Origin of the sequence: Stenotrophomonas sp. TWI1409 (assembly GCF_039673015.1) — a bacterium.
Lineage (GTDB): Bacteria > Pseudomonadota > Gammaproteobacteria > Xanthomonadales > Xanthomonadaceae > Stenotrophomonas > Stenotrophomonas maltophilia_A.
Genome location: NZ_JBDJKU010000006.1, coordinates 1 through 55,518 on the forward strand (window position 1 = coordinate 1; position 55,518 = coordinate 55,518).

Sequence of the window (55,518 nt, forward strand, 5' to 3'; positions counted from 1 at the left end):
GCCTACCGGGCTGGTAATGTGATTCGGGTTGGGCGGGCGGCGGCCGGCCATCCCAAACCCCCCCGTCACGCCCTGGGGGTGGCCGGCCCGCGGCCGGCACTACCCGTTGGTTCAGAGCGCTTCGAGCTGCTTGCGCAACGCAGCCAGCTGCGCGCGCAGGGTGTCGTTCTCGCGGGTCAGCGCGACCACGCGGCGGCGCAGCGCCGGGGCATCCTCGCCCAGCTGCTCCAGTGCCGACAGCACCTCGGCGTCGCGGCTGGCGATCTGCTCTTCGTCCGCTTCCTCGAAGTCCATCTCGGCTGCTTCCGGCTTCGGTGCACGCGGCTTGCGCTTGGACTCGCGCACGCGCTTGGCGGCCTGCTTCAGCTCATCCTTGCCACCGGCGGCAGCGGCGCGCTGCTCGTCTTCCGGCAGGTCGGCCACGGCAGCAGCAGCGCTGATCGAGATCACGCCGGCCTTCACCGCTTCCACCACCTCGGCCGCGGCCTGGGCGTGGATGCGTTCGATCATGCCGACCTGGCTGGTGCTCAGCTTGGCCTCGCGGGCCAGCTCGGCGCGGCTGATCTTCGGTGCCGGTTCCCACGGCGGGCTGTCCTCACCCGCGTCCTCGATGGCTTCGGCGGTGCCGTCGCTCTCGCGCTGCAGCTGCGCCTGCTCGATCTGCTTGCGGGCGGCCAGGATGTCGCGCTTGCGCAGCGCCAGCACGCCGCGCTGGAAGTCGGACACGCTGCGGCGGCCCAGGTGCTGCTCGATCATCCACAGGTGCACGTCTTCCATGCTCTGGAAGCGGGTGTTCTGCACGGTATTGAAGGGCAGGCCATGCTTCTGGCAGATGCCGAAACGGTTGTGGCCATCGACCAGCACATCACCCCACAGCACCAGCGCATCGCGGCAGCCTTCGGCCAGGATGCTGCGCTCCAGCGCGTCATGTTCGTCCGCGGTCAGCGGGTCGATGTAGGCCTTGAGTTCTTCTTTGACGACGATATCCATGGGCACGGCAGCGAGCAGGAGCGGAACCGCCCATTGTACCCGCTCGCCACCGCCGGCCCGGGCTCAGGCGGTGGCCCGGATCATCTCGCCCAGGGTGCCGGTGATCTGGTCGATCTGTGCCTTGTCCACGATCAGAGGTGGCGACAGCGCGATGATGTCGCCGGTACAGCGCACCAGCAGCCGGCCGTCCTGGAAGCAGCGCCGGAACACCTCGTAGCCACGGCTGCCGGGGGCATCGCGGCGCGGCGCCAGCTCGACCGCGCCGACCAGCCCGAAGTTGCGGATGTCGATCACGTTGGGCAGGCCCTGCAGCGCGTGCAGCCGTTCCTGCCAATATTCGCCCAGTTCGATGGCACGCTCGAACAGGCGCTCCTCGGCATAGACCTCCAGCGTGGCCAGCGCTGCGGCGCAGGCCAGCGGATGGCCGGAATGGGTATAGCCATGGAACAGCTCGATGGCCTGCGGCGGTGCCTGCATCAGGGTTGCATGCACGGCGTCGCTGGCCAGCACGCCACCCAGCGGTACCGCGCCGTTGCTGACCGCCTTGGCGAAGGTCAGCAGGTCCGGGGTGACCCCGAAGCGCTGCGCGGCGAAGGGCATGCCGACCCGGCCGAAACCGGTGATGACCTCGTCGAACACCAGCAGGATGCCGTGGTGGTCGCACAGCTCGCGCAGGCGCTGGAGGTAGCCGGGCGCGGGCAGGATCACCCCGGCCGAACCGGCAATGGGCTCGACGAACACCGCCGCGATGGTCGAGGCATCGTGCAGCGCGATCAGCCGTTCCAGGTCGTCGGCCAGCTCCGCGCCCTGGCGTGGCAGGCCCTTGCTGAACGCATTGCGCGGCAGGTCCAGGGTATGCCGCAGGTAGTCCACGCCGCCCAGCTGCAGGCCGAACGCCCTGCGGTTGTTGGGCAGCCCACCCAGCGCCATGCCGCCGAAACCGACCCCGTGGTAAGCCTTCTCGCGGCTGATGAAGCGGGTGCGCTGGCCCTCGCCACGTTGGCGGTGATAGGCCAGCGCGATCTTCATCGCGGTATCCACCGCCTCGGAGCCGGAGCTGGTGAAGAACACATGGTTGAGCGGGGCAGGCGCCAGTGCGGCCAGCCGCTGCGCCAGCGCGAAGGCCGGCGGCGAGCCCATCTGGAAGGCCGGCGAGTAGTCGAGGGTACGTGCCTGCTCGACGATGGCGTCGACGATGCGTGGGCGGGCGTGGCCGGCGTTGCAGCACCACAGGCCGGCAGTGCCGTCGAGGATCTGGCGGCCGTCGACGTCCTCGTAGTGCATGCCTTCGGCGCGTACCAGCAGGCGCGGCGCGGCCTTGTACTGGCGGTTGGCGGTGAACGGCATCCAGTACGCGTCCAGTGACTCGGGACGCTGGGTGGCCAGGTCGTGCAGGTCGCTTTCGGGACGCTTCATGCCAGCTCCATCGGGTCCGATGCGACGAATGTAGCGCAGCCGCGTCACGGTGGAGTCGCGGCGGTCCCGGTATAACCAAAGCTCGTTGACCGCTGGAGCTTCCCATGGCCGATTTCCCCGACCGCAGCCACTGGCAGGCGCTGTCCCTTCAGCTCTCGATGCCGGGCCAGGCCTTCATCGATGGCCGTTATGTCGATGCCGCCAGCGGCGCCCGCTTCGACTGCATCAGCCCGATCGATGGTCGCGTGCTGGGCGCGGTTGCCGACTGCGACGCGCAGGATGTCGAACGCGCGGTACTGGCCGCGCGGCGCAGCTTCGAGGCGGGCCACTGGTCGCAGGCGAGCCCGGCGCATCGCAAGCGCGTGTTGCTGGCGCTGGCCGCGCTGGTGGAGAAGCACGCCGATGAGCTGGCGCTGCTGGAAACCCTGGACATGGGCAAGCCGGTGCGTGACGCACGCCGTATCGACCTGCCCGGCGTGGTGCGGTGCCTGACCTGGACCGCCGAAGCGGTGGACAAGCTGTATGGCGAGATCGCGCCGACTGGCCCGCACGAACTCGGACTGGTCACCCGCGAAGCCGCGGGCGTGGTGGCGGCCATCGTGCCGTGGAATTTCCCGTTGCTGATGGCCTGTTGGAAGATCGCGCCGGCGCTGGCGATGGGCAACTCGGTGGTGCTCAAGCCTTCGGAGCGGTCGCCGCTGAGTGCGCTGCGGCTGGCGGCGCTGGCCGCCGAGGCGGGCCTGCCGGAGGGCGTGCTGAACGTGCTGCCGGGCCATGGCGCGCGCGTTGGCGAACCGCTGGCCCTGCACATGGACGTGGATGTGTTGGCGTTCACCGGTTCCACTGCCACCGGCGCGAAGTTGCTTGAGTATTCCGGGCGATCCAACCTCAAGCGGGTCTGGCTGGAATGCGGCGGCAAGAGCCCGCACGTGGTGTTCGCCGACGCTCCCGATCTGGACGCGGCGGCCAAGGCCGTGGCGCAGGGCATCTTCTTCAACCAGGGCGAAGTCTGTACCGCCGGGTCGCGCTTGCTGGTGCAGCGCTCGATCCGTGAGGATTTCGTGCACCAGGTGGTTGCTTATGGCCAGCACATGCAGCCGCAGCATCCGCTGGACGCCGACGCGCCGATGGGCGCGCTGGTGGACGCCGCGCATCTGGACAAGGTGATGCGGGATATCGCACGCGCCGAAGCTGAAGGTGCCCGCCTGCTGCTGGGGGGGCATCGTGCCGAGGTGGAGGCGGGTGGCAGCTATGTGCAGCCCACGGTGTTCGACCAGGTGCGCCCGGAGCAGGCCTTGGCACGCGAGGAAGTGTTCGGGCCGGTGCTGGCGGTGCTTGGCTTTGACGACGAGGCCGAAGCGGTGCGCCTGGCCAACGACAGCCGCTACGGACTGGCCGCCGGTCTCTGGACACGCGATCTGGGCCGCGCGCATCGGGTTGCGCGCCAGCTGCGCGCCGGCAGCGTATGGGTGAACGGCTGGGATGGCGGCGACATGACCGCACCGTTTGGTGGTTACAAGCAGTCCGGCAACGGCCGGGACAAATCGCTGCACGCCTTCGATAAGTACAGCGAGATCAAGGCCACCTGGATCCAGTTGTAACGACGTGGCTGCTTGACCGCTGTTCGCTCTTTGTAGAGTCGAGCCTTGCTCGACTACTTTTCGTTCTTCGGTAGAGCCGAGCCATGCTCGGCTGCTTCTCGCGAAGAGCAGTCGAGCATGGCTCGACTCTACAGAAGGCAGACAGCTGTCGAGCTACCGGCAGCGGGTACTCACCTGCAGCACTGCCGCACGCAGCATGTCGCGGTCGGCTTCTTCGACGGCGTTCTGGAAATACTCCATGTCCTGCTTGCCCAGCTCGCAGGGGTCGACAATGTACCCCGGTGGCCACAAACCCAGCAGTTGCGCTACGCCATGCACGATCTGCTCCGGCGTCATCTGCCGGCGGATCCGGAAGTAATTGCGGCGCGGCGCGAATGCCGGGTGTATCTCGCGGCGACCAATAAGGCGCGGAGCGACACCCGCAGCGCTGATGCCGTCGCCACCGTCGATGCTGCCCGCCGGGAGGCCCAGGGTCAGCGGCGCCGCAACGGCCGTTTCCTCTGCGGCTGGTAGGGTGGAATCTGTCTGGGCAGCCGGGGCAGGACGTGGCATCGCCGAAGCGGCCGGACGCGTCACCTGTGCGGAGCGCAGGGTAGGCTGTTGAGGCGCCAGCGTCGGCGGTTCCGGCGGCAGCCAGCGCAGCGAGATCCTTGCGTCGTCGTTACTGCGCAGCATGATCCTGCCGCTGCCCAGCAGCCACACTGCCATCAACCCATGCACCAGCAGCACCACCAGCCATGCCGCCATGCGCGGCAGCTTCGGCGAATCGGACCACGACAGCGCGACTGCAGTCATCGGCAAAGCATCCATGCAGGGACCGGTGGCGCAGCCTAGCGGGTGGCCCGAAAAATTCCGTTGGCATCGGTGTCGGCTGAAACCATCGCCCCGTGCGGCCACCGGCCCGTGGCAGAATCGGGCGATCCGCCGTTACCCGTGTTGCCGATGTCGACGATCACCGCTGCCGCGCCGTCCGTGAATTCCCCCAGTCGAGTCCTGCTGGCCAGCCTGATCGGCACCACCATCGAGTTCTTCGATTTCTACATCTACGCCACGGCCGCGGTGCTGGTGTTCCCGCACCTGTTCTTCCCGGACAGCAGCGAACAGGCGGCGCTGCTGCAGTCACTGGCAACGTTCGCGGTCGCGTTCATCGCGCGTCCGGTGGGCTCGGCAGTGTTCGGCCACTTCGGTGACCGTATCGGCCGCAAGGCCACGCTGGTGGCCGCGCTGCTGACCATGGGCCTGTCCACGGTGCTGATCGGTTTGCTGCCGACCCACGCGCAGATTGGCCTGTGGGCCCCCGCGCTGTTGGCGCTGTGCCGCTTCGGCCAGGGCCTGGGGTTGGGCGGCGAGTGGGGTGGGGCAGTGCTGCTGGCCACCGAGAACGCACCGCCGGGCAAGCGCGCCTGGTACGGCATGTTCCCGCAGCTGGGTGCGCCGCTCGGCTTCCTGCTGTCGGCCGGCATTTTCCTGGTGCTCGGCCGCTGCCTGAGCCAGGACGACTTCCTGCAGTGGGGCTGGCGTATCCCGTTTGTGGCCAGCGCACTGCTGGTCGGCCTCGGCCTGTGGGTGCGCCTGAACATCCACGAGACGCCCGATTTCAAGAAGGCGCTGGAGCGCAAGGCGCCGGTGCGGCTGCCGATGTGGACGGTGCTGCGTGACCATCCGGTACCGATGCTGCTGGGCACGCTGGGCGCGTTCGCCACCTTCGTGCTGTTCTACCTGATGACGGTGTTCAGTCTCGGCCATGGCACCGCGGTGCTGGGCTACAGCCGCGAGCAGTTCCTGCTGATGCAGATGGCCGGCATGCTGTTCTTCGCGCTGGGTATCCCGCTGTCGGCGCGCTATGGCGACCGTTGGGGCACGCGACGCACGATGATCGTCGCCAGCATACTGATCGTCGGTTTCGGTGTGCTGTTCGCGCCGCTGTTCCAGCCGCACAGCCCGTGGCTGGTCACTGGCTTCCTGTGCCTGGGCCTGTTCCTGATGGGCCTGACCTACGGCCCCTGCGGCACCTTCCTGGCCGAGATCTACCCGGTGGAGGTGCGCTATACCGGCGCGTCGCTGTCATTCAACCTGGCCGGCATCCTTGGCGCGGCACCGGCGCCGTACCTGGCCACCTGGCTGGCCGAACGCTTCGGCCTGGTCGCGGTGGGTTACTACCTGTGCCTGACTGCGGTGGCGACCCTGTGCGCGCTGGTGGCACTGCACCGGCGCGCCCTGAGGCTCAACCAAAGAAGCGCTTGAGCGTACGCCCCAGCCAACCGCCCCCTTGGTGCTCGCGGGCGAACTGGTTCAGGTGCGCCTTGACCTGTTCGGCATAGGCCTGGTCATCACCGCGTATGTGATTGAACAGCCAGCGTGAGAGCATGGTGCGCAGTTCGTCGCTGATGTCCTCGCCGGCCTGGAAGCGCATGCGGTATTCCGATACCCGCTTGATGAAGACCTCATGCACGCGCTTGTGCGCGGCACAGAACGGGTAGCCCGCTTCTTCCATCAACTCTTCTTCGAACGCGAAGTGCGACATGGTGTAGTCCACCACCTCGTCGATCACTTCACCCACCGCCGCACGCTGCATGCTGGCCTGGGCCACGTGCAGGTGGTTGAGCATTTCGATGATGCGGCGGTGTTGTTGGTCGATCACATCGATGCCGATGTTCAGATCGTCCTGCCAGACCAGTAGTGCCATCCCCGGCTCCCCTTCATGCGTATGTCGGGGCCGACTGTAGAGCCGCCGCGCGGGTGCGGCGTTGATCTGGATCAAAGCGGGCCGGTCAGGGCAGGGCCGGCTCGCGCGGGCGCAGCGGGCTGGCCACCGTGGTGCAGCTGACCCGGTTGCGGCCACCGGCCTTGGCCAGGTACAGCTGGCGGTCGGCCTCGGAGATCAGCCGGTGCAGCGCATCACGCTGCGGGCGCAGGCAGCACAGGCCGATGCTGACCGTCATGCGAAGCGTCGCGGTGCCAATGTCCACTTCCAGTGCGGCGATGCGCTGTCGCAGTTCCTCGAAGTACTGCAGTGCCTCGTCCTGTTCCATGTCCGGCACCAGCAGGCAGAACTCCTCGCCACCGAAGCGTGCGATCAGGTCCTGGCTGCGTGCATGCGCGGCCACCGCACCGGCCACCGCACGCAGCGCATCGTCGCCGGCCTCGTGGCCGTGGGTGTCGTTGATGTGCTTGAAGTGGTCGATGTCGATCATCGCCACCGCCACGCACTGGCCATGCAGCTGCAGCTGTGGCAGCTGGCGCTGGCTCTGTTCCAGGAAGCAGCGGCGGTTGGGCAGACCGGTAAGGAAGTCTCGGGTGGCCAGATCCTGCAGGGTGCCGATCAATTCCAGCTGGTCCACGTTCTGCGAGACCCGGCAGAAGAATTCCTCGCGCGAGAATGGCTTGCGCAGGAAGTCGTTGGCACCGTTCTTCAGGAAGCGCGGGATCAGCGAGGCGTCGGTGTTGCCGGAGATACCGATCACCGCCACCTTGTCGCGCGAGCGCAGGGTGCGCAGGCGGCGGGTGAATTCCACGCCCTGCATGCCGGGCATTTCCTGGTCGACCACCGCCAGGCGGATCGCCGGATGCGCCTCGATCGCGGCCAGGCCCTCGTTGCCATCGGCCGCTTCGTGCACCTCATGGCCGTACATGCGCAGCAGGGCGGCGGCATAGCCGCGCGCGGACGGCGAATCGTCCACCACCAGCGCCGCGATGCGGCGGTTGCGTTCCAGCCGCTGCACCAGCCACACCAGGTAGTCGATGCTGCCGGGGGTGTTCTTCAGTACGTAGTCGATGATCTGCTGCTGCAGCACGCGCTTGCGCAGGTCCTCGTCGTACACGCCGCTGACCACCACGGTCGGCAGGTCGCGCTTGAGGAAGAACTCGACCACCGCATCGCGGTCGCCGTCGGCCAGCACCAACCCGGTCAGCACCAGGAACCAGCCGCCACCCTCGCTCAGCAGGCGATCGGCCTCGGCCAGGGTGGAGGCGATCACCACCGGCAGTTCCAGGCGCTGCTCGATGGCCTCGCGCAGCATGCCGGTGAACGCACGGGAGTTTTCGACCAGCAGGATCCGCTGTGGCAACGGATCGGCCAGGTCGCCATCGACGGCGGCCTGCGGCAGGACGGGCATGATGCGGTGGCTCACGAAGGAGGGCTCGGCACGGATAGCGGCGGTTTCGGGTGTAACTTTAGGACGAAAACGTCCGTGCTCGTCGTTTAGCCTATTGCTCAGATGGGAAGCGGTTAGTATCAGCTGGAGGTTCTCGACTTCAACTTCGACCTGGAGGTCACTGTGCGATTTTCATGTTTTGGTGCGGCCACTGGATTTCTGATGCTTGCCGCTGCCCCGGCAATCGCGGGCGGTCCCTCGGATTTTCATGGGAAGCCATTGGCTACGGCTGGGTTGGGGCAGGCCAGTCCGGCTGCAGTCAATCTCAGCCAGGATCCCAGCTGGCAGCTGTATGGATTCCAGCGTGACGGCATCACCTATTTGCAGGTGAACGACCTCCTCGGAAACGTGCAGTTGATCATCGGCAACGCAGGTGGGGCCTACTGGGTGCTGCCGGCAGGCAACAATGTGGCTAGGGTTTCGCTGCCCCAGCAGAAGATCCAGATACCGGCAGGCGCCAGCCGCTCGCAGATCTACAGCGGCAGCGATTTTTCGCTGGTGCGTTATCGTAGTGGCGGCGAAGTCATCTGGTCGGTTGAAACACCGTAAAGGCGCAGAAGTGCGCAGCGGCGTCGGGATCTTCTGCGCCGCTGCGCTTGCCGCGATGAACGCGGGCAGAGGGCGATTATGGTAAGGCCGGCCTTTTGGCGGACACCGGCCATCAGATCTGGGTCTGCGAGTTTCCTTGTCCGGAGGTCGTCACGTGATCCATAGCGTTGAACGACGCAATGCCGATGGCGGCGGAGTCCCCCGTTTCCACCATCGCCATTCGTATCCGATTCCGATGGCACTGCACTGTTCCGCCATAGGCGATCGTTCGGCCAGCCAAGCGCTCGACAGTGGCGGTGACAGTGGACGGCGACAGGCTGCGGTATGAATCCAGCAGTGCGACCGTCATCAGGATGCCGCGGCGTCCTCCTCTCCTGCCGCAACGCACGCGGATGCTGATCTGGCCGGATTCACTGTTGATCAACAGCGAAACGGCATCGGTGAGGGCGCGATAGGCGGCCAGCTGCAGGCCGACACTGAGCTGACAGGGATCGCCGAGCAATCGAGGGCGCATCACGCGATGGCTCAGGTCCCAGGTTTCGCGTACGCCGCCGGCCTGTAGGGCGACGTAGAGCCCAAGATGTTCCAATGCTGCGGGGTAGACCATGCTGGTTTGTTCGCGGAATTGTCGCGAATGGACCGAAGCCATATGCAGGAGACTGTTCGCTATCGTGGGATGGCCATGCGCATTGAGCCAATTCACTACCTCGCCGAGCGAGGTGTCGATGCCGTCCCCCAGCTTCCTCAGGTGCCGCGCGCGCTCACGGAGATCAAGCTCGCTTGCGACCAGTGAATTCCGCGCGTGCTTGAGCGCATCTCTTTCACCCACTTCGCCCAATCGCGAACGGTGGTAATAGTGGGTGATGCGCGACCCTAACACCAGCAGTGCAGCGCCGGTGACCGCCATGATCTGCTGGGTCGCGAACGCAGCTGGATCGAATGCACCCGTATAGGGGCTTGGGGTGGTCAGGCCAATGATCAGGTTGAGCGACGGTACTCCGATCGCCGCACCTCGCCAGCCATACAGACAGGTGAGCACGACGACCGGCAGAGCCATCAGCAGCTGCATCGATGTCTTGGCGTTGGCTTCATCCAGGGGGAGCTGTGCGGCATACAGGCCAATCATCGCCATCAGCGTCAGGGCAGCGAGTGCAGGCGGGGCGAAACCTGATGTCCAACGGGCGTTGCCGGTCCGGCGTGTCCACAGCAACGCAAGCGGTGCAAGGGTTAGTATGCCGATGAAGTCGCCAACGACCAAGCGCGCGATGCTGGCAAGCACCGGCATCTCCGGCGGTGTCGGCCACAGAAGGTGCGCCAACATCAGATTGAGCGCTGTGACGACCATGGCCGAAGCCGCCGCGACTGAAATCAGCCACGCATTCTTCGTGGTCACCATCATTTTCCGGTGCAGATGCACGATCAGCATCACTGCAGGCATCAGCAGTGCCGAACCAAGCACTATCCAGGCCAGTCCATACTTCTCGATCATTGGCACGCGCATCTGTGCAAAGTAGGCGTATTCGCCCAGCAGCAGATACGGCCACCATCGAGGGGGAAACAACAGCACCGCAGCCACGCGGACGCCGGCGGGCAGGTAGAACTGGTCGAGCGACAACTGGCGAGACGCCCAGCATGCGATGGCGTACAACAGCGCAAGGACCAGCCCCGCCGGGCGGATACGCAACTTCAACTGCAGGCCTTCATTCCACCAGTTCAATCGCACATCTCCCTCTAGTACGTTCCCTGTCAGTATCCATTCGCCGCGGGACCCGGTTCTGAGGGACGGTATCGGCATGAAATAGATAATGCAATTGCCGATGCGATCTGCCGATCAAATGAGAATTCCGTCACGCCCTCCTGGATGAGTGCTCTTCACATGCCGTGGAGGACCAGGAATTGCCGGTTCTTCGGAATCTCTCCGTGTCAGCTCACTGCTTCACCACAACGCATCCCGCAATTTGTACCAGGACATCGCCGCCACCAGCAGCGGCGTGCGCAGCAGCCGGCCACCGGGGAAGGGCGCATGCCGCAGGCGCTGGAACACGTCCAGACGCTCGCTCTGGCCGGCAATGGCGGCGGCGATCACCTCGCCGGCCAGCCCGGCGGCGGCCACCCCATGGCCGGAGAACCCCTGCGCGAAGTACAGGTTGCCGTCCAGCCGGCCCCAATGCGGGGCGCGGTTGCGGGTAATGTCCACATAACCACCCCAGACCTGGTCCAGTGCCACGTCGGCCAGCTGCGGGAACACCTGGTGCATGCGCCGCTGCATCACCCCGCGCAGGCCGGGTGGGGGCAGGGCCGAGTAGCTGGCGCGGCCGCCGAACAGCAGCCGGTGGTCGTGGCTGAGGCGGAAGTAGTCCAGAGCCCATGCGGTGTCGGCCACGGCCATGTTGTTGCCGATCAGCGCCCGGGCGCGTTCAGCACCCAGCGGTTCGCTGGCGCCGATATAGGTGCCGACCGGCATGATCCGCCGCTCCAGCACGGGCAGCAGGCCCTGCAGCCAGGCGTTGCCGGCCACCACCAGATGCGCAGCGCGCACGCTGCCCTGAGCGGTATGCAGGGAAGGCTGTGGTCCCCGCTGCACGCGGGTCACCGCGGAGTTCTCGTGGATCACCACGCCGGCGGCGCGCGCCGCATCGGCCAACCCGCGTGCATACGCCAGCGGTTGCAGGTGCGCGCTGAGCGGGTCGAACATCGCGGCGCGGTAGCGTGGGCTGTCCAGCTGCGCGCGCAGGGCATCACGGTTCCACCATTGCATCGGGTAGTCGTAGTGGCGCTGCAGGTGCTCGCAGTTGGCCAGTAGTTCACGCTCATGCCGTTCGCGGATGGCGACGCTGGCATGGCCTTCCACCCAATGGCAGTCGATGCCGTGGCGATCGATGCGGGTGCGCATCGCCTGCACCGCGTCACGCGACCAGTCGAACAGGTGGCGCGCATCGTCGCGGCCGAGCTGGCGCTCCAGCTCGCCCACCTCGCAGCCATAGCCCACCAGCGCCTGGCCACCGTTGCGACCGGACGCGCCCCAACCGATCCGCTGCGCGTCCAGCACCACCACGCGCTGGCCACGCGTAGCCAGTTCCAGTGCTGCGGTCAGGCCGGTGTAGCCCGCGCCAAGCACTGCGACATCGGCCTGCACATTCCCCTGCAGCGAGGGAAGTGCGGGCGGCTCGGGCAAGCTGGCGGCGTACCAGCTGGGCGGGAAGGCGGCGCTCATCGCAGGCCTTGCGGGCGCAGTACGGACGGGCGGAGCGGGGGAGGGCGATCAGCGTTCACGCGCTTAGTTTCGCCGATGCGTGACGGCCATGGTGTGACGGCGACGACTTGCCGCGTTCGCCGGGCGACGGGTAACGTGTCGGCACGCCAAGGAGTTTTCCCATGCGCCGCCTGCCCTGGGTGGGCCTGCCCACCGACAGCACCGTGCTCGGCCATCACCGCTTTGCGGTGGCCGGCGAGAAGTACGTGCGCGCGCTGGCCGAGGCGGCCGAGGTGACCCCGGTTGTGTTGCCGAGCCTGCGGCCTCCTTTGCCGGCTGGCGAATGGCTGCAGGGGCTCGATGGCCTGCTGTTGACCGGCGCGGTCAGCAACATCGAACCGCAGCACTATGAGGGCGGCCGCAGCTGGCCAGGCAATCCGCACGACCCGGCGCGCGATGCCAATGCCTTTGCGTTGCTGCACGAGGCGCTGGCGCTGGATCTGCCAGTGCTGGCGATCTGCCGCGGCTTCCAGGAAGTGAATGTCGCGCTCGGTGGCAGCCTGCATCCGCAGGTGCATGCGGTGCCGGGCCTGGCCGACCACCGCGAAGACCCGCAGGCGCCGGTGGAGGTGCAGTACGGGCCGGCCCACACGGTCACCCTGGCCGCTGATGGCTGGTTGGCGCGGTGGAGCGGCAGTGACCGGACGCAGGTCAATTCGGTACACGGGCAGGGTATCGCCCGCCTGGCGCAGGGGCTCCAGGTCGAAGCCGTGGCCGATGATGGCCTGGTCGAGGCGGCACGCAGCCTGCACCATGGTTTCGTGCTCGGCGTACAGTGGCACCCGGAGTGGCGTGTCATGGATTCGCCGTTCTATCACGCTATTTTCCGTGCGTTCGGCCAAGCTTGCCGGCAGCACCAACAGAACCGACTGGATTCCCGATGAGTTCCCGAACGCGCCCGCGCAAGACGGCTACGCCCCCCGCACCGCAGGAAAGCAGTCTGCTGCGTTGGCTGAAGGAGCGGCGCATCACCGAGGTCGAGTGCCTGGTGCCGGACATCACCGGCAACGCGCGCGGCAAGATCATTCCGGCTGACAAGTTCTCGCACGACTACGGCACGCGGCTGCCCGAAGGCATCTTCGCCACCACCGTCACCGGCGAGTTCCCTGACGATTACTACGACCTGACCTCGCCGTCGGACTCGGACATGATGCTGCGCCCCGATCCGGACACGGTGCGCATGGTGCCGTGGGCGGCCGATGCCACCGCGCAGGTCATCCACGATTGCTACACCAAGAGCGGTGAGCCGCACGAGCTGGCACCGCGCAACGTGCTGCGCCGCGTGCTGGCGGCCTACGCCGAGCTGGGCCTGCGCCCGGTGGTGGCGCCGGAGCTGGAGTTCTTCCTGGTGCAGAAGAACACCGACCCGGACTTCCCGCTGCTGCCACCGGCCGGCCGCTCCGGGCGTCCGGAAACCGCGCGGCAGTCGTACTCGATCGATGCGGTCAACGAATTCGACCCGATTCTCGACCTGATGTACGACTACGCTGATGCGATGAAGCTGGACGTGGACACGCTGATCCACGAATCCGGCGCGGCACAGCTGGAGGTCAACTTCACCCATGCCGATGCGATGGACCTGGCCGACCAGGTATTCCTGTTCAAGCGCACCATGCGCGAAGCGGCGATGCGCCACGGGGTGTATGCCACGTTCCTGGCCAAGCCGATGGAAAACGAGCCGGGCAGCGCCATGCACATCCACCAGAGCCTGGTGCGGGTGAGCGATGGCAGCAATGTGTTCGCCGGTGAGACCCATGCCGAGGGCGAGTTCAGCCCGGTGTTCGGCCACTACCTGGGCGGCCTGCAGAAGTACGTGCCGCAGGCGATGGCCTTCTTTGCGCCGAACGTGAATTCCTATCGCCGGCTGGTGTTCGGCGAGGTCTCGCCGAGCAACGTGCACTGGGGCTATGACAACCGCACCTGCGGGCTGCGTGTGCCGCTGGACACGCCGGAGAACATGCGCGTGGAAAGCCGTTTCGCCGGGTCCGATGCCAACCCGTACCTGGCGATGGCGGCGACCCTGGCCTGCGGCCTGCTGGGCATCCGCGAGCGGCTGGCACCGGATGCGCCGGTGACCGGCAGCGCCAAGGAACTGGGCTACAACCTGCCGCGCTCGCTGGGCGAAGCGCTGGACGGGCTGGAGCAGTGCAGCGAGCTGCAGGCCCTGCTGGGCGAGCGCTTCTGCCGTGCCTACATCTCGGTCAAGCGCAAGGAATACGAGACCTTTTTCCGTGTCATCAGTTCGTGGGAGCGCGAGTTCCTGCTGCTGAACGTCTGAGCATCTGGAATAGAAAAATCCGCCGCCGGGGGGTAGGCTGGCACCCGTTGCCGGCCCCGCCGGCCCCCCTTCCCGCATTCTGGAGCACCCGATGAAGCTGCGTATCCTCACGCTCGGCCTGGCCTCCGCCATGCTCGCCGCCTGCAGCGGTGGCAACGGCGGCGCGCAGGACAGCCAGGTCCTGAACGTCTACAACTACAGCGATTACATCGCCGAGGACACCATCCCGACCTTCGAGAAGGAGAGCGGCATCAAGGTGACCTACGATGTGTTCGACAGTGATGAGATGGTCGAGACCAAGCTGCTGGCCGGCAACAGCGGCTACGACGTGGTGGTGCCGACCCTGAACTTCTTCGGTCGCCAGATCCAGGCCGGCGTGTTCCTGCCGCTGGACAAGAGCAAGATCCCGAACCTGGCCAACCTCGATCCGGCGGTGATGAAGCGCATCGCCACCCAGGACCCGGGCAACCAGTACGGCGTGCCGTACATGATCGGCACCACCGGCATCGGCTACAACGTGGAGATGCTGAAGCAGCGCTTCGGCGGCAGCACCGACATCGCCAACAGCTGGGACCTGGTGTTCAAGCCGGAGAACATCAGCAAGATGAAGGACTGCGGCGTGACCATCCTGGACACGCCGGCGGACATGATTCCGATCGCGCTGCATTACCTGGGCCTGGACCCGCACAGCGGCGACCCGGCCGAGCTGCAGAAGGCGGCCGACCTGCTGAAGTCGATCCGCCCTTACGTGCAGAATTTCCACTCCTCGCAGTACGTGGGTTCGCTGGCCAATGGCGGCACCTGCCTGGTGGTGGGCTGGTCGGGTGACATCATCCAGGCCCGCGACCGCGCCGAGGAAGCCAGCAATGGCGTGCACGTGGCCTACTCGATCCCGAAGGAAGGCGCCCCGCAGTGGTTCGACATGCTGGCGATCCCGAAGGACGCCAAGCATCCGGAAGCCGCGTACGCCTTCATCAATTACCTGCTGCAGCCGAAGGTTGCCGCGGCCAACACCAACTTCATCCACTACGCCAACCCGGTGCCGACCGCGACCCCGCTGGTGGATGAGGCGATCCGTACCGACCCGACCATCTACCCGCCGGCCGACGTGGCCGACAAGATGTTCACCTATTCGATCAATACGCCGGAAACCGACAAGCTCTACACCCGGCTGTGGACCGAGGTGAAGACCGGCCGTTAAGCCGGTCTGGCGCCGCCGGGCCATGCCCGGCGGATTGCTTCATCCTTGGCCGGGCGCGGTACTGCCGCCCTGGTCAAGGTGCCGCAGGATCGCCGGCAACAGGTCACGTGCATCGCGACCGCCGTTGCACAGGAACGACGAACTCATCCGCTGCAGGTTGTGCATGCCGATGAAGAACAGCCCCGGATGCGGTGAAACGCCGAACTCGCCGAGCGGATAGCCATGTGCGTCCAGCACGCCCTGCACGTCGAGCCACGGCCATTCGGCGACGAAGCCGGTGGCCAGCACCACCGAACGGATGCCTTCCGTCCGCAGATCCAGTTCACGCGGGGCGGCGTCCGGCTCCCAATGCAGATAGACCTCGTCGGGAATGTAGCGGGCATCGTCGGTGCGCGGTTCGGGCCGCGTGGCGTAGTACGCGCTGGCCAGCGAATCGAGATAGGCATATTCGGTCCGTGTCGCCTCGATCGCGGTGCGCAGCTGCGGGCGCACATCGGCGAAGCGGGCGACGTTTCCATCGAAGCCCTGCAACCGACCCAGCAGCCTGATGCCTGCGCGGTGCATCGCCAGCAGGCTGATCGAGCTGCCCAGGCCGGCACGCCCCTTGCCGGAAATCAGCGGGAATTCGGCGGTACGGGCCTTGCGCAGCGCATCCGGTTCTCCGGCCAGGACGGCGGCCGCTTCACTCACATGCTGGTGGATACGCCCGGCCATGTCCCACCAGGTCATCGAGTCCTTGCCGCGCAGCCGGCGGGTATGCGAATGCCGCTGGGCCAGTGACCAGTGCACGCTGCGACCGCTGTCGCGCAGGTCCTGGGCGATCTGCGCGCCGGACTGGCCGCCACCGATGACCAGCACGCCGCCGTCGGGCAGCTGGCGGGGGCTGCGGTAGTCGCCGGAGTGCAGCACCGTCAGACCCCGCGCGGGCGCGAACGGGACCCGGGGCATCCGCGCGCGCCGGTACTCGCCGGTGGCGACCACAACCGCCCCAGCGCGGATCAATCCGTGGCTGGTTTCGATGGCATAGCCGCCCGATTCGGGCGTGACCCGCTGAACCGCACAACCTTCGCTGATCGGCAACGAACGTTCGTCGGCATAGTCGCGCAGCCGCCGGATCACCTCCGGGGCCCCCATGAAACCTTCCGGGTCGTCACCCGCATAGGCATGGCCGTGCAGGGCCATCGTCGCGTTGGCGGTGTTGGTCTGGAACGAATCCCAGCGCCGCTGCCAGCTGGCGCCCACGGTTTCGGCCTCCAGCACGCGATGCTCGACGCCGGCTTCCTGCAGGAGCGCGCTGAGGGACAGCCCGGCCTGGCCGGCGCCGATGATGACCAGCGGCAGCGTTGCAGGCAGGGAGCCCGGCATGCGGGGCGGGAAAGGGGAGGGGCGGTCCGGGGAAGTCACCAGGATGGGTCCATGCAGGGGCTTGATCCGGGCCATTGCGCGGGGAATGCCCCGGGCCTTCAACAGATCCGGTTCTGAAAAACGTTGCAGATCGAGGCGTCGCCTGTGGTGTCTGGCCGGGACGACCGCAGGGGCGTCCAGGGGAGCCCGGGCCTTTGCGCGGACAGGCCACCATGGCGGGGGAAAACCGACACTCCCAGGGCCCCCGGGGCTGGCCAGCGGCCGCTTCCGCCTGCCGCCGTCATATCCCCTGGGCCCCCCGGCCGTTAGAATGGCGGCCGCTGTCCACCGCCCGCTCCCGGAGCCCCCATGCCCGTTGAAGCCCAGCCGGTAGCCACCGTCGTCGACACGACCGGTGCGCCCGGCTATCTCTCCATTCGTGACCTGCGCAAGGAATTCGACGGTTTCGTCGCCGTCGACGACGTTAACCTGGACGTGCGCAAGGGCGAGATCTTTGCCCTGCTCGGTGGCTCCGGCAGTGGCAAATCGACCCTGCTGCGCTGCCTCGGCGGCTTTGAGACGCCTACCAAGGGCAGCATCACCCTCGATGGCCAGCGCCTGGACGCGCTGCCGCCGTACCAGCGGCCGGTCAACATGATGTTCCAGTCCTACGCCCTGTTCCCGCACATGACGGTCGAGCAGAACATCGCCTTCGGCCTGAAGCAGGATGGCCTGGGTAAGGACGCGATCAACAAGCGCGTCGGCGAGATGCTGGACCTGGTGCAGATGGGGCACCTGGGCAAGCGCAAGCCGCATCAGCTGTCCGGCGGCCAGCAGCAGCGCGTGGCGCTGGCGCGGTCGCTGGCCAAAGGGCCGAAGCTGCTGTTGCTGGACGAGCCGATGGGCGCGCTGGACAAGAAACTGCGCTCGCAGATGCAGCTGGAACTGGTCAGCATCATCGAATCGTCGGGTGTGACCTGCGTGATGGTCACCCACGATCAGGAAGAAGCGATGACCATGGCCACCCGCATCGCGGTGATGGATGCCGGCTGGATCCAGCAGGTCGGCAAGCCGGACGAGGTCTACGAGCAGCCGGCCAACCGCTTCGTCGCCGAGTTCATCGGTTCGGTCAACCTGTTCGACGGGGTGATCGACGAGGACCTTCCCGAGTACGTGACCGTGCGCTCGCCGCTGTTCCCGGCGCCGATCTACATCGCCCATGGCATCACCGGCTATGAAGGGCAGCCGGTCGCGTTCGCGCTTCGCCCGGAAAAGGTGATGATCGGCAAGGACGAGCCGGAAGGGCACACCAACAAGGCACAGGGCGTGATCGAGGACATTGCCTATTTCGGCAGCCACTCGGTGTACCACGTGCGCCTGCCCAGCGGTGCCAAGGTGCTGGCCAACTTCGCCAACTCGCAGCGCTGGGCCAGTGATGGCCTCACCTGGGGCGACGAGGTGTGGGTGCACTGGCGCGACAACGACGGCGTGGTGCTGACCTCATGAGCGTCGCCGGCCTGAAGCGCTGGTTGCCGGGGCTGCGTGCCACGGTGATCGGCATTCCGTATCTGTGGCTGCTGCTGTTCTTCGCAGTGCCGTTCCTGATCGTGCTGATGATCAGCTTCTCGCTCAGCCGGGTCGGCTCGCCGCCGTACACCTGGCTGCTGCAGTACGCCGACGGCGGCTTCTCGCTGAAGCTGAACCTGGAAAACTACCTGGCGCTGTTCCGCGATTCGATCTATGCGCAGGCGTTCCTGAGCTCGATCAAGATCGCGGCGATCTCTACTTTCCTGACCCTGCTGATCGGCTACCCGATGGCCTATGCCATCGCCCGCCTGTCGCCCGCCGCGCGCAACGTGGCAATGATGCTGGTGGTGCTGCCGTCGTGGACCTCGTTCCTGATCCGCGTGTATGCATGGAAGGCGATCCTGGACCGCAACGGCCTGCTCGACCAGTTCCTGCAGTTCACCGGCCTGCAATCGCTGATGACCAGCATGGGCCTGCCCAAGCTGCAGCTGATCGACACCCCGACCGCCGCCTATATCGGCATCGTCTACTGCTACCTGCCGTTCATGGTGCTGCCGCTGTACGCCAATCTGGTCAAGCATGACCACCGCCTGCTGGAAGCCGCCTACGACCTTGGTGCCAAGCCGTGGCAGGCGTTCCTGCGCATCACCCTGCCGCTGTCCAAGGCCGGCATCATCGCCGGCTGCATGCTGGTGATGATTCCGGCCATTGGTGAATTCGTGATCCCGGAAATGCTGGGTGGCTCGGAGACGCTGATGGTGGGCCGCCAGCTGTGGAACGAGTTCTTCAACAACCGCAACTGGCCGGGCGCCTCGGCGATGGCGGTGGCGATGATCCTGTTGCTGCTGGTGCCGATCCTGCTGTTCAACCGTTCCCAGCAGCGCCTGCTGGAAGGGAAGCAGGCATGAGTCCGCGTAGCGCAAAGGGCCTGGGGCTGGGCGTGCTGCTGCTCGGCTTCGCCTTCCTGTACCTGCCGATCCTGCTGTTGATGTTCTATTCGTTCAACAGCTCGCGGCTGGCGATGGTCTGGGCCGGGTTCTCCACCCGTGCCTACAGCGACCTGTTCGCCGACCGCGCGCTGATGGATGCGATGTGGACCAGCCTGGTGGTGGCGTTCTGGACCGCTTGTACCGCCACCGTGCTGGGCACGCTGGCGGCGATGGTGATGACGCGCTTCAAGCGCTTCCGTGGCAAGCCGCTGTTCGGCGCGCTGGTCACCGCGCCGCTGGTGATGCCGGATGTGATCCTGGGCTTCTCGTTGATGGCGCTGCTGGCCTCGATGGGCGCGATTCCCGGCTTCCCGGCGCGCGGCCTGACCACCATCTGGATCGCCCATGTCACCTTCACCCTGTGCTTCGTCACCGTGGTGGTGTCCTCGCGGCTGCAGGAAATGGACCTGTCGCTGGAAGAGGCGGCGATGGACCTGGGCGCCAGCCGGTTGACTGTGTTCGGCCGCATCACCCTGCCGATCATCGCACCGGCGCTGGTGGCGGGCTGGCTGCTGGCGTTCACTCTGTCGCTGGATGACGTGGTGGTGGCCAGCTTCGTCGCCACGCCGGGCTCGACCACGCTGCCGATGAAGGTGTTCGCCTCGGTGCGCATGGGCATCAGCCCGAAGATCAACGCACTGGCCACCCTGCTGGTGTCGGCGGTGTCGATCGCCGCGGTGATCGGCTGGTACATCAACGCCCGCGCCGAGAAACGGCGCCAGCGCGACCTGCAGCTGGCGCGGCAGGAAAACGGCTGAGCACACGGTTTGTCGACAGCGTCGGCAACATCCGGCTCACGGCCGGCGGCGCACAATGGGGGTCTTCCAGATGGAGATCCCCCATGACCGTCGAGATTGTCGACCCGGCCACCGGCCAGGTGACCTACCGCCATGAACTGATGGGTGCTGCCGACATCGAGCAGCGCCTGCAGGCTGCTGCCGATGCCTTCCCCGGCTGGGCCGAGCGCTCGCTGCAGGAGCGGGGGGCGATCCTCAAGCAGATCGCTGGCCAACTGCGTGCGCGCCGCGATGATCTGCAGCAGGCGATGACCCACGAGATGGGCAAGCTCAAGGCGGAGGCGCTGGCCGAGGTCGACAAGTGCGCGGCGACCTGCGAGTTCTACGCCGACCACGCCGCTGATTACCTCAAGCCGCAGCTGATCGACACCGAAGCACAGCGCAGCTATGTGCGCTACGAGCCGATCGGCTGCGTGTTCGCGGTGATGCCATGGAATTTCCCGATCTGGCAGGTGTTCCGTTTCCTCGCGCCAGCCTTCATGGCTGGCAACGTGGCCCTGCTCAAGCACGCCAGCAACGTGCCGCAGTGCGCCGACCTGATCCTGGCGGTGTGCCGTGACGGCGGCCTGCCTGATGGCGTGTTCGACGTGCTGCACATCGACAACGACCAGGCCGCCGACGTGCTGCGCGACGCACGGGTGAAGGCGGTGACGCTGACCGGCAGCGAGCGGGCAGGGCGCTCGATCGCCTCCAATGCCGGCAGCCAGCTGAAGAAGTCGGTGATGGAGCTGGGTGGCAGCGATGCCTTCGTGGTGCTCGACGATGCCGACCTCGACAAGACCGTGGCCGCGGCAGTGAAGTCGCGCTTCGACAACAGCGGGCAGACCTGCATCGCGGCCAAGCGCTTCATCGTGGTCGAGGCGGTGGCCGATGAATTCACCCGTCGCTTTGTGCAGGCGGCGGGCGAGCGCCAGTACGGCGATCCCGATGAGCGCGGTACCACGCTGGCGCCCATGGCTCGCGCCGACCTGCGTGACGAACTGCACAAGCAGGTGCAGGCCAGCGTGGCCAAGGGCGCGCGGGTGCTGATCGGTGGTGAGCCGATTGCCGGCACCCATGCCGGCTATCCGGCCACGGTGCTCGACCAGGTCGGCCCGGGCATGCCGGCGTATGACGAGGAGCTGTTCGGGCCGGTGGCCGCAGTGATCCGGGTCAAGGATGAGGCCGAGGCACTGCGCGTGGCCAACGACACCCGCTTCGGCCTGGGCGGCAGCGTGTGGACGCGCGATCCAGTGCGCGGCGAACGTTTCGCGCAGCGCATGGAGTGTGGTGCAGCGTTCGTCAACGCCATCGTCAAGAGCGACGCGCGGTTGCCGTTCGGCGGCAGCAAACAGTCCGGTTTCGGCCGGGAGCTGGCCGACCACGGCATCCATGAGTTCATGAACATCAAGACCGTCTACGTGGCTTGATGCCGCTGCTTCTGTAGAGTCGAGCCATGCTCGACTGCGCTTCGCTCGATTCTACGGAATGCGTCGTATAGCAAGTCGAGCATGGCTCGACTCTACAGAAGGCGGGTCATGCGCCACGGCCAACGGTCGTGGCCTACCTGCGCGGTGGGTATCGACCGTTGGTCGATACGCCCTACAACCACTTCGCGCGCTTGAACAACCGGTACAGCCCCACGCACACACCGCCCACGCCCACGATCATCAGCGGGTACGACCACGGCTCGCTCAACTCCGGCATGTGGCTGAAGTTCATGCCGTACCAGCTGGTGATCAGTGTCGGCGCCGCCAGCAGCGCGGCCCATGCACCCAGCCGCTTGACCGTCTCGCCCTGCGCCAGCGTCACCAGCGACAGGTTCACGCTCAGCGCGGTGCCCAGCATCTCACGCAGGGTGTCGATCACATCGCTGATGCGTACTGCGTGGTCGTGGACGTCGCGGATGTACAGCTTCACTTCGTCGGGGATCAGCTCGCCCTGGTAGCGGCGCAGCTGCGCCAGCACATCCTGCAGCGGCGCCACCGCCATCCGCATCTTGTTCAGTTCGCGCTTGAGCTCGTACAGCCGCACCACCGTGCTGCGCTTGTAGGTGTCGGCGAAGATGTCCTTCTCCAGCAGCTCCAGGGTGTCGCGGAAGCGGTGCACGATGGGCAGGTAGTTGTCGACCACGAAGTCGGTCACCGCGTACAGGCAGTACGACGGGCCCATCTTCAGCAGCTGCGGCTCGCGTTCCACCCGCGCACGCACCGGGGCATAGGACAGCGAAGCGCCATGGCGTACCGTCACCAGGAAGCGCGGGCCGAGGAAGGCATGGGTTTCGCCGTACTGGATGCGCTCGTCGACCATCTGCGCGGTGGTCACCACCACGAACATGGAATTGCCGTAGGTCTCGACCTTGGGCCGCTGGTGCGCGTTGCGCGCATCCTCGATGGCCAGGTCGTGCAGGCAGAACTCTTCCTGCAGTTTCAACAGCACATCATCATTGGGGTCGTACAGGCCGACCCAGACGAAGCCGTTGCCACTGGCAATGACATCGCTGATGGCGTCCAGGGTGATGTCGTGGCGTTTGCCCTCGTCATCGTAGTGGACGCAGTTGATGACGCAGGCGGGGTTGGCCGAGGCGGGCGCGGCAGCAGAGGCGGGCAATGACATGCCCGCCATCGTGCGTCAGGGCTGTGTTTTGGACAAGTGAGGAGTACGCCCCAGCACCCATGCCAGCGCGACGTGGACGGGCAGCAGCAGCACGATCCACTGCACGTTGTACTGTGCCTGCAGGCTCAGCCAGTGCAGTACCAGCGCGGCCACCGCCTGTACCGCCAGCAGCCACAGCACGATCCTGAACATGCGGCCCGGCACGCGACGACGCAGCAGGGCGATTGCACCCGGCAACAGCAGCACGGCCAGCGGCGAGAGCAACAGCAGGTTGCGGTTGGCCCATGCGGCGTAGTGGATGCTGAAGCCCCACAGGAACACCAGCACGCCACCAAACAGGGCGCACAGCAGCCAGAACGGCAGGGCCAGCCCGGCCAGCAGGCGCGGGCGGTTGCGCAGCGCCAGCACGCCGCCGGCCACGATCAGCCCGAGCAGCAGCCACGGCCACCAGCGGCGCGCGAATTCCTTCGGCTCCGCATCGATACGATGCGGTAGCAGTTCCTGTTCGGACTGCACCAGCGGACGGCCATCGCTGTTGCGTGCCTGGCGCAGCGCATCGGCCAGGCGCATCGGCACGAAGGCTTCCTGCCAGCGCGACAGCGGCTGGTCGGCGAACGGCCCAAGGCCGACATCGAAGCCCAGCCACATCCACGGTGCCGGCGACGCCAGGCGGACCGATTCACTGCGGTAGGTGTTGCCGCGCGAGCGCCCCGACAGCTGCGACTGCAGGCCGCCACCCAATGCCTTGTCCACCGTGTCGCGCACCATCGTGGCGCAGTTGGCGGTGTAGTAATCGTAGTGGTAGCGCGCGTTTTCCGGCTTGGCCCGCTCGGCCAGGTCGGCGGCCAGCGCACGCGCCTGGTCCGGGCGCAGGTCCAGCCACTGCACGCTGGCGCCACGGCCGGACTCGTCGTAGTAGGACAGGTCCTGCTGCAACGGCAGCGCCACCAGGTAATACATCATGTCGCCGCGTGCGAAGCGGCTGATGAAATCGTCCTCGGACGGATCGAAGTAGCCGAAGTTGTACGAGGTTGCCTCGCCGCTGACCGGATCGACCACGACGATGGCGTCGTGGCCGAAGCGTTCGAAGAACACGGTGCCCGGCTGCATGGTCACCACGCCGATGCGCGGGGCAGGGGCTTCAGCGTTGGTCGCGGGTACGGCAGGTGTGGCTGCGACCGGCTGCGCGAAGGCGGCCAGCGGCAGGGCCATGGCCAGCACGCACAGTGCCAGCCACACCATGAGGATCAGGCCGCGGCGCTTCAAGCGTCGTCCTGCGCGTCCGGCGGCAGCACGGTCACGTGGAAGGCCTGTACCCGGCGCGCATCGGCGCGGGCCACGCGGAACATGAAGCGATCCAGCGCCAGCTCGTCACCGACTTCCGGCAGATGGCCCACGGCCTCGGTGACCAGGCCGCCGATGGTGTCGTAGTCCTCGTCGGAGAACGTCGCGCCGAAGCGCTCGTTGAAGTCGCCGATCGGGGTCAGCGCGTCGACCACGTACTGGCCGTCGGACTGGATGGCGATCTGCGCCGAGGGATCTTCAGCCTCGTCATGCTCATCGTCGATCTCGCCGACGATCTGTTCCAGCACGTCCTCGATGGTGACCAGGCCGGCGACACCGCCGTACTCGTCCACCACGATGGCCATGTGATTGCGCGACAGGCGGAATTCCTTCAGCAGCACGTTGAGCTTCTTCGCTTCCGGGATCAGCACCGCCGGGCGCAGCAGCTCGCGCACGTTGGCCGGGCCGTTGTCGGCAACCACGCCGCGCAGCAGGTCCTTTGCCAACAGGATGCCAAGGATGTCGTCCTTGTTCTCGCCGTGTACCGGGAAGCGCGAATGGCCGGATTCGACCACCTGCTTCATCAGTTCCAGGAAGGGCGCTTCAACCGGCAGCGAGACCATCTGCGAGCGCGAAATCATCACGTCTCCCACGGTCAGCTCGGCCACCGAAATGGCGCCTTCCATCATCTTCAGGGTATCGGCGGCGATCAGACCCTCTTCCTGCGCAGTGTGCAGGACAGCGACCAGCTCGTCGCGGGTATGGGGTTCGCCGGAGAAGGCGGAGGTCAGGCGTTCAAGCCAGCCGCGCTTCTTTTCACTGTGCTCCGCAGGGGAGCTACTACTGTCGTCTTCTGACATCTCTGGAAAAAAGGCACCCGGCAGGCCGGGCGTTGACCCAAGTCTAGCAGGATGTGACGGCCTGTCAGTGACTGCCGGTGGCCGGGGTTGGGGCGGCCGGGGCCGGCTCCTCCTCGGGCAGGTCCAGGCTGTAGGTGCAGCCGGCCAGGGTCTTGCCGGGGTGGGAGGCCACGGTGGAGACGCTGAGGATGATCGACTCGATCTGGGCCTCGCCGGTCTTCGGGTCGGTCACGTCGCGGCTGACCAGTTCGCGGCCGGCCATGAACTTGCCGTCCTGGTCGTAGCCGGTCTCCAATTCCAGCCGTTTGGCCAGCGGGCGTGGGTCGGCCTGGTCGAGCACCGCCATGATGCTGGCGCCGGCCACCGCCACCCGCTCGGTCTGTTGGCCGAAGACGGTGATCGGGCTGGCCAGCCGGAACTCGCTCATGAACTGGTTGCCCTGCGGCAGCGGTTGCAGGCCCTGGGCCACGGCCTTCAGCGGATCGGCCAGCAGCGGCGCCAGCGCGGCCTGCTCGGCCACGCCCTGGCGGCATTCGATCAGGGCCGGCAGGTCCAGGCTGGTGGCGAAGGCGGAGGGAGCGGCGAGGGCACAGAGCAGGGGCAGGCAGCAGCGCAGTGACACGGTCGGTTTCCGCAGGCGAAGGGCCGCCATCATAGCCCCGGCGAGCGCCGGAACAGCCCGTTGAGAAGGCGCAGGAAACCGGTCATCGCCCGCCGTACGACCATCAGTGAGAGCGTCAACATGACCGCAAGCATGGCGACCTGCATCGATTGCCCCGCGATGCGCGCCACCGCCGGCCACAGGCCCGGGCTGGTCAGCCAGGGCATCAGTTCCACTGCCGCGGTCCTGGCCACTTTCATGTAGATCACAGCCAGCACGAACAGCACCAGCAGCGAGGTACGGCTGGCGTGGAAGAACGGGAGTGCGTTCACGGAGCGGCCCAGGCGGCGGTGCACGATCATCCGCCACAGGAGCGGAAGGGTCAGTGCACCCACCAGCGTCAGCACCATCGACGTTTCAAGCAGACCGGGGAGATGGGCCGGTTCCAACCGTCCGCTGAGGTGCGGGCCGATCATGCCGATCGCCAGCCCGGCCAGCAGGCACACGGGCGAGAGCAGGGCCAGGCTGCGCAGCAGCCAGTGCCTGCCGCTGGGTTCGTGGGCGCTGATGCGGCGCACGGCATACGCGCCCAGCACCAGCAGCATGGCGAACAAGGTGGCGCCGATCACAAACATCATTGAGCCGTTTCCCGAGGTCATCCTTGTTCCTCTCGTGTTCCTGGCGACGGGCGGTGGCCCGCTCAGCGCTCGCCCGCGTATGGATCGTCGATGCCCAGCTCGGCCAGGATTTCCCGCTCCAGCTGCTCCATCGCCTCGGCTTCCTTGTCGTCCTCGTGGTCCCAGCCGAGCAGGTGCAGCACGCCGTGCACGGTCAGATGCGCGTAATGGGCATTGAGTGCCTTGCCCTGTTCGTCGGCCTCCCGTGCCACGACCGGAGCACAGATCACCAGGTCACCCAGCAGCGGGAACTTGACGCCCTTGGGCAGGCCTTCGGGCACTTCGGCCGGGAAGCTGAGCACGTTGGTGGCGTAGTCCTTGCCGCGGTAATGGCGGTTCAACGACTGTCCTTCCTTGGCATCGACCACGCGGATGGCCAGATCGGCCTCGCGGATGCGGCCCTTCAACGCGGCGGCCACCCACTTGCGGAAGCTCACTGCCGCCGGCAGGCCGGCGCGCGGCAGGGCATAGCTGACGGCGACGTCCAATCGCACGGGACCACGGGTCATGGAGTTGCTCCAGGTTGGATCTGATGCAGGTCGCGGCGGTCGTACGCGCTCACGATGCGCGCGACCAGCGGGTGGCGGACCACGTCACGGGATTCGAAGAAGGTGAAGCTGACGCCCTCGACCTCACGCAGCACGTCGATGGCGTCGCGCAGGCCGGACTTCACGTGCTTGGGCAGGTCGGTCTGGGTCAGGTCACCGGTGACCACCGCAGTGGAACCGTAGCCCAGGCGGGTCAGGAACATCTTCATCTGCTCGATGGTGGTGTTCTGTGCTTCGTCCAGGATCACGAACGCATCGTTGAGCGTGCGGCCGCGCATGTAGGCCAGCGGCGCGATCTCGATGACGTTCTTCTCCAGCAGCTTGACCACCTTTTCCACGCCCATCATCTCGTACAGGGCGTCGTACAGCGGTCGCAGGTAGGGATCGACCTTCTGGCTCAGGTCGCCGGGCAGGAAGCCAAGCTTCTCGCCGGCCTCCACCGCCGGGCGCACCAGGATCAGGCGCTGCACCCGCGATTCATTCAGGGCTTCGACCGCGCTGGCCACGGCCAGGAAAGTCTTGCCGGTGCCGGCCGGGCCGATGCCGAAGTTGATGTCGTGGGTGGCGATCTGGTGCAGGTAACGGCCCTGGTTGGCGCCGCGGCCGCGCACCGTGCCGCGCTTGACCTTGATCGCAACCTCCTGCGCTTCGTAGGAGCGCTCGGCGATCTGCTCGACATTGGCCTGCGCCAGGCGCAGGTGGATGGCATGGTTGTCGAAGGTCGTTTCGCCGGCTTCGGCGTACAGCGCTTCAACCAGCTTCTGCGCCTCGACGATGGCTTCGTTGGGGCCGCTGATGCGGAACACGAAGCCACGATTTGCGATCTCCACGCCGAGCTTCAGCTCGATCTGGCGCAGGTGCCCGTCGAAGGGGCCGCACAGGTTGGCCAGTCGCTCGTTGTCTTCCGGCGACAGGGTGAAGTCTCGATGATCGATGCTTTTCATTGCTTGGGGTGGGGCGGACGCCTTCCACCGCAGTGTATTCAGGGAGGACAAGGGTAGCGCGCGTGCGGGGCACACGGCCAGCAGACGGTCGATACAGCGTTTTCCACACCCGGTGTGGACGGGGCACGCGGAAACCTGTGGATAGACCTTCGCAATGCTTGTGCCACAAGGCCCATGAGGTCCTGGTGAAAAAAGCGTCATGGTCGCCGGTCGCTACGGCAGCACTGCCACGGGGCGCCTGCACGGGGGGCATTCATCGTGATGGCAGTGCAGGTTTCGTTGCCGGGCGAGCAACAGCGCCGGGTCCTGCCGGATTTCCACAACGGTTGTGGAATGATGCCGAATCAACCTGTGGATAGGTGGTGCGGAGCCTTGCAGCAAAAGGCTTGCCCACGCGTGGTGAAAAAACCGTCAGGGCTGATTGGAATCATTGAGGGTGCACGGGGCACATGGCACCGTGTCGCCGTCGCAGGAGGGGATGGCATGGGCATCGGCAACGGGATGCGTGGAATCGGACTGGCGGGCATCGGCCTGCTGGTGGGGTGTGGGCAGTCAACGCCGACTGCGCTGGGCACGCTGGAGTGGGACCGGATCACGGTGCCGGCACCGGCGGCCGAAGTGATCGCCACGGTGGAGGTGCGCGAGGGCCAGCAGGTCAAGGCCGGGACCGTGCTGATGCAGCTGGACCCGGCGCGGGGAGACGCGCAGTTCGCCGCAGCGCAGGCTGATACGGCGCGTGCGCAGGCGCAGCTGGAAGAACTGCAGATCGGCCCACGCCAGGAGCGGATCGCGCAGGCACAGGCACAGCTGGCCGCGTTGCGCGCACAGGCTGCCGAAGCAAGTGCCTATTACCGACGGGTCCAGCCGTTGGCACAGCAGCACTTGATTGCCGCCGCTGAACTGGATCGAGCACGCGCCGCCGCCGGCAATGCCGAGGCCAGCGTGCGTGCTGCCGAGCAGGCCTGGCTGGAGCGGGTGCACGGCAGCCGTGTGCAGGATATCGCCCAGGGCCAGGCGGCCGCCGATGCCGCACGGGCACAGCAGGTGGTACAGAGCGTGAACCTGCAGAAGCTGCAGTTGCGTGCACCGCGCGACGGGGTAGTCGATGCATTGCCCTACCGGCAAGGGGACCAGGCACCGATCGGTGCGCCGCTGGCAGTGATGCTGGTCGGCGAGCGCCCCTATGCGCGTGTCTACCTGCCGCAACCGCTGCGTCTGCAGGTGAAGGTCGGGCAGGCCGCGCAGATACAGCTGGAAGGCGGCAACACCGTGCTGAAGGGGCATGTACGTGCAATCCGTAGCGAACCATCGTTCACGCCGTACTACGCACTGACCGGCGATGACGTCGAACGGCTGAGCTATCTGGCCGAGATTGAAGTGGACGGAAACAGCGACATGCAGAAACTGCCAGCGGGTCTTCCGGTACAGGTGCGCTTCTGAACACCGGTGCGGACATCGCGGTGCATGCGCGGGGCCTGACCCGCCGCTTCGGCGAGCTGCTGGCCGTGGACAACGTCGACCTGACCGTACCGCGCGGACAGGTATACGGTTTTCTGGGCCCGAACGGGTCTGGCAAGTCGACCACCATCCGCATGCTGTGCGGCCTGCTGGAACCCAGCGCAGGGCAGATCGAGGTGCTGGGGTTGGCGGTTCCCGAGCAGGCCGAAGCGCTGCGCCGACGCATCGGCTACATGACCCAGCGCTTCTCGTTGTATGAAGATCTGTCGGTGCGCGAGAACCTGGAGTTCCTCGCCGCCATCCAGGACCTGCCGCGCGCACAGGCCCGGCAGCGGGTCGACGAACTGCTGCAGCAATACCGGCTGCAGGACCGCCAGCCACAACTGGCTGGCACGCTCAGTGGTGGCCAGAAGCAGCGCCTGGCCCTGGCCGGTGCCGTGGTGCATTCGCCCGAACTGCTGTTCCTGGACGAGCCGACCAGTGCGGTCGATCCGGAATCGCGCCGCGATTTCTGGGAGGCCTTGTTCGAGCTGGCCGATGCCGGTACGACGGTGCTGGTGTCGACCCACTACATGGACGAGGCCGAGCGTTGCCACCGCCTGGCGATCCTCGATCGAGGCGCGCTGGTGGCCGATGGCACGCCGGCCGAACTGTGTGCACGGCTGGACGGCCGCACGCTGCAGGTCACCTCGACGCAGCCGCGCCAGGCCAGCCGCGCACTGTCTGAGCTGCCCGGCGTGCTGAGCGTGGCGCAGATCGGCACCCAGCTGCGGGTATTGTGCAGCGAGGATGTCGCGGACGCCGCCGCATTGCGGCGCGCGCTGGCCAGCGCCGATCCGCAGGCCCGCATCGAGGCGGTGGCACCGAACCTGGAAGACGTGTTCGTGGCGGCCACCCGCGGCCGTGGCCGGGAGCCGGCGGCATGAACCTGCGCCGCCTGTGGGCGATCATGCTCAAGGAGCTGCGGCAGCTGCGCCGCGACCGCATCACGCTGGCGATGATCGTCGGCATTCCGGTGATGCAGCTGCTGCTGTTCGGCTACGCGATCAATCTCAACCTGCGCCATCTCAACGCCGGTGTCGCCGACCAGGCCAACAGCGCGGCGTCACGCGCGCTGGTGCAGGACATGGTCGCCACCGGCGTGATCACGCCGCGCAGCGAGGCGTACACGCCCGATCAACTGATGCAGGCGCTGCGCCGTGGCGAAATCAGTGTCGGCATCGTGGTGCCGGCCGACTTTGAGCGTCGTCGCTTCGATGGACGCGAAGCGGTACAGGTGCTGGTCGACGGCAGCGACACCGTGGTGCAGAGCGCAGCGATCCAGCTGGCACAGGTGCCGCTGGATACGCGTCCGACCAGCAACGCGCAGCCGCTGCGCGAAGGCAGCATCGCTGGTGGTCCGATCAGCGTGACCAGCTTCTACAACCCGCAGCGGCGTTCGGCGGTGAACATCGTGCCGGGCCTGATCGGGGTGATCCTGACCATGACCCTGGTGATGTTCACGGCCGTAGCGGTGGTGCGCGAACGCGAGCGCGGCAACATGGAACTGCTGATCGCCACACCGGTGTCGCGCAGCGAACTGATGGTCGGCAAGGTGCTGCCCTATGCGGCCATCGGTCTGCTGCAGACCACGCTGGTATTGGTGCTGGGCACCTGGCTGTTCCAGGTGCCGATCCGCGGCAGCCTGCTGGACATCTATCTGGCCGCGGTGCTGCTGGTGCTGGCCAACCTGGCGCTGGGCCTGCTGATCTCAACGCGTGCGCGCTCGCAGTTCCAGGCGATGCAGATGACGCTGTTCCTGTTCCTGCCGTCGATCCTGTTGTCGGGCTTCATGTTCCCGTTCGCCGGCATGCCACGGCCGGTGCAGTGGCTGGCCGAAGTGCTGCCGCTGACCCACTTCCTGCGCCTGGTGCGCGGCATCATGCTGCGCGGCGCCTCGCTGTGGGAGCTGTGGCACGATGCACTGGCGCTGCTGGCCTTCATCGTGGTGATGATGACTCTGGCGATCCTGCGTTTCCGCAAGCGATTGGATTGAGGCATGCCATCCGGTAGTGCCGGCCGCTGGCCGGCATCAACTCCGGTGGGTGCCGATCGTTGGTCGGCACACCCTAACCTTATTCCGCCACCACCCGCGCGCGCAGCGAATTGGTCAGCGCTTCGGTGATCACCACGTCCACGAACTGGCCGATCAATCGTGCCGGCGCCGGGAAATTCACCGAACGCATGTTCTCGGTTTTGCCGGTCAGTTCGTTCGGGTTCTTCCGCGAAGGACCTTCCACCAGCACCGTCTGCACGGTACCGACCATCTTTTCGGAAATGCCGGCAGCGTGCGCATTGATGCGTTCCTGCAGGCGCGACAGGCGCGCGTGCTTCTCGGCATCGCTGATCGTGTCCTCCAGATCCGCAGCCGGTGTACCCGGGCGACGCGAATAGATGAAGGAGAAGCTGTGGTCGAAGCCGATGTCCTCGATCAGCTTCATGGTCTTCTCGAAATCGGCATCGGTCTCGCCGGGGAAGCCGACGATGAAGTCCGAGCTGATCGAGATGTCCGGGCGCACCGCGCGCAGCTTGCGGATCTTCGACTTGAATTCCAGTGCGGTGTAGCCACGCTTCATCGCCGACAGCACGCGGTCGCTGCCTGCTTGTACCGGCAGGTGCAGGAAGTTGGCCAGCTGCGGCACGTCGCGGAACGCGTCGATCAGCGAATCGCTGAACTCCAGCGGATGCGAGGTGGTGAAGCGGATGCGGCCGACGCCATCGATCTCGGCGATGGTGCGGATCAGCAGGCCGAGGTCGGCGAACTCGCCGTCCCCATAGGGCCCACGGTAGGCGTTGACGTTCTGGCCGAGCAGGTTGATCTCACGCACGCCCTGTGCAGCCAGCTGCGCCACCTCCACCACCACGTCCTCGAACGGGCGGCTGACTTCGGTACCGCGGGTGTAGGGCACCACGCAGAACGAGCAGTACTTGGAACAACCTTCCATGATCGAGACGAAGGCCGAAGCGCCTTCGGCGCGCGGTTCCGGCAGGCGGTCGAACTTCTCGATCTCGGGGAAGCTGATGTCCACCTGCGGGCGCTTCTGCTCGCGCCGTGCACGGATCAGTTCCGGCAGGCGGTGCAGGGTCTGCGGGCCGAACACCAGGTCGACGAACGGCGCGCGCTTGATGATCGCTTCGCCTTCCTGCGAAGCGACGCAGCCGCCCACGCCGATGATGACCTCGCGGCCCTTGTTCTTCAGTCCCTTCCACACGCCCAGCTGGCTGAACACCTTCTCCTGCGCCTTCTCGCGGATGGAGCAGGTATTGACCAGGATGACGTCGGCGTCGTCCGGGCTGTCGGTCAGTTCCAGCCCATCGCTGGCGGCAAGCACGTCGGCCATCTTGGCCGAGTCGTACTCGTTCATCTGGCAACCGTGGGTCTTGATGTACAGCTTGCCTTTCACCTGGTCGGGCTTGCGCGGACCGGCGGGCAGGGCAACGAGCGGGGTACCGCCCGGCGTGGCGGGCGGAAAGACGTCTGGCGTCCCGGTCATGGCGCTTAATCCATTCGGGTGGCGGGAAAGCGGGCAATTCTACCCGCATCCCAGCGCGCGCGCCGGCCCAGTAGAGCCAGGCCATGCCTGGCTGCTTTCCGTCCCGCAGGCACGGCGGGCGGGTCATGCACGCATGGCGTGGATCTACTGGAATTCCGGGTCCCCCCGGTAGCGCCCGGCCGCGCCCGTCGGCATGCCTCAGGCCGCTGCCAGCTCCGCATCGATCTGCCGCGAACGGTCGAAAGCGGTCATCGCACTCATCCGTGCAATGTAATCAGCCGTGGCCGGCGCCGGCTGCACCAGGCCAAAGGCGGTGGTCCAGGCCAGCGCATTGCCCCACAGCACGTCGGCGGCGCTCATCGTCTCGCCGAGCAGGTACGGCCCCTGCGCCAGCTGGGCTTCGATCACCTGCAGCACCGTCTCCGCGTCGTTGTAGGGCGACATCAGGCGCGGCGGCGGCTCGCGATGCATCGCCTTGTCGATCATCGCCGGCTCGAAACAGGCGCCGTAGAAGGCCATCCAGCGCAGGTAGGGGCCGCGCAGGGCGTCGCCGATCGGCGGGGCCAGCCCGGCTTCCGGGTACAGGTCGGCCAGGTACAGGTAAATCGCCACCTGCTCGGTCACCAGTGCGCCGTTGTGGACGATGGCCGGCACCTTGCCCATCGGGTTGATGGCCAGGTAGGCCGGGGCCAGGTTGGCGCCGGCCTTCAGGTCCAGCACCTGCATGCGGTAGTCGGCACCCAGCGCTTCGAGCAGGGCCACGGCGCCGCTCGAGCGTGAACGGGCGGCGTGGTACAGGGTGATCTGGCGGGATGTCATGGCATTGCTCCTTGCGGTGGGTGGTGAACTGGAGCTCATCCTGGGGCACTATTGCGGACGACTTCTGTCCTCGATCCTTCATGCGCCATACCGCCCATCGACTGTTGCGCCTGATCGCCCTGCTGCAGGCCCGTCGCCAGTGGTCCGGGGCCGAGTTGGCCGAGCGCATGGGCGTGGACCGGCGCAGCATCCGCCGTGACATCGAGCGCCTGCGCGAGCTGGGTTACCCGGTACAGGCCTCGGCCGGCGTTGGTGGCGGCTACCAGCTGGGGTCCGGCGCGCCGGTGTTGCCGATGCTGCTGGACGAGGAGGAGGCGACCACCCTGGCCATCGCGCTGCGTGCGGCCTCGGCCACCGTCGCCGGGATCGACGACACCGCGCGTGGCCTGCTGTCCAAGCTCGACCCGCTGGTGCCGGCCCGCCGTCGCCAGCAGGCAGGCGAGGTGCATGCAGCGACGGCTACCCTGTCCGATCTTCCGTCAACCGATGCACGCCTGCTGGGCCGGCTGGCCCTGCATTGCCGGCAGGCGGCGCGGCTGGCCTTCGAGTACCGTAGTGCGCAGGACGCGGTGACCCAGCGCGAGGTCGAGGCCCAGCACCTGGTCAACTACGGGCGGCGCTGGTACCTGCTGGCCTGGGATCTGGGCCGGCAGGACTGGCGCACCCTGCGCGTGGACCGGATGGGCGAGGTGCGTGAGTGCTCCGAGCCGGGCATGCACCGGCGCACCCCGGCGCCGCCGGATGTAATGGTGCGGCAGGCAGTCAGCCAGGCCCCGTTCGCGCTGCAGGCGATCCTGCGCCTGGCCGGCAGCCGCGCCGAGCTGGAAGGGCGCATTCCGCCCTGGTGCGGGGTGCTGGAGGCGGACGGCGCCGAGCACTGCCTGCTGCGCATGGGTGCTGAGAGCCGGGGCATGATGCTGGCGCAGATCCTGAGCCTGGACCGCGTGCCGGTGGCGCTGTGGACCACGCCGCCAGGCCTGCGCGACGAACTGGCCCAGCGCCTGGCCGGGCTGGGCCAGGTGCTGGCTGTGCCGCCGGTCACAGGCTGAGCCACATCGCTTGGCAAGCCCCGGCGAAGCTGGGACACTCGCCGCCATGAAGGGGATACTGGGGACAACGGCGATCATCATCGCTGCGCTGACCGCTGCGCCGGCCAGCGCCGGAACCCTGTACAAGTGCCAGGGCCCTGACGGCGTCACCAGTTATGTGAGCAAGCGGGTGGCGGGTGCGCGCTGCAGTACCATCAGCTACAGCCGCGACCCCCGTCCGGCGCCGCGCCCGGTGGTGGCCGCGCCAAGGCCGACGCCGACCGCAGTGGCCAGCATCGAACGCAATCCGGTGGCCGTTGCCGCCAGCGCCGCAACGCCGGCAACGGTCGCACCTGCGTCCGTACCCGCATCCGCACCCGCAGCTGCTCCAGCACAGCCGGTCGCCCTGCGCGCCGGACGCATGGTCAGCGGCCAGGTCTATTCCTTCATGAAGGACGGCGTGCGCCACTACACCAGTGCGCGCCCGACCCAGGTCGCCAATCTCGGCCCGGTGCGGACCATCCGCTACAGTTTCATGGAGCGCTGCTACGCGTGCGGGGTCAATCCACGCGTGGACTTCGGCACCGTGCGCCTGAACACCTCGGCCTTCCAGGCCGAGATCACCTCGGCCGCGCGCGAGTTCGGCGTGGAAGAGGCTGTGGTGCGCGCGATCATCCACGCCGAGTCGGCCTACAACCCGACCGCGCTCAGCCGCGCGGGTGCGCAGGGCCTGATGCAGCTGATGCCGCCGACCGCTGCCCGCTTCGGGGTCAGTGATTCCTACGATGCCGGGCAGAACATCCGTGGCGGCGTGCAGTATCTTGCGTGGTTGTTGAAGCGCTTCAATGGCGATCTGACTCTGGCGGCGGCGGGCTACAACGCCGGCGAAGGCGCGGTCGACCGCCATGGTGGCGTACCGCCCTACAGCGAAACCCAGTACTACGTGCGCCGGGTCGGGCAGCTGGCCGAGCGTTACCGCACCGCATTGACGCACCAGTAGTGCCGGCCGCTGGCCGGCAACCCCTGGGCAATGGCCGGTACCGACCGGCCGCTGGCCGGCAACCCCGCAATCAATGTTGTTGCAATGCGTTGTGTGGCGCGCGACGGTTCCGCTACACTCGACCGTGATTCAATGCGGCTCTGGCCCCCACCGGATCCGCTGGCAGCCTTAAAGCTACCTAATCAATATCGGAGTGCCGGATGGCCAACGATGGGGTACACGATCCAGTCAACACCGGACGTCGGCGTTTTCTTTCTGCCACCACAGCCGTGGTGGGCGCCGTCGGCGTCGGATTCACCGCAGTTCCTTTCATCAAATCCTGGAACCCCAGTGCCCGCGCCAAGCTTGCCGGCGCACCGGTGGTGGCCGACATCAGCGCCCTGCAGGAAGGCCAACGCCTGATCGTGGAATGGCGTGGCCAGCCGATCTGGATCGTCAAACGGTCCAAGGCGATCCTCGATGCGCTGCACGGGCTGGACGGCCGTCTCAAGGACCCCGAGTCCGGCGAGAAGGACCAGCAGCCGGAGTACGTGCTGAAGCAGAACCCCGAGCTGCGCTCGATCAAGCCGGACATCTCCGTGCTGGTCGGCCTGTGCACGCACCTGGGCTGCTCGCCGGAAATGGTCGCCGAGATCCGGCCTGAACCCTACGACCCGCAGTGGAAGGGCGGCTACTTCTGCCCCTGCCACAAGTCGCGCTTCGATATGTCCGGCCGCGTCTTCAAGGACGTGCCGGCGCCGATCAACCTGAAGGTGCCCGCGCACCACTACCAGGACGACAACACCATCATCATCGGTGTCGATCCGCAGGGGGCTGCCTGATGGCCAATATCCTCAGCCGTACCGCCAGCGGCGTGGCCGACTGGGTCAATGCCCGGGCACCGGGCCTGATGCCGGTGTACCGCAAGCACGTCAGCGAGTACTACGCGCCGAAGAACTTCAACATCTGGTACTACTTCGGTTCGCTGGCGCTGCTGGTGCTGGTCAACCAGATCGTCACCGGCATCTTCCTGACGATGCACTACAAGACCAACGCCGCCGAGGCGTTCGGTTCCATCGAATACATCATGCGTGATGTGGAGTGGGGCTGGTTGATCCGCTACATGCACTCCACCGGGGCCTCGCTGTTCTTCATCGTGGTCTACCTGCACATGTTCCGCGGCCTGCTGTACGGCAGTTACCAGAAGCCGCGCGAGCTGGTGTGGATCCTGGGCATGCTGATCTACCTGGTGCTGATGGCCGAAGCGTTCATGGGCTACGTGCTGCCGTGGGGCCAGATGTCGTTCTGGGGCGCCAAGGTGATCATCTCGCTGTTCGGCGCGATACCGGTGATCGGCAACGGCCTGACCGAATGGATCATGGGCGACTACCTGCCCAGCGACGCCACGCTCAACCGCTTCTTCGCGCTGCATGTCATCGCATTGCCGCTGGTGCTGTTGCTGCTGGTGGTGCTGCACCTGGGCGCGCTGCACGAAGTGGGGTCGAACAACCCAGACGGCGTGGAGATCAAGAAGGGGCCGAAGGGCAACCGCTGGTCGCCGAACGCCCCGGCCGACGGCATTCCGTTCCATCCCTATTACACGCTCAAGGATGGCGTCGGCGCCGGCTTCCTGCTGATCATCGCCGCCTTCATCATCTTCTTCGCGCCCGGTTTCGGCGGCCTGTTCCTGGAGCACGACAACTTCACCGAGGCCAACCGCCTGGTGACCCCGGAGCACATCAAGCCGGTCTGGTACTACACGCCGTACTACGCGATGTTGCGCGTGGTGCCGAACAAGCTGGGCGGCGTGCTGGTGATGTTTTCGGCCATCGCGATCCTGTTCCTGGTGCCGTGGCTGGACAAGGCGAAGGTGAAATCGGTGCGCTACCGCGGCTGGATCTCGAAGGTGATGCTGGGCGTACTGGCGGTGTGCTTCGTCTGGCTGGGCGTGATCGGTTCCGGCCCAGGCACCGACGTGCACGAGACCTACATCGGGCGGGTGCTGACCTTCCTGTACTTCGCGTTCTTCATCACCATGCCGCTATGGACAAGGTTGGACAGGACCAAGCCGGTACCGGAGAGGGTGACCACCCATGACTGAACGCTGGATGGTCCGGCTGGCCCTGACGGCCGCCTTGATGCTGGGCAGTTTCCTGGCCTCCGCCGCCGAGGGCGGCACCAAGCTGCTGCAGGCCGGCAACGATCTCGGTGACCGCGCCTCGCTGCAGCGCGGCGCGCAGCTGTACATGAACTACTGCTCCGGCTGCCATGCGCTGAAGTACCTGCGCTATTCGCGGATGGCGCAGGATCTGGGCCTGACCGAGGAAGAGGTGATGAACAACCTCAACTTCACCGGCTCGGCGATCGGTGACCCGATTCCGGTGGCGATGCCCAAGGAGAATGCCGAGAAGTGGTTCGGCAAGATGCCGCCGGACCTCAGCCTGATCGCGCGCGTGCGCGGTAGTGACTGGGTCTACACCTACCTCAAGTCGTTCTACCTGGACAGCAGCCGGCCGCTGGGCTGGAACAACGCGCTGTTCGCCAACGCGTCCATGCCCAACCCGCTGTGGGAAATGCAGGGCCTGCAGCATGCCGTGCATGGCAAGCCGGAGGCGCCGGGCATGGACCCGCCGGTGACCGGCCTGCGCCTGGAAACGCCAGGCAACGTCGATGCCGGACAGTACGACCAGGCCGTGCGTGACATCACCAACTTCCTCGAATACGCCGGCGAACCGGCCGCGCTCAAGCGCCAGCAGCTGGGCGTGTGGGTGATCCTGTTCCTGGCCCTGCTGACCTTCCTGCTGTACCTGCTGAAGAAGGAATACTGGAAGGACGTTCACTGAATCTGCCGCCGACCATCACACGGGCCTATTGGCTTTTGTGATGGTCGGTTGCACACTCGGGGAGGAGTCGATCGCTGGCACGGTGCCGGCGGCGCCGATGCGGCAGGCGGTCTCCTGTCGTGGGAGAGCCTTTGATGGCGGCGAGCGTACGCATGCGCAATACACTGACGCTGTTTTCCTCGAACGACGACGTACTGTGCCACCGTGTACGCTTGGTGCTGGCGGCCAAGGGTGTGACCTTCGACTTCGTTCCGGTCGATCCACAGAACCCGCCTGAAGACCTGATCGACCTCAATCCGTACCACTCGGTGCCGACCCTGGTCGAACGCGAACTGGTGCTTTACGCCGCGTCGGTGGTCAGCGAATACCTCGATGAGCGCTATCCGCATCCGCCGCTGATGCCGGTCGATCCGCTGTCGCGTGCCCGCATCCGGTTGGCCATGCTGCGCATCGAGCACGACTGGGTGCCGCAGGTGCAGGCCATCCAGCTGGGCAACAAGACCCAGGCCGAGGCCGGTCGCAAGCGCCTGAAAGAACTGCTGACGGCCTCGCTGCCGCTGTTCAAGGCCAGCAAGTTCTTCCTCAACCCGGAAATGAGCCTGGCCGACTGCGCGATGGCGCCGATCATCTGGCGCCTGCAGTCGCTGGATGTGCCGCTGCCGAAGGACGGCAAGGCGATTGAAGACTACGGCAACCGCATCTTCCGCCATCCGGGTTTTGTCCGCAGCCTGACCGACCAGGAAAAGAAGCTGCGCGATCTGCCGGGCTGATCCCGTCTTGCTTTACCCGTCTGCACGCCGACCGGCGTGCAGACGATCTGCCCCGGCGGGGCGCCGGGCGCGTACACTTCACGCATGACCGAAGACTTCTTCCACATGACCAGCCACCGCCCGTACCTGCTGCGGGCGCTGGTGGAATGGATCAACGACAACCAGCTGACTCCGCACATCCTGGTCGACGCCGGCGTCCCCGGCGTGCAGGTCCCGCCTTCGGCGGTCAAGGATGGCCGGGTTGTGCTCAACATCGCCGAACGCGCTGTCGTGCGGCTGATGATCGACAACGAGATGGTGAGCTTCTCGGCGCGCTTCTCCGGCACCAGCTACCCGGTGCAGGTGCCGATCAGTGCCGTGCTGGCCGTCTATGCCCGCGAGACCGGGCAGGGCATGGCACTGCCGGATGACATTCCGGGCAGCGAAACTGCGCCGACCAGCGACGAACTGCTGCACGAGGAAGGCACGCCGCCGGACGATACCCCGCCGGCCAGTCCGCCGCCCAAGGGTCGCCCGAACCTGCGCGTGGTCAAGTAATCCCTCTGACGCCGCCCCGATGGGCGGCGTTTTCCTTTACAGGATTTACCGGCGGGTGCCGACCGTTGGTCGGCACTCAAAGCCCTTAGACATCCTCGGCATCCTCCGCATCCGGCCGGATCTGGCTGATCCGCGCCGCGCCCGGGCCAGTGAACGAGATCAACTGGTCGCCGCGCAGCACCATGCGGCCCACGTGGCGATCGATGCCATCGTAGGAATACTCGAACTTGAACGTGCGCTCGAAACCGAGCCGGCCATCCTCGCCGCGCGACAGGCGCAGGCCGGTGGCATGCACCGCCTGGTCCAGCCATTGCACGTCGGCTGCGCGGCAGGCATTGCGTCCCAGCTCGACCGCGCGCTCGGCGGCCGAACGCGCAGCGTTCCAGAAGAAGTAGATGATTCCGCCGGCAATCAGCAACAGCAGCAGGGTGGGCATGGCGTCAGCCGTCAGAGGTCGATTCCGCAAAGATGGCGGCGAACGTGCGCTGGATCAAGCGCTGGATTCACCGCCGCGGCTGCGGTTCGCTGGATACCGGTTGCGCGGGCACGATGACCGGTTGCGGTGTTGGGGCGGGCTGCATCGGCGTCGCAGTGGGAGAGGGCATCACCAGCGGTGATGTGGCGATCAACTGCAGCAGCGCTGCCCAGTCCTGCCGGTTGAAGCTGCATTCGTCCTCGCGGCCCGGCGTGCAGCTGGGGTCGATGCCGGTGCTGTTGCGTTCGCGCGCGGGCGGCAGCTTGATCAGCCCGGTGCGGTCCAGCGGCAGCAACCGCATCGCCACGGTGTTCATCACGTTGCCACCGACCAGGTACAGGGTCTGGTCGCCGCCAAGATTGGCCGCTACCACCACTTCGCAATGTGATTTCCAGTGGCCCACCGAGCCATTGCCCAGTGCCTGCACCAGCCCGCTGTAGCTGAGCGTGGTGCTGCGGTCGCGCAGGAAGCACAGCAGGTCGCCCGGTGCGGGTTTTGCGGACGCGGGATCGACCAACCGGTACGGCACGCCCGAGGGGCCGCCCTGGTACGCGCCACGGATGTAGTCGATGTGGCGTGGCGAGGTGTTGAAGCCAGGAACGCCGGACTGCACCATCACCCAGGAAATGAACGCGGCTGACCACGGGTTGTCGACCAGGAAGGCGCGGCAGTCGCTGTCGGTGTAGCGCGTACCCAGCGGTGCCAGGCAGCTGCTGGCGCCGGCGATGCTGCCCATTGCGTTGAGCGTGCCGCTGTTGCGCCAGTAGCCGGCCACGCGCTGCCAGGCGATCAGGCCGTTGTCGGCCAGGTGATCGCTTTCGGCCTCGGTGACACTGAGGCTGGCGGCGCGGCCATCGCGATCAATGAAGGGCCGGAACCACAGCCGGTGCTCGTTGCAGGCGGTATTGCGGATGGCCACCGCCAACGGGCTCAGGCCGAAGCGGGGCGGCACATCGCAGGCTTCGGCGGCCGCTGCGGACAAGGGGGCTGCGGCCAGCAGCAGGCAGGCAGGCAAGAGCATCCGGCGCATGCGCGGCTCCTGTGGGGGATGACCGCAGCGTCGCAGCGCTGTCGTGAACGCCGGGTGTGAGAACCGGGTCAGGCCTCAGCCCGGCGGCGGGCCCAGCTTCAGCGACAGATCAATCGCCTGCACGTGCTTTGTCAGGCCGCCAATGGAGATGCAGTCCACGCCGTCCTCGGCGATCGAACGCAGGCCACCCAGGCCCACGCTGCCGGACACTTCCAGCGGAATGCGGCCCGCCGTGATGCGCACCGCCTCGCGGCGCAGGTCGGGGCTGAAGTCATCCAGCAGGATGCGTTCGCAACCAGCTTCCAGCGCCTGGCGCAGCTGCGCAAGATCCTCGACCTCGACCACCAGCGGCAACCCAGGCCATTGCCGGCGTGCGGCAGCCACGGCTGCGGCCAGTGAACCGGCAGCGCGGATGTGGTTTTCCTTCAGCATCACCGTGTCGTACAGGCCGAAACGATGGTTCTCTCCACCGCCGCAGCGCACCGCGTACTTCTGCGCCAGGCGCAGGCCGGGCAGGGTCTTGCGGGTGTCGAGGATGCGCGTGCCGGTGCCGGCCACGGCCGCCACGTAGCGCGCGGTGGTCGTGGCGGTGCCGGACAGCGTCTGCAGGAAGTTCAGCGAAGTGCGCTCGGCGCTCACCAGGCTGCGGCTGCGCCCGTGCAGCAGCGCCAGTACGGTGCCGGCGGTGACCGTGTCGCCCTCGGAGACATGCCATTCGATGCGCACGTCCGGGTCGAGCGCGCGATGGGTGGCGTCGAACCAGGGGCGGCCGGCGATCACCCCGTCCTGCTTGCACAGCAGGTAGGCGCTGTCGGCCTGGTCGGGCAGCAGGGCGGCGGTGACGTCGCCGCTGCCCAGGTCCTCGGCCAGCGCACGCGCGACATCGGCGGCGACAACGGCCGCATCCGGCGTCGGCAGCGCGCTCATGCGGCCGGGAAGTCGGCGATCTGGGCGGTCGAGATGGCTTCCTCGGCCAGCAGCACCGGGATGCCGTCGTCAACGCGGAACACCTGCTTGCGGTCGCGGGTGACCAGCGCTTCGCGCAGCGGCTGCGCCAGCGGGTTGCCATCGGCCTTGTTCACCGCGCCGGCGGAAATGGCCTTGTTGAGGGCTTCCAGGCCCTTGCCATCCAGCAGGGACAGGGGCTGGCGGGTGTCCGGCGACACCAGCAGGTCGAGCAGCTTGCGATCCATGGTTCTTCGTCTTGCGTGGAAGATGGCTAGAATACGTCTTTAAGGCAGGTGACGGCCAATGACCCCCAACCCGATCGCGCCGCTTGTCGGCATCGTCATGGGTTCCCGTTCCGACTGGGAAACCATGCAGCACGCCGCCCAGAAGCTTGAAGCTCTGGGTGTTCCGTTCGAAGTGAAGGTAGTGTCCGCGCATCGGACGCCGGATGTGTTGTTCAGTTACGCCGAGCAGGCGGGCCCGCGTGGCCTGCGCGCGATCATCGCCGGTGCCGGCGGGGCCGCGCACCTGCCGGGCATGATCGCCGCCAAGACCGCCGTGCCGGTGCTGGGCGTGCCGGTGCAGTCCAAGGCCCTCAACGGCATGGATTCGCTGCTGTCGATCGTGCAGATGCCGGCCGGCATCCCGGTCGCCACCTTCGCCATCGGCAATGCCGGCGCCTCCAACGCCGCGCTGTTCGCCGCCGCAATGCTGGCCAGTGACCAGCCGGCGATCGGCCAGGCGCTCGACGCGTTCCGCGCACGCCAGACCGAAGACGTGATGGCCCACGACGATCCACGCCAATGAGCCTGACCGTAGGCATCCTGGGTGGCGGCCAGCTCGCCCGCATGATGGTACTGGCCGGTGCGCCGCTGGGATTGCGCTTCGAACTGTACGACCCCGCAGCCGACGCCTGCAGCGGCCCGCTGGCGCCGCTCACCGTCGGTGCCTTCGATGACCGTCAGGCGCTGGCGGATTTCGCGGCCAAGGTCGACGTGGTCACGTTCGATTTCGAGAACGTGCCGGCCGACAGCGCGCAGTTCCTGGCCGACCGCGTGCCGGTCTACCCGCCGCCGGCCGCACTGGCCGTGGCCCAGGACCGGTTGAGCGAGAAGACCTTGTTCCAGCAGCTGGGCATTCCGCTGCCGGCCTTCGCTGACATCCGCAGCCGTGACGAGTTGGCGGCGAAGGCTGCCGAGTTCGGTCTGCCGTGCATCCTCAAGACCCGCCGCCTCGGTTACGACGGCAAGGGTCAGTTCCGCCTGCGCAGCGAGGCCGACATCGATGCCGCATGGGATGCGCTGGGTGCGCAGGTCGAGCGTACTGGTCTGATCCTGGAGGGCTTCGTGGCCTTCCAGCGGGAGGTCAGCGTGGTTGCCGTGCGTGGCCGCGATGGCAGCTTCGAGGCCTGGCCGGTCACCGGCAACTGGCACGTCGACGGCGTGCTGTCGGCCAGCGTGGCGCCGGCCGTGTTGTCGGCCGCCGAGCACGAGGCCGCGATCGGCTATGCCCGTCGCGTCGCCGAGCACCTGCAGTATGTCGGCGTGTTCGCGCTGGAGCTGTTCTGCCGCGATGGCGAGCTGTTGGCCAACGAGATGGCGCCGCGCGTGCACAACTCCGGCCACTGGACCATCGAAGGCAGCGAGACCTCGCAGTTCGAGAATCACCTGCGCGCCGTGCTGGGCCTGCCCCTGGGCAGCACCCGCATGCTCGGCCATGCCTGCATGCTGAACTGGCTGGGCGCGATGCCGGACCCGGCGCCGGTGCTGGCCCAGGCCAGCGGCCACTGGCACGACTACGGCAAGGAGCCGCGTGAGGGCCGCAAGGTCGGTCATGCCACGCTGCGCGATGATGCTGCTGATGCACTGGCCGATGCACTGGACCAGGTGGGTCTGGAGCTGGGTCGCCAGGCCCAGGTGGCGCCGGCGGTACACGCGCTGCGCAACCGCTGAACCCGGTAGTGCCGGCCGCTGGCCGGCAATGCAACGATGTGGCGCGCCGGTGCAGGCATCGGCGCAACATTCCCGGTGGTAGCGTGGAGCTCCTTTCACAGGAGTCACGACCATGCTCGACTGGAATGCCTACCGCAAGGAACTGAAGGGCCGCATCGGCGAGATCGGCAAGCTCTCGCCGGATACGGTCAAGGGCTATGCCACCCTGGCCAATGCCGGCGCGCAGACCAACCACCTGGATGCCAAGACCCGCGAGCTGATCGCGCTGGCCGTGGCAGTGACCACCCGCTGCGACGGCTGCATTACCGTGCATGTGGATGCAGCGCTGAAGCACGGCGCCAGCCGCGAGGAAATCGCCGAGGCGCTGGGCGTGGCAGTGTCGCTCAATGCAGGCGCCGCACTGGTGTACTCGGCACGGGTGATGGACGCGGTGGCCGCGCACGAGAGCGCGTGAAGCTCCGTACTGTTTCCCGGTAGTGCCGGCCGCTGGCGGGCGGATCGGGTATGCTCGTGCGCGTATGGGGATGCCGGCCAGCGGCCGGCACTACCCCGTGGCGGAGCCGCTGCCTCAGCGCAGCTGGCTTTCGGCGAATTCCCAGTTGACCATCTGCCAGAACGCGTCCAAGTAGCGCGCGCGATCATTCTGGTAGTCGGTGTAGTAAGCGTGCTCCCATACGTCGCAGCACAGGAGCGGGGTGCTTTCGCCGGTCAATGGCGTGCCGGCGTTGCGGGTGGCCTGCAGGCCCAGCTGCCCGCCCGGATGCTGCACCAGCCACACCCAGCCCGAGCCGAACAGGCCCAGTGCGGTGCGGTTGAATTCCTCGCGCAGGCGCTGCACGTCGCCGAACTGGCGCTTGACCAGCTCGCCCAGCCGCCCCTGCGGCTCACCGCCGCCGCGCGGGCGCAGGCACTGCCAGTAGAAGCCATGGTTCCAGGCCTGTGCGGCGGCATCGAACAGCGTGCCCTGGGCGTGGCGGACGATCTCTTCCAGTGACGCTTCCTCCCACTCGGTGCCGAGGATGCCGGCGTTGACGGCATCCACGTAGGCGCGATGGTGGCGGCCGTGATGCAGTTCCACGGTCTGTGCGGACAGGTGCGGCTGCAGGGAGCCGGGAAGGTAGGGCAGGGCAGGCAATTCGACAGGCATGGACAGGTTCGTGGCCAGGGGGCGGCGGCAGCCGGTTCCATCCGCTTACAATGGCGGCTACCGTGGGCAGTCTAGCCGACCATCACGGTCGGTTTGTCCGGCGAAGCAAGGAGTGTGGTTGTGGCGGTAATGCAGCAAATCCAGGCCGAGGTCGATCGTTACCCGCTCGTGCTGTTCATGAAGGGCACCCCGCAATACCCGATGTGCGGCTTCTCCAGCCGCGCCGTACAGGCATTGATGGCGGCCGGCGCGGTCACCCTGCGCACCGTCAACGTGCTGGAAGAGCCCGAGATCCGCGCCAACCTGCCGCGCTTTTCCAACCTGCCGACCTTCCCGCAGCTGTTCATCAACGGTGAATTGATCGGCGGCTGTGACATCGTGCTGGAGCTGTTCGAAGCCGGCGAGCTCAAGCGCATCGTCGAAGAGGCGACCCAGGGATGAGTGCCTGGCCATCGACGTCACCGACCGACGGGGCGCTCGATGGCCGCCCGTTGCAGGATCGCGTGGTACTGGTCGCCGGTGCCGGTGGTGGGCTGGGCAGTGCTGCGGCAGTGGCTGCTGCAGCCGCTGGGGCCACCGTGGTCCTGCTGGGCCGCAAGCCGCGGCGCCTGGACCGTGTCTACGCCCAGGTCCAGGCGGTCGGCCCGGAACCCCTGCTGTACCCGTTGGACCTGGAAGGCGCAGGCCCCGACGACTATGCCGAGCTGGCCCAGGCCCTGCAGCGCGAGCTGGGGCGGCTGGACGGCCTGCTGGTCTGTGCCGCCCACTTCCCGGGCCTGACCCCGTTCGAGCTGGCTGACCCAGCCAGTTTCGCCCGCGCGGTGCACGTTACCTTGACCGCGCCGGCCTGGCTGGCCCAGGCCTGCCTGCCACTGCTGCGGCAGCGCGAAGATGCGGCGCTGGTGTTTGCGGTCGATGCCCCCGACCGGGTCGGGCAGGCTTACTGGGGCGGTTACGGTGTGGCCCAGCATGGCCTGCGTGGCCTGATCGCCAGCCTGCACGACGAACTCGGCCGCAGCCCGGTACGGGTCAGTGGCCTGTACCCCGGCCCGCTGCGCACAGCCCTGCGGGCCCGGGCGTATTCCGTCGACCAGGACCCGGCCGCCCAAGGCCCGGAGGCCGCCGCCGCTGCGGCCGTGACCCTGTTGTCCGGTGCTGGCGCCACCTGGCGCGGCCGGATTCTCGATGCCAGCGGGGCGTCCCCGGCCGAGTGAGTGCTAGGGAAAGGCGGAGTGAAGAACCCGTCACGATTGCGTTGCGATCGGGTGCCGTTTGTCGCACAACCGTCACATTGATGGCGTAGCGTGTTAATCTAGTGTTAACCGTTGTGGCTTCCTTCAGCCAAGCGGTAGGGAACCCCAGATAAATGTCCGACCAGCCACCCGCAGGGCTGTTTGGATGCGCTTTTTTTCCGCCATCGCCAACTCGCATCGAGGCTACCGAAAAATGACCCACCCACTCCGGATGTCCAAGCTCACCCTTGGTCTCGTGGCTGCGCTCGCCGCCGCTCCCGCCTTCGCCCAGAGCACCTCTGCCGGTGTCGGCGGCCAGGTGATGTCCTCTGCAGGCCAGCCTGTCGCTGGCGCTGAAGTCACCATCACCCACACCGAGTCGGGCACCGTTTCGCGTGCCACCACCGACGCGTCGGGTCGTTACAACGCGCGCGGCCTGCGCGTGGGTGGCCCGTACACCATCACCATCACCAAGTCCGGTGAAGGCACCAAGACCGAAGAAGGTGTCTACCTGAACCTGAACCAGGTCAACACGGTCAACGCCAGCCTCGGCGGCGATCTGGCCGCCACCAACCTGGACGCCGTGAACGTTGTCGCCACCGCCGGCGGCCTGGACCTGTTCAGCGCCACCAAGATGGGCAGCGGCACCAACGTGACGCGCGAAACGATGGACGCGCTGCCGTCGGCCAACCGCAACATCCAGGACTACATCCGCCTGGATCCGCGCATCTCGCAGGTCAGCAAGGCTGACGGCGCGATCTCGGCCGGTGGCCAGAACACCCGTTACAACGCCATCCGCATCGACGGCATCAGCGCCTCCGATCCGTTCGGCCTGGGCTCCAACAACCTGCCGACCGAGCGTCAGCCGGTGTCGATGGACGCCATCCAGGAAATCAACATTGACCTGGCCAACTACGACACCACCATCGCTGGTGGTACGGGTGCGGTGATCAACGCCGTGACCAAGTCGGGTACCAATGAATTCCACGGCACCGTGTACGGTTCGTACCGCGACAAGGACATGGTCCGTTCGCGCCTGGAAGGTGACAAGCAGGACTTTAACGGCTTCAAGGACGAGAAGACCTACGGCATGACCTTCGGCGGCCCGATCGTCAAGGACAAGCTGTTCTTCTTCACCAACTACGAAAAGTACGAGCGTAGCGGTGGCGGTGTCAGCCTTGGCGAAAGCCCCTACAACAAGGCTGGCGGCATCAGTGATGCTGATATCGCCCGCGTCCAGAAGCGCATGTCCGATCTTGGCTATCAGGTCGGCGGCGTCGGTGCGCTGAACAACAAGACCGAGATCGAAGAGTACGCGGTCAAGCTGGACTGGAACATCAACGAGAACCACCGTGCGGCCCTGCGCTACAACAAGATGAAGCAGGACGTGGTGCGTTTCCCGAAGGTCAGCAACAGCGAAATTTCGCTGAGTGACTTCTGGTACACCCAGCCGACCGAGTATGAGACCTGGATGGGTGAACTGTTCAGTGACTGGTCCGAGAACTTCTCGACCGAGTTCAAGGTCTCGCACAAGGACTACTCGTCCAACCGCGTTGCCGCTTCGCACCTGCCGCAGATCCGCGTCCGCTTCGACAACAACAATTCGCTGTACCTGGGTACCGAGCAGAACACCCACACCAACCTGGTGGAGTCGAAGGAACTGAGCGCCTTCGGTGCCGGTACCTGGTATGTCGGTGACCACACCGTCAAGTTCGGCTTTGACTACACCGACAACGACCTGATGAACTTCTACGGTCGCAACCTGTACGGCGCGTATGAGTTCGCCAACCTGGCTGCGTTTGAAGCCGGCACCCCGTCCGCGTACCAGGTGCGCGTGCCGCGTGCTGGTGGCAGCCTGGATGACATTCCGGCGAAGTTCCACCTGAAGAACACGGGTCTGTTCATCCAGGATACCTGGGCGATCAACTACAACCTGAGCCTGATGTTCGGTGTCCGCGTTGACATGCCGGACTTCAGCACCCAGCGCCTGTACAACCCGCGCATCGAGCAGCTGTACGGCTTCAACAACACCAAGCTGGTCGACAAGAAGCTGTTCCAGCCGCGCGTCGGCTTCAACTACACCTTCGATAGCGACCGTCCGACCCAGCTGCGCGGTGGCGTGGGCCTGTTCGGCGGTGCTGCCCCGAACGTGTGGCTGGCGGGTGCCTACCAGAACACCGGCCTGAACTACGCCGAGTACAACCTGACCCGCAATCCGGGTGGTTTCAGCTTCGATGCTGACAATCCGTTCATCCCGGACCCGTCGCTTGCTTCGGCACGTCAGAACGTCGACCTGATCGCTCCCGGTACCCGCCTGCCGTCGGTCTGGAAGGCCAACCTGGCCTTCGATCACGAACTGCCGTGGTACGGCATCGTGGCGTCGGCCGAGCTGCTGGTCACCAAGGTCAAGGATGGTCTGTACTTCGATCGTCTGGACGTCATGACCCCGAACGCCAACCGCTCGGTTGGTCAGGACGGTCGTGCGCTGTACTGGAACGACTACGGCATGAACGGTGCCAATGCTGGCTCGAACGGCATGCAGGCTGGCCAGAAGAACGGTCGTGCCTGCTCGGCCACCGATCAGACCTGCCCGAGTGACCGTGTCAACCGTCCGAGCGATATCGGCGACGTGATCCTGCTGCGCAACACCGACAAGGGTCGTGGTTCCCAGGCTACGTTCTCGCTGGCCAAGCCGCTGACCGAGAACTGGGGCTGGTCGCTGGGTTATACCTACACTCAGGCGAAGGAAGTGAGCCCGCTGTCCAGCTCGCAGAACACCTCGAACTGGAACAACACGCTGAGCCTGAACGCCAACGACAACGTTGCGTACAACTCGCGCTATGCGATCAAGGACCGCATCACCGGTACCCTGGAGTGGAAGCACAACTTCTTCGGTGACAATGCCACCCGCGTCGGCCTGTTCTATGAAGGCCGTTCGGGTCGTCCGTACAGCTACGTGTTCTATAACGACGTGAACGGCGACGGCGCAGGCACCAACGATCTGTTCTACGTGCCGAAGGGCCCGGGTGACGTGATCTTCACCGGCGGCGCCGACATGGAGAAGAAGTTCTTCGAATGGCTGGCGCAGAATCCGGAGCTTGATGCCTACCGTGGCAGCGTGGTCCCGGCCAACGCGCACCGCGCCAAGTGGGTCAACAGCTTCGATGTCCGCATCAGCCAGGAGTTCCCGGGCTTTGCGAAGACCCACAAGGGCGAGATCGCGCTGGACATCATGAATGTCGGCAATCTGCTCAACAAGAAGTGGGGTCTGATCGACGATTACGGCTTCTACGCCACCCGTCGCGTTGCCAACTACTCGGGTATCGACCCGGCTACCGGCAAGTACCTGTACAACTTCACCGGCCGTACCGACAACTCGTCGATCCAGGAAAACAACAACGACAAGGGCAACACCGCCGTGTCGCGCTGGTCGATGCAGCTGACCGTGAAGTACAAGTTCTGATCCGTCAGAGCCTGAAGCAGTAAGTGGAAACGGCCGGGGAAACCCGGCCGTTTTCCGTTCATGCGAAAGTCCTTGCAGGTCATCTGACATCGGCGTAGCATCCGGAAATGTGCGCGGTGCCAACGCCGCCGATGCGGTCCCGGAAAGGCGAACGCGGGAAGCACACATCCAACGGTCGGGCTTCCCGGCCGTTTTGCTTTTTAAGGGGGCGGCAGTACAGTCGGAAACCTTGAAGGAAGCGAAAAATTGGACATGACCACGAACGAAAAATCAGCCCGTGCACTGCCGGTGCAGGATGCGCGGATCTACCCGCGCGGTGGGCTGGATGTGCTGTCGCGGGCCGAAGTGGCCCGCCTGCGCGATGCGTCTGCCGGCGGTATGCACGAGCTGCTGCGCCGCTGCGCGCTGGCCGTGCTGACCAGCGGAAGCGCCTCTGACGATCCGCGCGCGGCGCGCGATCTGTATCCCGATTTCGACATCCAGGTGGCGCAGCAGGATCGCGGCGTGCGCATCGACCTGGTCAATGCACCGGCGATGGCCTTCGTCGATGGCGAGATCATCCGCGGCGTCGCCGAACTGCTGTTCGCCGTGGTGCGTGACCTGGCCTACATGGCCATCGAGATGGGCCCGGCCTACGCGGCCGAGCTGGAGTCGTCCGAGGGCATCACCAACGCGGTGTTCGGCCTGCTGCGCAATGCGCGCATCCTCAACCCGGGCGACCCGAACCTGGTCGTGTGCTGGGGTGGCCATTCGATCTCGCGCGACGAGTACCTGTACACCAAGCAGGTGGGTTATGAGCTGGGCCTGCGCGGCCTGGACATCTGCACCGGCTGCGGTCCAGGCGCGATGAAGGGCCCGATGAAGGGCGCCACCATTGCCCACGCCAAGCAGCGCCGCACCGTGACGCGCTACATCGGCCTGACCGAGCCGGGCATCATCGCGGCCGAGTCGCCGAACCCGATCGTCAACCACCTGGTGATCATGCCGGACATCGAGAAGCGCCTTGAGGCCTTCGTCCGCATCGGCCACGGCATCATCGTGTTCGCCGGTGGCGTCGGCACCGCCGAGGAAATCCTGTACCTGCTCGGCATCCTGCTGCGCGAGGAAAACAAGGACCTGCCGTTCCCGCTGATCCTGACCGGCCCGACGGTGGCAGCGCCGTACTTCGAGCAGATCGATCGCTTCATTCGCCTGACCCTGGGCGATGCAGCCGCCGAGCGCTACGAGATCGTCATCGGCGACCCGGTGGCGGTGGCAAAGAAGATGGCCAACGGCATCAAGCGCGTGCGTGAGCACCGCCTGGCACAGAAGGACTCGTTCTTCTTCAACTGGTCGATCGAGATTCCGTGGGAGTACCAGCAGCCGTTCGTGCCGACCCACGAGGCAATGGCCGCGCTGGACCTGCACCACGGGCGTGCCCCGCACGCGCTGGCGGCCGACCTGCGCCGGGCGTTCTCGGGCATCGTTGCCGGCAACGTGAAGGAAGACGGCATGCGCCGCATCGAGCAGTTCGGGCCGTTCCAGATCCATGGTGACCCGGACATGATGCAGGCCCTGGACGCGCTGCTGCGCGCCTTCGTCGAACAGCGCCGGATGAAGATCTCCGGCGAATACCAGCCCTGCTACCAGGTGCTGGCCTGAGCCTGCGCCGGCGCGATGGGGATCGCGCCGGGACAGGCAGGGGAGGGCGGGCCGTCAAGGCGTTGACGCCCGTCGCCCCGGAATGACCGTTCATCCTGCCGCCGCTTGCCGGTGGCAGGGCGATGGCCCATCGTGGCCATCAACACGCTGGGGAGCGTCCAATGTCTTTGCGCCGGCAAAACGGCTTTACGCTGGTTGAGTTGATGGTCACGATCATGGTCCTGGCCGTGCTCGCCACGATCGCCTTTCCCAGTTTCCAGGGCACCCTGCGATCCAATCGCATCGCTACCGCGAGCAACGAGTTGATCGCTTCACTCGCATTGGCCCGCAGCGAGGCGGTAAAGAATCGTCGTGGTGCGGGTGTCTGTGCGTCGTCTGCGGGCAGTACATGTGATGGCAAAAGCTGGGCTGACGGCTGGCTGGTCTGGGCGGACACCAATGGAGATGGTGCGCTGAGCGCTGGGGAGACCGTGCTCCGCTACAGCGCCGGTCGGCCGGGTCTGACTACGGCGGGTACGCCGGATCTGTCCGTGGGTTTTGACCCACGTGGTCGCAACCGCGCGAATGCATCGCTGGACCTGACCCTGCGCCCGGACACCTGCGGCAAGCAACCGCTGCAACGAACGTTGCGCATTTCGCCGACCGGACAGGTCCGGCTGTTGAAGGAGGATTGCAAGTGAGGCCGTCCCGATCCCATTCCCCGCGCGGCGTGCAAGGGGGCTTCAGTCTGATCGAAGTGCTGATCGCCATTCTCGTGCTTGGCGTTGGCCTGCTCGGTTTCGCGCTGATGCAGACCATGAACGTACGCTTCGTCCAAAGTGCCAACTACCGCACCCAGGCGACCAATCTGACCTACGAGATGCTGGACCAGCTGCGGGTGAATCGGAAGATGGCGCCGGTCTATGTCGGCGACTATACCGCCACCACGTCCAGCAAGAACTGCTTACCTCCCACCGGCAAGGACATCAGCAAAGACGCCTTCACCCTGGATTGGAGGTGCCGCCTGGGCAAGGCGCTGGGCGACGGCGCTACGGGGAAAGTAACCCGGAACGGTGATCAGTACTCGGTCAGCGTGAGCTGGGGGGATGAGCGCTGGAATGCCGATGCCGGTGACACCACGTTCACTGCCAGGAGCGGCTTGTGATGCGCGCCTCATGCTCTTCATCCCGACACATGTCGGGTCTTTCCATGGTTGAGCTGATGATCGCACTGGCCATTGGTGTGATCGTCATGCTCGGCGTGGTGCAGGTGTTTGCAGCATCGAGGGCGGCCTACCAGCTGTCCGATGGCCTGGCGCGGGTGCAGGAAAACAGTCGCTTCGCGATGGATGCCCTGCAACGCGAACTTCGCATGGCCGGGCATTTCGGCTGTGTCAATGACCAGGGGCGAAATACACCGGACAATGCCTCGCTGTTCAGTACCTTCGCAACGGCTCCGCATCCGGCGCTGGACTTCCAGACGTCGATCCAGGGCTTTGAAGCTACCGGAACCGCGCCGGGAGCGGCGGTTACCCTGACAGCCACACCCGCAACCGGCGGAACCGACTACAAGCCCGCGCTGCCTGCCGAGTTTGCTGCGGCCATGCCCAACCGAGTCAATGGCAGCGACATCGTGGTGCTGCGTTACCTGATGCCGGATGGTGTGCCGATCACCGCCATTGGCGGCGTTCCAGGCAAGCCGATTTTCAGTTTTGACAAAGCGCGCCTTGCGGTACTGCAGAGTGGTGTCTCCAACCCGGGGCTGTATGGTGCGGCCGACTGCGCCAGCGTCACGATCTTCCAGGCGCGCGCGGTGGACAAGGGCGCCGGCACCGTCACCTTTGGGGATGCGCCGAACAATGCAGGGAACTTCACCCGTCCGGTCACCACCGGTCAGGCGATGCTGCACCGTGCAGAAAGCGCGCTGTACTACATCGGCTATGACGCCGCCATTGCCCGTTCTTCGTTGTATCGCGTGCGCTTCACCGCCATCCCCAATGGCGCGCTGGTGGCCAATGCGCCGGAGGCACTGGTGGAGGGCGTAGAAAACATGCAGTTGTTGTATGGCCAGGACCGCGGGCTTACCGACGTTTATCCAACCGGTTTCATTGATCGCCAGGGCACTGCCGAAACGGTGCAGGGGTCTACCAATCCGGCCGCGAATGGTTGGCGTCGTGTCGGCGCCGTGCAGCTGGGGATGGTGATGTCCAGTCCGGATCCATCGGCGGCGCCGCAGGCCGACCAGAACGCTGCGCTCACTTCGCTGGGCGTGACGTTCACGGCGCCGGCAGACGGTCGCATGCGCGCTGTCTATCAAACCACCATCGCCCTTCGCAACCGCCTCTTTGGCAACTGAGGCTCGCATGTACACACGCCCGCGTCTTCCTTCCTTCACAGCACGCCGGCAGCAGCGAGGCGCTGTGCTGTATGTCGCCCTGATCATGTTGATCCTGCTGGCTCTTATCGGCATCGCCGGCATGCAGGTTACCGGTATGCAGGAGCGCATGGCGGCCAACTACCTGCGTTCCAATCAGGCCTTCCAGAACGCCGAAGCCGACGTGCGTACCCAGGAGGCGGCCATCAAGACAGCCATCGAAAGCGGCGGCGTTTTCGAGGCCAACCAGGAAGAATGCAGTCCGGTATTCGACCCGGCAACCTGGGCCGATGGCAAGACTGCGGCTGCGGCAATCCATACCCGGCGCCTTGATAAGTGCGTGATGGGCGGCGGAGGGACCGGCCTCGGGGGCCGGAAGAACGAAGAGACCGAAAACATCTACCAGATCACCGTCCTGGCCAGTGACGATCCGGCCAATCCATCTTCCAGCGCTGTCATCGATACGATCTTCATTCCATGAACACTTCGCGCCGCTTCTCCCGCATCGTCTCGACTCCCTGGCTGCGCGCGGGCGCTGCCGTTGCCGTGCTGGCTGGGGTGGGGGCGTTGGTCTACCCGCTGTTCGCTGCGCTTGGCGACTACGACATCGCGCAGGAGCCGTTGTACAGCAAGAAGACCCAGCCGCCGCTGATGATGATGGTGATGTCGCGCGACGAGCAGCTGTTCAACAAGGCCTACAGCGATTACAGCGACCTGGATGAGGATGGCACCCTCGACACCACATACCAGGACAAGTTCGATTACTCCGGTTACTTCGATTCCAACCTCTGCTATTCCTACGCCAGCGGCCAGTTCAAGGCCAGTGCACAGGCCGGCGGCACCTGGAAGCACAGCTGCGGTGGAAGCTGGTCCGGCAATTTCCTGAACTGGGCAACGATGAGTCGCCTGGACGTGATGCGCTACGTGCTGTACGGCGGCCATCGCATCACCGACAGCGCCGCCAGCACCGTGCTGGAGCGCGCGCAGATCCCCAACGATCTGCACGCGTGGGTAAAGGTATACAGCGGCAGTGATATCAACAGTTTCACCCCGTACAAGACCACCATGTCCTTCTGCAACGCCACCATCGAATCCGGTGGTGCACCGCTGATGCGCGCTGCGTCGGGCAACTGGGGCGAGTGGGCGGCCACCGCCAGCCGCCAGTGCATCACCGGCCGAAGCGATGAAGGCAAGGCTGATTCACCTGGCTCTGCCACCAACTTCAACGTCCGGGTTGAGGTCTGCGCCAGTGGCAGCGGAGCTTTCCCGGAGGCGTTCTGCCGCAAGTACAACGATGGCACAAGGGACTATCTGAAACCGGCTGGGCTGCTGCAGTCGTATGGCGAAAGCGGCCGTCTTCGCTTCGGTCTGGTCACGGGTACCTATGTCAATCCGCGCGATGGTGGCGTGGTGCGGCGGAACATCGGAAAGATCGCAGGTAACGGCACCGGATTCTGTGCGGCCGGCGACGAAATCAACCTGTCCAACGGTCAGTTCTGTAACAGCTTGTCCGGTGGTGCGGAAGGCATCATCAATACCATCTCCAACTTCCGTATCGACCAGTGGAACTGGAGCAATAACTGGAATGACTGCAACGACTACAGCATCCTCAACCGACAGGGCTTCGGTGACAGAGGTAATCTGACCGATCCGGGCAATGCCTCGAAGAAGTGCAGTGCCTGGGGCAATCCCCTGGCCGAGAT

54 protein-coding genes (1 of these 54 only partly in view) are annotated in these 55,518 nt (G+C 66.1%); 32 read left to right on the forward strand and 22 right to left on the reverse strand.

Annotation, left to right across the window (positions count from 1 at the left end):
• Positions 1–111 precede the first annotated feature (111 nt).
• Positions 112–990: a plasmid replication/partition related protein gene (locus ABE423_RS03370; protein WP_032127886.1), complete on the reverse strand. Its 879-nt coding sequence runs from the start codon at positions 988–990 to the stop codon at positions 112–114.
• Positions 991–1,053: 63 nt separating this feature from the next.
• Positions 1,054–2,406, reverse strand: a complete 1,353-nt coding sequence (locus tag ABE423_RS03375; RefSeq protein ID WP_253143307.1) for an aspartate aminotransferase family protein — start codon at positions 2,404–2,406, stop codon at positions 1,054–1,056.
• Positions 2,407–2,510: 104 nt separating this feature from the next.
• Here ABE423_RS03375 and ABE423_RS03380 point away from each other — a divergent pair, with 104 nt between their 5' ends.
• The gene (locus ABE423_RS03380) at positions 2,511–4,007 is read left to right on the forward strand and encodes an aldehyde dehydrogenase (protein WP_180837455.1); all 1,497 of its coding nucleotides are present in this window, start codon (positions 2,511–2,513) and stop codon (positions 4,005–4,007) included.
• A 153-nt stretch (positions 4,008–4,160) separates the two neighbouring features.
• Here ABE423_RS03380 and ABE423_RS03385 read toward each other — a convergent pair whose 3' ends face one another.
• Positions 4,161–4,802 carry a hypothetical protein gene (locus ABE423_RS03385; RefSeq protein WP_346484988.1) on the reverse strand — a complete coding sequence of 214 codons (642 nt, stop codon included), beginning with the start codon at positions 4,800–4,802 and terminating at the stop codon, positions 4,161–4,163.
• A gap of 156 nt (positions 4,803–4,958) precedes the next feature.
• Between ABE423_RS03385 and ABE423_RS03390 the strand changes: the two genes are divergently transcribed.
• Entirely contained in the window at positions 4,959–6,251 is a 1,293-nt protein-coding gene (locus tag ABE423_RS03390) for an MFS transporter (protein WP_180837502.1), read from the forward strand.
• Here ABE423_RS03390 and ABE423_RS03395 read toward each other — a convergent pair.
• Both ABE423_RS03395 and ABE423_RS03400 read right to left on the reverse strand, forming a co-directional pair.
• On the reverse strand, positions 6,232–6,693 hold the full coding sequence (locus tag ABE423_RS03395) for a bacteriohemerythrin (protein ID WP_004151683.1): 462 nt from the start codon (positions 6,691–6,693) through the stop codon (positions 6,232–6,234). The genes ABE423_RS03390 and ABE423_RS03395 overlap by 20 nt on opposite strands.
• An 85-nt stretch (positions 6,694–6,778) precedes the next feature.
• Complete coding sequence (locus tag ABE423_RS03400) at positions 6,779–8,122, reverse strand: diguanylate cyclase (protein ID WP_032127881.1); 1,344 nt, start codon at positions 8,120–8,122, stop codon at positions 6,779–6,781.
• A 201-nt stretch (positions 8,123–8,323) separates the two neighbouring features.
• Here ABE423_RS03400 and ABE423_RS03405 point away from each other — a divergent pair, with 201 nt between their 5' ends.
• Entirely contained in the window at positions 8,324–8,710 is a 387-nt protein-coding gene (locus tag ABE423_RS03405; protein WP_258015752.1) for a hypothetical protein, read from the forward strand.
• 112 nt (positions 8,711–8,822) lie between these two features.
• On the opposite strand, the gene ABE423_RS03410 is transcribed toward ABE423_RS03405, so the two are convergent.
• The gene (locus ABE423_RS03410; protein WP_343205448.1) at positions 8,823–10,433 is read right to left on the reverse strand and encodes an MASE1 domain-containing protein; all 1,611 of its coding nucleotides are present in this window, start codon (positions 10,431–10,433) and stop codon (positions 8,823–8,825) included.
• A gap of 213 nt (positions 10,434–10,646) precedes the next feature.
• Positions 10,647–11,924: an FAD-binding oxidoreductase gene (locus ABE423_RS03415; protein WP_180837458.1), complete on the reverse strand. Its 1,278-nt coding sequence runs from the start codon at positions 11,922–11,924 to the stop codon at positions 10,647–10,649.
• 161 nt (positions 11,925–12,085) lie between these two features.
• On the opposite strand from ABE423_RS03415, the gene ABE423_RS03420 reads away from it, so the two are divergent.
• The 3 genes from ABE423_RS03420 (at position 12,086) to ABE423_RS03430 (ending at position 15,442) form a co-directional block, all read left to right on the forward strand.
• Positions 12,086–12,847: a gamma-glutamyl-gamma-aminobutyrate hydrolase family protein gene (locus tag ABE423_RS03420; RefSeq protein WP_180837459.1), complete on the forward strand. Its 762-nt coding sequence runs from the start codon at positions 12,086–12,088 to the stop codon at positions 12,845–12,847.
• On the forward strand, positions 12,844–14,241 hold the full coding sequence (locus ABE423_RS03425; protein WP_049423285.1) for a glutamine synthetase family protein: 1,398 nt from the start codon (positions 12,844–12,846) through the stop codon (positions 14,239–14,241). The genes ABE423_RS03420 and ABE423_RS03425 overlap by 4 nt, the downstream gene beginning before the upstream one ends.
• Positions 14,242–14,332: 91 nt before the next feature.
• Positions 14,333–15,442 (forward strand): polyamine ABC transporter substrate-binding protein, encoded by a 1,110-nt coding sequence (locus tag ABE423_RS03430; RefSeq protein ID WP_032127877.1) that lies wholly within the window; start codon positions 14,333–14,335, stop codon positions 15,440–15,442.
• Between the two features lie 39 nt (positions 15,443–15,481).
• On the opposite strand, the gene ABE423_RS03435 is transcribed toward ABE423_RS03430, so the two are convergent.
• Positions 15,482–16,882 (reverse strand): NAD(P)-binding domain-containing protein, encoded by a 1,401-nt coding sequence (locus ABE423_RS03435; RefSeq protein ID WP_180837460.1) that lies wholly within the window; start codon positions 16,880–16,882, stop codon positions 15,482–15,484.
• A 273-nt stretch (positions 16,883–17,155) separates the two neighbouring features.
• Between ABE423_RS03435 and potA the strand changes: the two genes are divergently transcribed.
• The 4 genes from potA to ABE423_RS03455 all read left to right on the forward strand — a co-directional run bounded on the left by potA (position 17,156) and on the right by ABE423_RS03455 (position 21,508).
• On the forward strand, positions 17,156–18,292 hold the full coding sequence (gene potA, locus ABE423_RS03440; RefSeq protein WP_180837461.1) for a polyamine ABC transporter ATP-binding protein: 1,137 nt from the start codon (positions 17,156–17,158) through the stop codon (positions 18,290–18,292).
• Positions 18,289–19,221, forward strand: a complete 933-nt coding sequence (locus ABE423_RS03445; protein ID WP_032130238.1) for an ABC transporter permease subunit — start codon at positions 18,289–18,291, stop codon at positions 19,219–19,221. The genes potA and ABE423_RS03445 overlap by 4 nt, the downstream gene beginning before the upstream one ends.
• On the forward strand, positions 19,218–20,060 hold the full coding sequence (locus tag ABE423_RS03450; RefSeq protein ID WP_032130237.1) for an ABC transporter permease subunit: 843 nt from the start codon (positions 19,218–19,220) through the stop codon (positions 20,058–20,060). The genes ABE423_RS03445 and ABE423_RS03450 overlap by 4 nt, the downstream gene beginning before the upstream one ends.
• A gap of 83 nt (positions 20,061–20,143) precedes the next feature.
• Complete coding sequence (locus tag ABE423_RS03455) at positions 20,144–21,508, forward strand: NAD-dependent succinate-semialdehyde dehydrogenase (RefSeq protein WP_180837462.1); 1,365 nt, start codon at positions 20,144–20,146, stop codon at positions 21,506–21,508.
• A 172-nt stretch (positions 21,509–21,680) separates the two neighbouring features.
• On the opposite strand, the gene ABE423_RS03460 is transcribed toward ABE423_RS03455, so the two are convergent.
• The 7 genes from ABE423_RS03460 to ABE423_RS03490 form a co-directional block, all read right to left on the reverse strand.
• Positions 21,681–22,703: a magnesium and cobalt transport protein CorA gene (locus ABE423_RS03460; RefSeq protein WP_012510579.1), complete on the reverse strand. Its 1,023-nt coding sequence runs from the start codon at positions 22,701–22,703 to the stop codon at positions 21,681–21,683.
• A gap of 6 nt (positions 22,704–22,709) precedes the next feature.
• Positions 22,710–23,960 (reverse strand): DUF4105 domain-containing protein, encoded by a 1,251-nt coding sequence (locus tag ABE423_RS03465; RefSeq protein WP_346484994.1) that lies wholly within the window; start codon positions 23,958–23,960, stop codon positions 22,710–22,712.
• Positions 23,957–24,838, reverse strand: coding sequence for a transporter associated domain-containing protein (locus tag ABE423_RS03470; protein ID WP_005408827.1), 882 nt, complete (start codon positions 24,836–24,838; stop codon positions 23,957–23,959). The genes ABE423_RS03465 and ABE423_RS03470 overlap by 4 nt, the downstream gene beginning before the upstream one ends.
• Positions 24,839–24,902: 64 nt before the next feature.
• Positions 24,903–25,490 carry a hypothetical protein gene (locus tag ABE423_RS03475; protein ID WP_182267537.1) on the reverse strand — a complete coding sequence of 196 codons (588 nt, stop codon included), beginning with the start codon at positions 25,488–25,490 and terminating at the stop codon, positions 24,903–24,905.
• The gene (locus ABE423_RS03480) at positions 25,490–26,098 is read right to left on the reverse strand and encodes a hypothetical protein (RefSeq protein WP_346484996.1); all 609 of its coding nucleotides are present in this window, start codon (positions 26,096–26,098) and stop codon (positions 25,490–25,492) included. The genes ABE423_RS03475 and ABE423_RS03480 overlap by 1 nt, the downstream gene beginning before the upstream one ends.
• Positions 26,099–26,139: 41 nt before the next feature.
• Positions 26,140–26,625 (reverse strand): rRNA maturation RNase YbeY, encoded by a 486-nt coding sequence (gene ybeY, locus ABE423_RS03485; RefSeq protein ID WP_005408831.1) that lies wholly within the window; start codon positions 26,623–26,625, stop codon positions 26,140–26,142.
• Positions 26,622–27,608: a PhoH family protein gene (locus ABE423_RS03490; RefSeq protein WP_019337148.1), complete on the reverse strand. Its 987-nt coding sequence runs from the start codon at positions 27,606–27,608 to the stop codon at positions 26,622–26,624. Before ABE423_RS03490 ends, ybeY begins: the two co-directional genes overlap by 4 nt.
• 483 nt (positions 27,609–28,091) lie before the next feature.
• Here ABE423_RS03490 and ABE423_RS03495 point away from each other — a divergent pair, with 483 nt between their 5' ends.
• The 3 genes from ABE423_RS03495 to ABE423_RS03505 are packed head-to-tail and all read left to right on the forward strand — an operon-like array spanning position 28,092 to position 31,101.
• Positions 28,092–29,048, forward strand: coding sequence for an HlyD family efflux transporter periplasmic adaptor subunit (locus ABE423_RS03495; RefSeq protein ID WP_346484999.1), 957 nt, complete (start codon positions 28,092–28,094; stop codon positions 29,046–29,048).
• Positions 29,049–29,068: 20 nt separating this feature from the next.
• A complete protein-coding gene (locus ABE423_RS03500) occupies positions 29,069–29,992 on the forward strand; it encodes an ABC transporter ATP-binding protein (RefSeq protein ID WP_346485001.1) in 924 nt (307 codons plus the stop codon).
• A complete protein-coding gene (locus ABE423_RS03505; RefSeq protein WP_346485003.1) occupies positions 29,989–31,101 on the forward strand; it encodes an ABC transporter permease in 1,113 nt (370 codons plus the stop codon). The genes ABE423_RS03500 and ABE423_RS03505 overlap by 4 nt, the downstream gene beginning before the upstream one ends.
• A gap of 79 nt (positions 31,102–31,180) precedes the next feature.
• On the opposite strand, the gene miaB is transcribed toward ABE423_RS03505, so the two are convergent.
• Positions 31,181–32,599, reverse strand: a complete 1,419-nt coding sequence (miaB, locus tag ABE423_RS03510) for a tRNA (N6-isopentenyl adenosine(37)-C2)-methylthiotransferase MiaB (RefSeq protein WP_049399909.1) — start codon at positions 32,597–32,599, stop codon at positions 31,181–31,183.
• Positions 32,600–32,797: 198 nt separating this feature from the next.
• Positions 32,798–33,418: a glutathione S-transferase family protein gene (locus tag ABE423_RS03515; RefSeq protein WP_012510589.1), complete on the reverse strand. Its 621-nt coding sequence runs from the start codon at positions 33,416–33,418 to the stop codon at positions 32,798–32,800.
• A gap of 80 nt (positions 33,419–33,498) precedes the next feature.
• Between ABE423_RS03515 and ABE423_RS03520 the strand changes: the two genes are divergently transcribed.
• The 7 genes from ABE423_RS03520 (at position 33,499) to ABE423_RS03550 (ending at position 39,575) form a co-directional block, all read left to right on the forward strand.
• Entirely contained in the window at positions 33,499–34,467 is a 969-nt protein-coding gene (locus ABE423_RS03520) for a WYL domain-containing protein (RefSeq protein WP_346485006.1), read from the forward strand.
• Positions 34,468–34,513: 46 nt separating this feature from the next.
• Positions 34,514–35,446 carry a lytic transglycosylase domain-containing protein gene (locus tag ABE423_RS03525; RefSeq protein ID WP_346485008.1) on the forward strand — a complete coding sequence of 311 codons (933 nt, stop codon included), beginning with the start codon at positions 34,514–34,516 and terminating at the stop codon, positions 35,444–35,446.
• Between the two features lie 200 nt (positions 35,447–35,646).
• Entirely contained in the window at positions 35,647–36,267 is a 621-nt protein-coding gene (petA, locus tag ABE423_RS03530) for a ubiquinol-cytochrome c reductase iron-sulfur subunit (RefSeq protein ID WP_010486121.1), read from the forward strand.
• Entirely contained in the window at positions 36,267–37,526 is a 1,260-nt protein-coding gene (locus tag ABE423_RS03535; RefSeq protein WP_032128877.1) for a cytochrome bc complex cytochrome b subunit, read from the forward strand. Before petA ends, ABE423_RS03535 begins: the two co-directional genes overlap by 1 nt.
• Positions 37,519–38,268, forward strand: coding sequence for a cytochrome c1 (locus ABE423_RS03540; protein WP_032128878.1), 750 nt, complete (start codon positions 37,519–37,521; stop codon positions 38,266–38,268). Before ABE423_RS03535 ends, ABE423_RS03540 begins: the two co-directional genes overlap by 8 nt.
• A 134-nt stretch (positions 38,269–38,402) precedes the next feature.
• Positions 38,403–39,038, forward strand: coding sequence for a glutathione S-transferase N-terminal domain-containing protein (locus ABE423_RS03545; RefSeq protein WP_032128879.1), 636 nt, complete (start codon positions 38,403–38,405; stop codon positions 39,036–39,038).
• 84 nt (positions 39,039–39,122) lie between these two features.
• The gene (locus ABE423_RS03550) at positions 39,123–39,575 is read left to right on the forward strand and encodes a ClpXP protease specificity-enhancing factor (protein WP_019659028.1); all 453 of its coding nucleotides are present in this window, start codon (positions 39,123–39,125) and stop codon (positions 39,573–39,575) included.
• 85 nt (positions 39,576–39,660) lie between these two features.
• Here the strand turns inward: ABE423_RS03550 and ABE423_RS03555 are convergent, their stop codons facing one another.
• The 4 genes from ABE423_RS03555 to ABE423_RS03570 form a co-directional block, all read right to left on the reverse strand.
• The gene (locus ABE423_RS03555) at positions 39,661–40,011 is read right to left on the reverse strand and encodes a DUF3301 domain-containing protein (RefSeq protein ID WP_049423257.1); all 351 of its coding nucleotides are present in this window, start codon (positions 40,009–40,011) and stop codon (positions 39,661–39,663) included.
• A gap of 67 nt (positions 40,012–40,078) precedes the next feature.
• The gene (locus tag ABE423_RS03560) at positions 40,079–41,080 is read right to left on the reverse strand and encodes a DUF2272 domain-containing protein (protein ID WP_180837470.1); all 1,002 of its coding nucleotides are present in this window, start codon (positions 41,078–41,080) and stop codon (positions 40,079–40,081) included.
• Between the two features lie 75 nt (positions 41,081–41,155).
• On the reverse strand, positions 41,156–42,007 hold the full coding sequence (nadC, locus tag ABE423_RS03565) for a carboxylating nicotinate-nucleotide diphosphorylase (protein WP_049463565.1): 852 nt from the start codon (positions 42,005–42,007) through the stop codon (positions 41,156–41,158).
• Positions 42,004–42,273, reverse strand: coding sequence for a Trm112 family protein (locus ABE423_RS03570; protein ID WP_049455526.1), 270 nt, complete (start codon positions 42,271–42,273; stop codon positions 42,004–42,006). Before ABE423_RS03570 ends, nadC begins: the two co-directional genes overlap by 4 nt.
• Before the next feature lie 58 nt (positions 42,274–42,331).
• Between ABE423_RS03570 and purE the strand changes: the two genes are divergently transcribed.
• The 3 genes from purE (at position 42,332) to ABE423_RS03585 (ending at position 44,434) form a co-directional block, all read left to right on the forward strand.
• Positions 42,332–42,835 carry a 5-(carboxyamino)imidazole ribonucleotide mutase gene (gene purE / locus ABE423_RS03575; RefSeq protein WP_005412808.1) on the forward strand — a complete coding sequence of 168 codons (504 nt, stop codon included), beginning with the start codon at positions 42,332–42,334 and terminating at the stop codon, positions 42,833–42,835.
• Positions 42,832–43,980 (forward strand): 5-(carboxyamino)imidazole ribonucleotide synthase, encoded by a 1,149-nt coding sequence (locus ABE423_RS03580; RefSeq protein WP_032128885.1) that lies wholly within the window; start codon positions 42,832–42,834, stop codon positions 43,978–43,980. The genes purE and ABE423_RS03580 overlap by 4 nt, the downstream gene beginning before the upstream one ends.
• Before the next feature lie 112 nt (positions 43,981–44,092).
• The gene (locus ABE423_RS03585; protein WP_004152082.1) at positions 44,093–44,434 is read left to right on the forward strand and encodes a carboxymuconolactone decarboxylase family protein; all 342 of its coding nucleotides are present in this window, start codon (positions 44,093–44,095) and stop codon (positions 44,432–44,434) included.
• A 114-nt stretch (positions 44,435–44,548) separates the two neighbouring features.
• Here ABE423_RS03585 and ABE423_RS03590 read toward each other — a convergent pair whose 3' ends face one another.
• A complete protein-coding gene (locus ABE423_RS03590; RefSeq protein WP_049423333.1) occupies positions 44,549–45,127 on the reverse strand; it encodes a superoxide dismutase in 579 nt (192 codons plus the stop codon).
• Positions 45,128–45,247: 120 nt separating this feature from the next.
• Between ABE423_RS03590 and grxD the strand changes: the two genes are divergently transcribed.
• The 9 genes from grxD to ABE423_RS03635 form a co-directional block, all read left to right on the forward strand.
• On the forward strand, positions 45,248–45,568 hold the full coding sequence (gene grxD, locus ABE423_RS03595) for a Grx4 family monothiol glutaredoxin (protein ID WP_005408852.1): 321 nt from the start codon (positions 45,248–45,250) through the stop codon (positions 45,566–45,568).
• Positions 45,565–46,341: an SDR family NAD(P)-dependent oxidoreductase gene (locus ABE423_RS03600; RefSeq protein WP_049399918.1), complete on the forward strand. Its 777-nt coding sequence runs from the start codon at positions 45,565–45,567 to the stop codon at positions 46,339–46,341. The genes grxD and ABE423_RS03600 overlap by 4 nt, the downstream gene beginning before the upstream one ends.
• A 232-nt stretch (positions 46,342–46,573) precedes the next feature.
• Complete coding sequence (locus ABE423_RS03605; protein WP_080355163.1) at positions 46,574–49,822, forward strand: carboxypeptidase regulatory-like domain-containing protein; 3,249 nt, start codon at positions 46,574–46,576, stop codon at positions 49,820–49,822.
• Positions 49,823–50,074: 252 nt separating this feature from the next.
• Complete coding sequence (gene ppnN, locus ABE423_RS03610) at positions 50,075–51,463, forward strand: nucleotide 5'-monophosphate nucleosidase PpnN (RefSeq protein ID WP_010486098.1); 1,389 nt, start codon at positions 50,075–50,077, stop codon at positions 51,461–51,463.
• Positions 51,464–51,624: 161 nt separating this feature from the next.
• Entirely contained in the window at positions 51,625–52,143 is a 519-nt protein-coding gene (locus tag ABE423_RS03615) for a Tfp pilus assembly protein FimT/FimU (RefSeq protein WP_049412580.1), read from the forward strand.
• Complete coding sequence (pilV, locus tag ABE423_RS03620) at positions 52,140–52,607, forward strand: type IV pilus modification protein PilV (RefSeq protein WP_180837471.1); 468 nt, start codon at positions 52,140–52,142, stop codon at positions 52,605–52,607. The genes ABE423_RS03615 and pilV overlap by 4 nt, the downstream gene beginning before the upstream one ends.
• Before the next feature lie 29 nt (positions 52,608–52,636).
• Positions 52,637–53,797 carry a PilW family protein gene (locus ABE423_RS03625; RefSeq protein WP_125893548.1) on the forward strand — a complete coding sequence of 387 codons (1,161 nt, stop codon included), beginning with the start codon at positions 52,637–52,639 and terminating at the stop codon, positions 53,795–53,797.
• Positions 53,798–53,804: 7 nt separating this feature from the next.
• Positions 53,805–54,296 (forward strand): PilX N-terminal domain-containing pilus assembly protein, encoded by a 492-nt coding sequence (locus ABE423_RS03630; protein ID WP_029380064.1) that lies wholly within the window; start codon positions 53,805–53,807, stop codon positions 54,294–54,296.
• Positions 54,293–55,518, forward strand: the 5' portion of a protein-coding gene (locus tag ABE423_RS03635; protein WP_125893531.1) for a PilC/PilY family type IV pilus protein. It continues 3,349 nt past the right edge of the window; only the first 1,226 of its 4,575 coding nucleotides appear in the window; its start codon is at positions 54,293–54,295; its stop codon lies beyond the right edge, outside the window. Before ABE423_RS03630 ends, ABE423_RS03635 begins: the two co-directional genes overlap by 4 nt.

What these genes read in the sequence shown, in the direction of transcription:
- ABE423_RS03505 (WP_346485003.1), top strand. Translation starts at nt 29,989, where the DNA reads ATGAACCTGCGCCGCCTGTGGGCGATCATGCTCAAGGAGCTGCGGCAG.
- ABE423_RS03460 (WP_012510579.1), bottom strand. Translation starts at nt 22,703, where the DNA reads ATGGCGGGCATGTCATTGCCCGCCTCTGCTGCCGCGCCCGCCTCGGCC.
- ABE423_RS03490 (WP_019337148.1), bottom strand. Translation starts at nt 27,608, where the DNA reads ATGAAAAGCATCGATCATCGAGACTTCACCCTGTCGCCGGAAGACAAC.
- ABE423_RS03545 (WP_032128879.1), top strand. Translation starts at nt 38,403, where the DNA reads ATGGCGGCGAGCGTACGCATGCGCAATACACTGACGCTGTTTTCCTCG.
- ABE423_RS03525 (WP_346485008.1), top strand. Translation starts at nt 34,514, where the DNA reads ATGAAGGGGATACTGGGGACAACGGCGATCATCATCGCTGCGCTGACC.
- ABE423_RS03560 (WP_180837470.1), bottom strand. Translation starts at nt 41,080, where the DNA reads ATGCGCCGGATGCTCTTGCCTGCCTGCCTGCTGCTGGCCGCAGCCCCC.
- ABE423_RS03400 (WP_032127881.1), bottom strand. Translation starts at nt 8,122, where the DNA reads ATGCCCGTCCTGCCGCAGGCCGCCGTCGATGGCGACCTGGCCGATCCG.
- miaB (WP_049399909.1), bottom strand. Translation starts at nt 32,599, where the DNA reads ATGACCGGGACGCCAGACGTCTTTCCGCCCGCCACGCCGGGCGGTACC.
- ABE423_RS03385 (WP_346484988.1), bottom strand. Translation starts at nt 4,802, where the DNA reads ATGACTGCAGTCGCGCTGTCGTGGTCCGATTCGCCGAAGCTGCCGCGC.
- ABE423_RS03615 (WP_049412580.1), top strand. Translation starts at nt 51,625, where the DNA reads ATGTCTTTGCGCCGGCAAAACGGCTTTACGCTGGTTGAGTTGATGGTC.
- ABE423_RS03425 (WP_049423285.1), top strand. Translation starts at nt 12,844, where the DNA reads ATGAGTTCCCGAACGCGCCCGCGCAAGACGGCTACGCCCCCCGCACCG.
- ABE423_RS03480 (WP_346484996.1), bottom strand. Translation starts at nt 26,098, where the DNA reads ATGACCTCGGGAAACGGCTCAATGATGTTTGTGATCGGCGCCACCTTG.
- ABE423_RS03550 (WP_019659028.1), top strand. Translation starts at nt 39,123, where the DNA reads ATGACCGAAGACTTCTTCCACATGACCAGCCACCGCCCGTACCTGCTG.
- ABE423_RS03455 (WP_180837462.1), top strand. Translation starts at nt 20,144, where the DNA reads ATGACCGTCGAGATTGTCGACCCGGCCACCGGCCAGGTGACCTACCGC.
- ABE423_RS03585 (WP_004152082.1), top strand. Translation starts at nt 44,093, where the DNA reads ATGCTCGACTGGAATGCCTACCGCAAGGAACTGAAGGGCCGCATCGGC.
- ABE423_RS03535 (WP_032128877.1), top strand. Translation starts at nt 36,267, where the DNA reads ATGGCCAATATCCTCAGCCGTACCGCCAGCGGCGTGGCCGACTGGGTC.
- nadC (WP_049463565.1), bottom strand. Translation starts at nt 42,007, where the DNA reads ATGAGCGCGCTGCCGACGCCGGATGCGGCCGTTGTCGCCGCCGATGTC.
- ABE423_RS03515 (WP_012510589.1), bottom strand. Translation starts at nt 33,418, where the DNA reads ATGACATCCCGCCAGATCACCCTGTACCACGCCGCCCGTTCACGCTCG.
- ABE423_RS03450 (WP_032130237.1), top strand. Translation starts at nt 19,218, where the DNA reads ATGAGTCCGCGTAGCGCAAAGGGCCTGGGGCTGGGCGTGCTGCTGCTC.
- ABE423_RS03430 (WP_032127877.1), top strand. Translation starts at nt 14,333, where the DNA reads ATGAAGCTGCGTATCCTCACGCTCGGCCTGGCCTCCGCCATGCTCGCC.
- ABE423_RS03445 (WP_032130238.1), top strand. Translation starts at nt 18,289, where the DNA reads ATGAGCGTCGCCGGCCTGAAGCGCTGGTTGCCGGGGCTGCGTGCCACG.
- ABE423_RS03420 (WP_180837459.1), top strand. Translation starts at nt 12,086, where the DNA reads ATGCGCCGCCTGCCCTGGGTGGGCCTGCCCACCGACAGCACCGTGCTC.
- ABE423_RS03590 (WP_049423333.1), bottom strand. Translation starts at nt 45,127, where the DNA reads ATGCCTGTCGAATTGCCTGCCCTGCCCTACCTTCCCGGCTCCCTGCAG.
- petA (WP_010486121.1), top strand. Translation starts at nt 35,647, where the DNA reads ATGGCCAACGATGGGGTACACGATCCAGTCAACACCGGACGTCGGCGT.
- ABE423_RS03415 (WP_180837458.1), bottom strand. Translation starts at nt 11,924, where the DNA reads ATGAGCGCCGCCTTCCCGCCCAGCTGGTACGCCGCCAGCTTGCCCGAG.
- ABE423_RS03495 (WP_346484999.1), top strand. Translation starts at nt 28,092, where the DNA reads ATGGGCATCGGCAACGGGATGCGTGGAATCGGACTGGCGGGCATCGGC.
- ppnN (WP_010486098.1), top strand. Translation starts at nt 50,075, where the DNA reads ATGACCACGAACGAAAAATCAGCCCGTGCACTGCCGGTGCAGGATGCG.
- potA (WP_180837461.1), top strand. Translation starts at nt 17,156, where the DNA reads ATGCCCGTTGAAGCCCAGCCGGTAGCCACCGTCGTCGACACGACCGGT.
- ABE423_RS03605 (WP_080355163.1), top strand. Translation starts at nt 46,574, where the DNA reads ATGACCCACCCACTCCGGATGTCCAAGCTCACCCTTGGTCTCGTGGCT.
- ABE423_RS03380 (WP_180837455.1), top strand. Translation starts at nt 2,511, where the DNA reads ATGGCCGATTTCCCCGACCGCAGCCACTGGCAGGCGCTGTCCCTTCAG.
- ABE423_RS03630 (WP_029380064.1), top strand. Translation starts at nt 53,805, where the DNA reads ATGTACACACGCCCGCGTCTTCCTTCCTTCACAGCACGCCGGCAGCAG.
- ABE423_RS03405 (WP_258015752.1), top strand. Translation starts at nt 8,324, where the DNA reads ATGCTTGCCGCTGCCCCGGCAATCGCGGGCGGTCCCTCGGATTTTCAT.
- ABE423_RS03540 (WP_032128878.1), top strand. Translation starts at nt 37,519, where the DNA reads ATGACTGAACGCTGGATGGTCCGGCTGGCCCTGACGGCCGCCTTGATG.
- ABE423_RS03625 (WP_125893548.1), top strand. Translation starts at nt 52,637, where the DNA reads ATGTCGGGTCTTTCCATGGTTGAGCTGATGATCGCACTGGCCATTGGT.
- ABE423_RS03470 (WP_005408827.1), bottom strand. Translation starts at nt 24,838, where the DNA reads ATGTCAGAAGACGACAGTAGTAGCTCCCCTGCGGAGCACAGTGAAAAG.
- ABE423_RS03475 (WP_182267537.1), bottom strand. Translation starts at nt 25,490, where the DNA reads ATGGCGGCCCTTCGCCTGCGGAAACCGACCGTGTCACTGCGCTGCTGC.
- ABE423_RS03580 (WP_032128885.1), top strand. Translation starts at nt 42,832, where the DNA reads ATGAGCCTGACCGTAGGCATCCTGGGTGGCGGCCAGCTCGCCCGCATG.
- ABE423_RS03395 (WP_004151683.1), bottom strand. Translation starts at nt 6,693, where the DNA reads ATGGCACTACTGGTCTGGCAGGACGATCTGAACATCGGCATCGATGTG.
- ABE423_RS03570 (WP_049455526.1), bottom strand. Translation starts at nt 42,273, where the DNA reads ATGGATCGCAAGCTGCTCGACCTGCTGGTGTCGCCGGACACCCGCCAG.
- ABE423_RS03375 (WP_253143307.1), bottom strand. Translation starts at nt 2,406, where the DNA reads ATGAAGCGTCCCGAAAGCGACCTGCACGACCTGGCCACCCAGCGTCCC.
- ABE423_RS03555 (WP_049423257.1), bottom strand. Translation starts at nt 40,011, where the DNA reads ATGCCCACCCTGCTGCTGTTGCTGATTGCCGGCGGAATCATCTACTTC.
- purE (WP_005412808.1), top strand. Translation starts at nt 42,332, where the DNA reads ATGACCCCCAACCCGATCGCGCCGCTTGTCGGCATCGTCATGGGTTCC.
- ABE423_RS03520 (WP_346485006.1), top strand. Translation starts at nt 33,499, where the DNA reads ATGCGCCATACCGCCCATCGACTGTTGCGCCTGATCGCCCTGCTGCAG.
- ABE423_RS03435 (WP_180837460.1), bottom strand. Translation starts at nt 16,882, where the DNA reads ATGGCCCGGATCAAGCCCCTGCATGGACCCATCCTGGTGACTTCCCCG.
- ABE423_RS03370 (WP_032127886.1), bottom strand. Translation starts at nt 990, where the DNA reads ATGGATATCGTCGTCAAAGAAGAACTCAAGGCCTACATCGACCCGCTG.
- ABE423_RS03600 (WP_049399918.1), top strand. Translation starts at nt 45,565, where the DNA reads ATGAGTGCCTGGCCATCGACGTCACCGACCGACGGGGCGCTCGATGGC.
- ybeY (WP_005408831.1), bottom strand. Translation starts at nt 26,625, where the DNA reads ATGACCCGTGGTCCCGTGCGATTGGACGTCGCCGTCAGCTATGCCCTG.